This window comes from Bacteroides sp. LFL-34 (genome assembly GCF_027257075.1).
GTDB classification, from domain to species: domain Bacteria; phylum Bacteroidota; class Bacteroidia; order Bacteroidales; family Bacteroidaceae; genus Bacteroides; species Bacteroides ovatus.
This window is the reverse complement of sequence record NZ_JAPQKZ010000019.1, coordinates 1-57,671: the sequence shown is the minus strand read 5'-3', so window position 1 is coordinate 57,671 and position 57,671 is coordinate 1. Positions and strand designations below refer to the sequence as shown.

The following is a 57,671-nucleotide window of genomic DNA, read 5'->3' as shown; positions in this document are numbered from 1 at the left end:
TTGATTGAGCATCAAATTGGTGGCAATAGAATATTTCTTAGCATACATAATCGTTCCTTGTCCGTCCGAAGCAACCCATAAGACATTCTGATGAGGATCTCGATAAATACTATATATACGTACATTCCGGTCGACCACTTCTTCTTTATATTTTTGTGAAGTACGGAGACGGACTAACCCATTCGTTCGAAAACCAATAATAATATCTTCATAGAAAAGGGCTATTCCTGCAATAGTTCCATTCTTCTGCACTAATGAAGAAAGGTTACGAATATAAATTTTAGATTGTCGGGAAATATCATAAACATAAAGATCATGCTCACTATCGATAAAACAAAGAACGCCATTCTGATAAAAGACATCTTCAATAGGTTTCGCATGAAAATCAGTAGATGAAACAGTTGAATGAATTGATAATGTGTCACAATCAAAAGCATCCTGCGAAACCTGTAACAGCTCCCCTGTTTGTTGAGTGAAAATCCACAAAACACCATCATCCGTTACGAATGCCCGTTTATCCATATCTTCTACGGGTACTTTCAGATTCTTAATCTGTACAAATCGTTTATAAGATGTATTATAGTAGAAAATTCCACCATGACTCACCACCCATGTGTTTCCTTTAGAATTGGAATGTAGATAATAATCATCTGTAAAGTCATAATATCCGACAACTTGCCGCGAATCCTGTGAAAGACGATTGATACCCAAATGTGTAGAAATCCACAAACAATTATTATCTGCCTGCTGAATAGAATGGATTACATTATTACTCAAAGCTTTGGGGGCTGAAAAATCAGAACGAAAAACTTCCATGTTTCGGCCATCATAACAATTGACACCATCGTATGTACCAAACCACATCAACCCTGTATTGTCTTGAAAAAGACAAAGCACAGCACTATTGGATAATCCTTGCTGATAATCTACTTTCCGGAAGATATATGAATCTTTACCGCCATCTGCTTGACAGACCAATGAATAAATCAATAAAACAAAAGACAAAATCAAGCGTATTTTCATTGTGTTAATCATTAATATCATCTATTAAATATCAGGCAATCGCTTATATGTTCTGTTTCGTAGTGCGAAAGAAAATAGCCATTAATAATCGATGTCTTTAATTCTCTTTACACAAAGATACGTTTTTATACGGAAAATGCAACTCTATTTTATCAAGTACCTCTATTTTTCAGCAACTACTTCACTACTAATTCGCACAATCCAAGGATTCCGCCTCTTTCATTCTTGCCAATTCCCATCCGCGAAACAGCCAATCTTTGCCTCCGTCTCACCACCCCACACCGGAAAAAAATCCTGCCAATTAAAATTATCTGATACAAGAATCCATCGGCTGTTTGAACAACGAACACTGAACCATAATCTACTTTTGAAAAGAAATAAGTATCATTATCAGCTACGGCAGCCAACGATCCCATCATTATAAATAATGCAATCAGTTTTATTTTCATGTCGTACGTTTATCAATAAGCTGTTCAAAACCTGTTAGGTCTCTTGCTGATACTGTTACGGACATTAGCAACATTACTGGCAACACTTGTACTGTTTGTATGTTTTTCAATTTATTAGTTCCTTCCTAGTCTCAACAGAAGTGTATACACAAAAGAAGCGCGAGACCGCTAAACTTATATCCAAGTGCAGGTTCTGAACTACCTCTGTGTTGGATACAAGCAAAAACAGCTCACGCCCTTGACTGTATATCAGTACCTAGATGCAACATACAAACCAAAGGAAGAACGTTTTGTTTATTTCCTCAACACAGCTCGAATTGTCCAGATTCGCACTTGAGAAAAAGCACTAAACGCTTCCTTAATAATAAAGACGCCTCAAAGAACAGTACAAATATACTACAATTTTCCCTCAATTGTGCTTTTCATATATCAATTCTGTATAATTAAGCCATGTGTTTATCATTGATATAAGACCTATAAAGTTTTGTATATCAATTGATATTCTTGTGGCGTATCTATTCTAACGAAGTAGAGAAGTAAGCTATATAGATTAGTTTCCTCTCAATACTGCTTACTTCTCATGTAATCTATTAATAGAAAAGTTGCTCTTGATTAAGTCCAAACTTTCTTTTTATTAACAGTAAAGTTGCTTTTCATCCCTTCCAATCTATAAATGCAAGCTTCATTTATAAAAACAAAGGTTCCGTTTTTAAAAACAAAACTTGCATTTATAAAAATGAAGCTTGCATTTTAAGTTTGTAAATAACAAAAGAGAAGTTTACTATTGGACGAAAGGAAGTTTAGACTTAATCAAAAGAAACTTTATTGTTAATACTCAAGGAGAAGAGTAACTATCATTATTCAGTGGATATCATCCTAATAAAAAGTCTCGTATATCAATGAGACAACTTATTCAGTTATCTTTATGATATACGAGACTCAAATGTTATAAATAAAATCCTATTTTACAGGATATTATTTTGCTAATTCATTAATCACATCCATTATCTTCTGACCGATTTCCTCGGCAGCTTCCATAGTAGAAGCTTCACTATACACACGGATGATCGGTTCTGTATTACTCTTGCGCAAATGCACCCATTTGTCGGCAAAGTCTATTTTCACACCGTCGATATCGTTGATTTCTTCGTTCTTATAGATTTCCTTCACTTTGGCAAGGATAGCATCTACATCGATTTCCGGAGTCAAGTCTACACGGTTTTTAGCAATGAAGTAAGGAGGATAAGTAGCACGGAGCTCGCTAACCTTTTTTCCTTCGTGAGCCAGATGGCTAAGGAATAATGCGATGCCTACCAATGCATCACGTCCGTAGTGACTAGCAGGATAAATTACTCCACCATTTCCCTCACCGCCGATAACGGCATTGGTTGCTTTCATCTTCGTTACAACATTTACTTCGCCTACGGCAGAAGCGCTGTATTCCATTCCATACTTGCGAGTTACATCACGCAAAGCACGAGTAGAGCTCAAATTAGAAACAGTGTTACCGGGGGTATGTTTCAGTACATAGTCGGCAACAGTAACCAGTGTATATTCTTCACCGTACATTACGCCATTCTCGCAGATCATTGCCAGACGGTCAACATCGGGGTCTACAACAAAAGCTACATCGGCCTTTCCACCTTTCATTAAGTTCATGATGTCACCGAGGTTCTTTTCAAGCGGTTCGGGGTTGTGTTGGAAATTGCCGGTAGGTTCACAGTAGAGTTTTTCTACATGTTTCACACCCAAACGTTCAAGAAGTTCAGGGAGAATGATACCGCCTACAGAGTTCACACAGTCAATCGCTACACGGAAATTGGCTTTCTTGATAGCTTCTACATCTACCAGGTCGAGAGCCAATACACTGTCGATATGTTTCTGATTATAAGTCAGGTCTTTGCGGTAAGATCCCAGATGGTCGACATCGGCATAGTCAAATTCTTCAGCTTCAGCAATACGAAGTACTTCGTTGCCTTCGGCTGCATTCAGAAATTCACCATGTTCATTCAGCAATTTCAGTGCGTTCCACTGTTTCGGGTTATGAGAAGCTGTCAGGATAATACCGCCACAGGCGCCTTCCATTGTTACAGCAAGTTCTGTGGTCGGGGTAGAAGCAAGATCAATGTCTACTACATCCCAGCCCATTCCCATCAATGTGCCGACTACTACGTTTTTTACCATTTCACCGGAAATGCGGGCATCACGTCCCACAACAATCTTATTACTCTTTGCCTTGCAGGTTCTACGAATCAAAGTAGCATAAGCCGAGGTGAATTTTACAATGTCAAGCGGGTTCAGTCCTTCTCCCGCTCCTCCGCCGATAGTTCCGCGGATTCCAGAGATAGATTTGATTAGAGTCATAGGTTCTTTAGTTAAAGATTTGATTTATCTAATGTTAGTGCTTTAGCTTTTTGCTTTCTCGAACTTCCGGATATCATAGAAATAAGGATTGACATATTGTTGTGCAGTTGTATGTCCCATCTTAGAAGGCACAATCAGGCGTACATGCGCATTATTACGCAAATAAGGTAAGGCAATCAGCCATCCGGATGGAATTGCAGTTCCATAACCTTTACTATTCCATAATAAATCGTAATCCAAACTACCGGATAAAACGATTCCATAAACAGTAGACGTGTTTTGCACATAACGGAATGTTAATGGAAACTTATAATAATCAGGAACATCCATCCATCTTTCCAAAGGAACATTGAAACATGTAGTATCTCCTGTCATCATATCCTGTTCTACATAGCGGGTACAAATGACATTATTGTTAGCAAAAGTATCTACCTCATTAATAACTTCAACTCCATTCTTATCCTCTTTTCCTCCACGATCTACGATCTGCATATATACGCCATTGGAGAAAGCAACGTATTCGTCATATCCATTCCCCGCTTCTTTAGAAGCTGTAATCGTATCCCGTTCAAACTCTTCCAATGAAATGACACGAATATCATTATCTTTGATGAACTTATTCACCGCATTTTTCTCGTCTTCCAGCATTTCTGCATAAGTCTTCGAATTGTCGCATGCCTGGAACAGACTTCCGGCGGTTAACAAAGAGAGAAATAAAAATACAAGTTTTTTCATTATCTGTTATTTAGCTATATTCCGCACAAATGTATCTCAAAATCATTAAAAGTTGAAAGGGGGAAGTTGAAAGTTCGTATCTTTTAACCTTTCCATATTCACTTTTAACCTTCCATCTTTAGCTTTTCGCTGTTAGTAAAGGTTTATATTTCTCAAGCGCCTTTTCAAAGACCGCTTTTGCCTCTTCCATCGTTCCGAAAAATTCACCGCCTGAAGCATTCAAGTGACCTCCTCCATGGAAGAATTCGGCAGCTAACTGATTGCATGGGAAGGTTCCTACTGAACGAAGGGATATTTTAATCATCGGTTTCTCGGTATCTTCCCTCAAAAAGCAAGAGAAACAGACATTTTTAATGGAAAGAGGAATATTAACAAAGCCTTCGCTATCGCCTTTTATATAGTTGAATTTACTTTGCTCTGCTTTTGTCAGGGTGATTAAAGCCGAATTATAATCCGAATACACAGTCATGTTCGATAATACATATCCCATCAAACGTAAACGGCTCTCCGAATAGGTGTTGTACACCTTACGATAAATATCATCTTTATCGATTCCTTTAGAAAGGAGTTCGCTAATGATAAAATAAATCTCCCGGTTGTTCGAGTTATAGGTGAACCCACCGGTATCTGTCATCATCCCTGTGTAGATACATTCTGCGCCTTCCTTAGAGATATCACTGAAATATCCCATACGGCAGATGAGACGGAATATCAGTTCGGAAGTAGAAGATATTTTGGGATAGGACATTACTATCTTACAGAAATCTTCGGGATATAAATGATGATCGATCATTATTTTACGTGCCGGAGAAGCGGCCACAGCATCTGCCATATCGTCGATACGCTTCAGTGCATTGAAATCGAGGCAACAGATGACGTCTGCTTCGGCGATCAATTTATCTGCAAAGTCTTTGTAACGGTCATACAACAGGATATCCTTACTGCCCGGCATCCACCGCAGAAAATCGGGAAAAGCATTCGGCACAATTACGTTTACTGTTTTCTCTTGTGAATCTAAAAAATGATATAATCCCAATGAAGAACCGATAGCATCGCCGTCAGGAGAAACATGAGATACAATTACTATTTTGTCAGCTCGTTCAAACCATTTGGTAAAATGGTCTATTTTGGCTTGTTCAATTACTTTCGTCAACATACTCTTATACTTTATCAAGGTGCAAATGTACGATAAATCTTTGTACTTAGAGCAAAAAGCGGACAGAACCTTCGTCGGATAGCGAGATAAACCGCAGACCGGATTGCTTGCATTCGCTTTCAAGGAGGTGTCTGCGGTATTCCGAGAGAGATGCGTCCAATATGACGTAAGAGAAAGAAAAGATTCGGGTGAGCTCTTCCAGATGTCCGTCATATCCTTTGCATAAGTAAAGATACTGAATATATAACGGAGAAACGGTGGTTTTGTTCCGCCAATGGTTATCATTTATTACACAAATATGACAGCCATGATAGGATATAATCTGCTGCTGACGATTAAGTACCATATACCGGCAATCGCCAGTTATTTCTTTGGGAGGCAGAAGGTGATGATGCTTCCAATAGTTAGCAGCCATGCGTTTCAGACGTTTTTCATTGGGGATAGTATCTACATAGTTTATCCAGGAACGTCCATCGCTCTCAATGCAATGTACTGCAGGGCAACCGCGCACGTTATAGAAGACCAGACTTGTCCGGGGACGATCTAGCCAATATAATGTTGCATGATAAGTCCCTAGTAATAAGATAGTAAAAAGACAAATCAATAAATTCCGGTATCGACGGTTCATGAAATAATAGGTTAACAAAAAGCCAACGATATAGATACCCAATATTTCTGACTGATAAAGCCAGATTCCATCTATAGAAGCGTAAGGAAGCTGTTCCACCCATCGGACGAAGAAATTAAGTCCTTCCAATAGTTTCTTAACACCTTCGGCCACTACGATCTGAAGCCACGAAAGAGGAGTCAGAAGAAGCATAATGACAGCAGCATACAGGATAATCGTAATGAAAGGAATAACAACCAAGTTCGTCAATAGAAAATGTACAGAAAACCGGGAGAAATAAAACATGACAAGCGGAGCTGTTCCTATTTGTGCAGCAACAGACACACTTATCAGTCCCCAAATATATTTTCCTATTCTACCTTTCACCGTAATCAGGTGATAGATTGGCTTTTGAATCAATAGGATGGAAGCAACAGCAAGGAAAGAGAGCTGGAAACCAACATCAAACAACCATGCCGGATTGCAGAATAACATCAACCATGCAGCTGCCGCCAATGTATTTAAAGATAGCGGTTGGCGACCAACCATATCTGCCATTGCTAAAATCGAAAACATACTGACCGAGCGTACTACCGAAGGAGAAAGTCCTGTGAAAAAGGCAAAAGCCCATAATAGGATAAGAAGAAGAACAGAACGTATAACTCTACCTATATTTCCTCTTCGGGCAATAGGTTTCAGTATGAAAAAAAGCAATGTATATAAAAGCCCGATATGCAAACCGGATAGAGCTAGAATATGACTTGCACCGGCCACCGAATAACTTTCACGAACCGAATCACTTAATTCCGTTTTGTCTCCTATGGTCAGTGCTGAAAGTACAGCCAGTTCATCGCCGGAAAACCCTAGTTTCTGATAAAGTGAAATCATCTTTCTTCGGCAAGAGCTGGCTATACTTTTGAGATCAAGGTTATTCATTCCGTCCTGTTTTGTCCATTTCCCGGATGCAACATATCCTGTTCCACTGATTCCTTTCCGCATCAGGAAGCGGGCATAATCAAATTCATCAAAGTTGCGATTGTTGAGAGGGGGAGAAATACGGGCAGAAATCAGCAGTTCATCTCCACTTTTCAACCGGGTGACGGCCGAATCTTGCTGTAGATAAAGGATTGCAGTACGTTCTATCGGATATGTGCCGGCAGTATCACGACGTTCCTTTAATAATGTCTGGCAGAGGTAGGTATGTTCTTTCGCTTGAGGTGCATCCGTTATTAAAACCCGATACACTGTTTCTTCTTCCGGAAAAGAGTAGACAGCGTGTTGTAATTGCCAAGTTATTCCAAGCCATCCTCCTATAAAACAAAGGATAGAGACTGCTAATCCAAAACACCATCGCAAAGAATGGCGTTTCAGGAAATAAAGCACAAATAATAAAGCAATACAAAGTCCAAGGGCTAGAATACTCCAAAAAAGTTCCCATGAACGGTCAAAAAAATGATCTCCACAAAAAACGCCTGTTATCCAAGGGATAATCAGGCGTATATAGGGATATCGATGGATGTAAAAAGTACTCAACTGATGAGTTACAGTTCGTGCAACTGACTAATCATCGCTTCCGGATCGGGTGCCGCAAAGACAGCATTTCCAGCCACCAGCGCATCGGCTCCCGCCTCAACCAAGCGGGCACCTGTTTCCAGATTCACCCCACCGTCTACTTCAATGAGCGCTTTCGAACCTGTCCGTTCAATCAGGGCACGCAGCTCACGAACTTTTTCTACTGAATGTTCGATAAACTTCTGTCCGCCAAATCCCGGATTCACGCTCATGATAAGCACCATATATACATCCCGGATAATATCTTGTAAAAGAGCTACAGGAGTGGCTGGATTGATAGTTACAGCAGGCTGCATCCCAGCTTCTCTGATTTGTTGAATCACCCGATGCAGATGCGGGCAAGCTTCATAATGTACATTCATCGTATGAGCGCCCAACGCTTTTACCTCCGGAATAAACTTTTCCGGATTCACAATCATCAAATGCACATCCAGCGGTTTCTGGCTTAACTTCGCCACATATTTCAGTACCGGAAAGCCAAATGAAATGTTCGGAACAAATACTCCGTCCATAATATCAATATGTACCCACTCCGCTTCACTGCGGTTTACCATTTCAATGTCCTTTGCCAAATATCCAAAATCGGCAGAAAGAATGGAAGGAGCGATAATCGGTTTCATAATTCTTTTATTTTAGGTTCTAGCCGTCTCTTATTCGGGACGTTTTATTCTATTTATAATCTAATGGCTTGCTCATTTTATTCTGCTCATCCGATTAATTACTTCATCAGACAACCATCTTCCAGGTGATATCCACGAAGCAATTCATCTATTTTCAGACGTTTTTTACCGGGAAGCTGTAAAGAAAGAATAGATACAAATCCATCCGGTACAGCTACTTTCATGAATTTTTTTCCATCGGTCACAATTGTTCCTGTAGCTAATTGATGTGATTCATAAATCTTCTCGCTTTCAAATATCTTCACGACCACTGCTGCTCCTTCTTCAGAAGTAATCAGTTCACTCCAGGCAGCAGGATAAGGTGATAATCCACGGATAAAATCATATATCTTCTTCACCGGCTGATTCCAGTCAATCCGACAGGTTTCTTTAAAGATCTTCGGAGCAGGACGAAGTTCACCGACAACCGCCATTTCTTCTTGAGGAATCGGTTTTACCGTTCCATTCAATATAGCGTCTACCGTTTCAAGAACCAGTTTTCCTCCCAGTACCATCAACTTATCATGTACCACTTCCACATTATCCGTATCTGCAATAGGTACATGTACTTGCTGAATGACTTCTCCGGTGTCTATCTCGTGTTTCAAAAAGAAAGTAGTAATTCCTGTTTCCGTATCACCATTGATAACCGCCCAATTAATGGGCGCAGCTCCACGGTATTGAGGAAGCAAAGAAGCATGAAGATTGAACGTACCCAGTCGTGGCATATTCCATACCACTTCCGGCAACATACGAAAAGCAACTACAATCTGCAAGTCCGCCTTCCATTCACGCAATGCTTCTACAAAAACCTCATCTTTTAACCTTTCCGGTTGAAGTAACGGTAAATTTTGTTCAAGCGCATATTGCTTTACAGGAGAATACTGAATCTTATGTCCGCGTCCGGCAGGCTTATCGGGCATTGTAATCACACCCACTACATTATAACCGCCTTCTACTAATTGACGCAGGGCCTCTACCGCAAAATCGGGAGTCCCCATATATACTATTCTTAAATCTTCTTTTTTCATAATCGTCTTATAATCTGCATAGCAACCTGTTATCTGCATAACCCCGGCTCCGGCATCTTGCCGATTGTCGGTTAGTCTTCAGAGAAATGTACCAAAACTTGCCGGTATGAATTAAATATCTTCGATTTAGAAACAAATCCCTGATATCGCCCTTCTTCATCCACTACCGGAAGATTCCAGGCTTTCGTATCATCAAACGTCTGCATCACCTGCTCCATTCCATCCGTATCGAATATCTTGGCAGGGGCAGATGTCATTAATTTATTAACAGTGAAACGGTGATAAAGTTCTTGCCGGAACATAATGTTACGAATGTCGTCAAGAAGTACAATACCTAACAATTCACCTGTTTTTTTATCTGTCACCGGGAAGACATTTCGATGGGAAGCAGCAATTGCTTTCACTAATTCGCCCAAATCCATTTCCGGATGTACGACAACGAAATCTTTCTCCACCACATTCTCCATCTTCATCAACGTCAACACAGCTTTATCCTTATGGTGTGTAAGCAACTGTCCCTTCTTAGCTAAACGCATCGAATAGATACTATGAGGTTCGAAAGCTATAATGGTCAGATATGAACTTACAGATACAATCATCAACGGAAGAAATAAATCATATCCCCCTGTCAATTCAGCGATCAGGAACACTCCTGTCAACGGAGCATGCATAACGCCACTCATCACTCCCGCCATCCCCATCAATGCAAAATTCTTTTCCGGCAAATAAGCGGAGAAAGCAAAGTCATTGCTAAAATGAGAAAAGACAAACCCGGCGATACATCCCAGATAAAGCGAAGGTGCAAAGATACCACCACAACCACCGCCACCATTCGTTGCACTGGAAGCAAAGACCTTCAGCAGAATAATCAGCATCAGATAAACCAGCAGCAAATTGCCATAACCATAAAACATAGAATTGTTCATGACCGTATCCCACTCTGCCGCAGACGTTCCATTCAGCAAAAGATTAATGGTATCATATCCTTCACCATAAAGAGGCGGGAAAAGGAAGATCAATATACTCAACATCACACCACCGAAAGCCAGTTTCTTATAAGGGTTGTTGAGTTTACCAAAGACACCTTCCACCGAATTCATGGCACGCGTAAAGTACAATGAAATCAGTCCGCAAAAAATTCCCAGTAAAATAACGAAAGGAATACGTTCCAGTTCGAATGCCTGATCTAAATGAAACTTAAACATAGCCTCCGTACCGGTGATTATATATGAAACGGTTGCCGCTGTCACGGCAGAAATCAGCAGGGGAAGTAAAGAGGACATGGTCAAGTCGATCATCAAGACTTCCAATGTAAATACCAATCCCGCAATCGGAGCTTTAAAAATGCCGGCAATCGCACCTGCCGCGCCACAGCCGACGAGCAACATCAGCGTGCGGTGCTCCATCTTGAATACACTCCCTAAATTGGAACCGATTGCCGAACCTGTCAGTACAATCGGCGCCTCTGCTCCAACCGATCCACCAAACCCGATGGTGATCGCACTGGCAATGGTAGAGGACCAGATATTATGTCGCTTGATACGTCCCTGTCTACGGGAAATAGCATATAGAATTTTGGTGACTCCATGACTGATGTCATCCTTAACAATGTTACGAACAAACCAACCTGCAAGAAAAATCCCGACTACCGGATATACCAAATACAGGTAGTTAGCTTCCGTTGCATTAAAATTATCAGTTAGGAAATTCTGTATCTGATGGATAAAGAATTTCAATATTAATGCGGCAAACGCTGTGAAAATTCCGACCAGGAAACTTAATATCAGAATAAATTGCTTCTCCTTTATATTCGCTTCCCGCCATTTGATGCAACGCTGTAATAAACTAAGTTTTTCTCCCTTCATTTATTCGCGAATTATCTTTATCACTCCACCTTTTTCCAACTTAATAATACTTGAGGGTCTCGGCCGGCTCATATCGTCCTGGCGAAAGCCAACGATATAATCTACCGCCGATTTGATTTCATCACTGATTTCGCTAAAATTAGCCGCACCCGGCTGCCCGCTGACATTAGCCGAAGTAGAAACGATTGCTTTACGGAACTGCTGACAGAGTCGTCTGGAAAAATCTTCATTCGTCACCCGAATCCCTACACTACCATCCTCGGCCAGCAAATTCGATGCTAAGTTACGTGCTCCGGAATAAATAATCGTCAACGGCTTGTCGGCAACTTCAATCAAATCCCATGCAACATCAGGCACATCCTGTACATAAAAATCTACTTTAACCGGAGAGTCTACCAAGACCAGCATAGCCTTGCTGTCAGCGCGCTTCTTAATCTCATACACGCGGCGTACAGCCTCTTCATTAGTCGCATCACAGCCTATACCCCATACGGTATCGGTGGGATAAAGGATCACTCCTCCTTCATTCATCACCTGACAGGCTTTTTTAATATCTTCTATCATTTCTTGATTAATTTCCGTTAAGAACAAGATGCAAAAATAACACTTTTATTCCATTTAGTGAAATCTAGCCCGACGTTTTTAAATTCCCCTTTCAAATCAGCTATTCGCACACAAGACAAGAGTTTAACTATCGAACAATGATATAGGTTGATACCACAAGCCATACAAAAAGAAAGAACGATGTAATCCATTGTGAGAATCTACATCGTTCTATAAAAAACAGATCATTCAATAAGTCATACTAAATACTGTCAGTTTTTCCAACTGTTATCCAGGTTCGGATTTAAAATCACGTCTTCATAAGGATAAGGAACATACATCTTACTGTCATCCCAAGTTCCTGTGACTGCTACAGCTTCTTTCCTGAAAACATCGTGCGCCACCTCAATAGGCTCATTTAGCTTACGGGATTCAAAATGATCCTTATAACGGTACATTCTAAACATATCCCTGGCTCTGCTGGCGATTCCTCCCCAATAGTATCCCGCCATTTCCCAGCCATGTTCATCGTAAGCCGCTTCCGCCAGTTTATCAGGAGACATATCCGTCGTATATTTATCAGTATCTTCACCATCTGCCCTGTTGCGTACCTCGTTTAGAACTTTGACCGCCTGATCATTGATCTCTCCCGCACGCCCTGTCGCTTCGGCATACCAGCAATATACTTGCGAAAGACGTAACAACTGGAATGTTTTCTCACCCGACGCATTGACTACGGTAGGATTTGTATAATCAAATTCTGTTCCACGCACCGCTCCTTCTGCAGTTTTCATAAAGACGGGGGCGACTACTTCACGAGAAGCAGGATCGGTATCATACCACCAATCATATAGTTTCCCGTCGCTAAACATGATTTTAGGGAAATACGTAGCATCTTTACGAGGGCCTTCAGGAAAGTTCTTCCAAAATTTGATTTCCCCATTCGTATCTCCCCAACCGGCCTGTTTCATATCCTGAAGGAAATCAGTTAAAGGAGCGGCCTGCCCCATCGCATCCCTGTTATAGTAGATACCTAACAGCAGCTCCGTATTCTTATTATTGTACTCCCACGAATATACCTGACTATATTCCGGTAGCAGTTTATAATAATAAGTGCCATTATCTGCACCGTCTATCACTTCTTTGGCTTTAGCGGCAGCCAGTTTATAATATTCAACTCCTTTATTAAGCGGCCACCCCGCCATACACATATAAACATAAGCCATTGTTGCTTTCACAGCTCCTTCACTTACGGCAATATTCATTCCGTTTCTGGCATAAGGTTCTTTTGTATACATTGCGGGACAACCGGTTTCGGCTATTTTCAGGTCAGACAGGATCAGTTCGTACACTTCTTCCTCTGTCTTTAAGGGAGCATTATAATCTATTTCTTCTTTCAGCATAATGGGAACTCGTCCCCAAGTCGTCACCAGATAAAAATAAGAGTAGGCTCTCCAATAATGCGCCTGTGCAATAGCCACCTTAATATCCTCTTTCGACACCTCCGGCGTACGCTCCGCATTATTAATGATAAAATTAGCGGCCTTGATAACTTTGAAACGCTGTTCCCACATACTGGACAACCACGAGTTATTGTCTTTCACATCAAACTGATCATGCTCACGGAGAGGCTGCTTATTACTTGAAGGATGAGTGGAAATATCGTCTCCCACCAAGAAGTTCGTACCACAAAGGTTATTACTAGCCTGTGAACTTGCTATCACGGAATAGAGAGCCGTCAGTGAAGCATCCAAATCTTCCTTGTTGCTGAAATAGGTATCCGAAGGCAATTGTCCTTTCGGATCTTCTTCCAGGAAATCACTACACGAAGTCCAACACAAAGCTGCCAGAAGAGCAGGCAAAACTTTCATTATAAAGGTATATGTTATTTTCATACGGTTATTGTCTTAATAGGTGGTTTAAAATCTGATTTTAGCACCGAAAGTAATCGTCCGCGGAATCGGATAAGCGCCATAGTCCAGTCCGTCATAACTGGTATACACTTCGGGATCCATTCCTTTATAGCGGGTGATCGTAAAGAGATCCTGTGCGCTGACAGACAATTGTACACTTGCAAACTTTAATACACGGCGAGGAATGCGGTACGAGAGACTGATATTCTTCAACTTAATAAAAGAAGCATCTTCAAGCCAAAAATCTGAATTGGCATAACTCTTGTTATCGGTGTTAGTGAGACTCGGATAAAGGGCGTCAGCTTTGTTAGCAACATGATCCCAGCCTTTGAAGTAGGCATCGCGCAAGGTAATAAAACGAGAGACTCCAGTCATGGATGCCGCCATAAAACGACTGATATTCAGCCGGTCATATCCTGTGGCAGCATTGAAAAAGACATTCAGCGTCCAGTTTTTCCAAGTAACAGTGTTATTCCAACCTACTGTCCATTTGGGACTTGCCTGTCCTTTCACGACCAGATCATCGGAAGTCGGATTCGTTGTCAGACTACCATCTGCTTTCTGATAAAGATTGGCGCCTTTATCATCGAATCCTTTCCACTGATAAACATAGAAAGATCCCATAGGATAACCGGGCTTCATAATCTGCAGAGGACCTCCCAAATCGCTATAGTTAGCAGTGAGTACAAAGTCATCTCCTGCGAGGTCTGCTACTTCATTCTTCACATAAGAAGCATTCAGACTGGTTTCCCATGTCACAGCCCCCTTTACAGGGAAAGTGGTAAGGGATAATTCGACTCCGGTATTGTTCAGTTTTCCTTGATTCACCCAATAAGTACCACCTCCGTTATATTTAGGCACCTGTTTCTGAAAAAGCAGATCTTTCGTTTGTTTCTTGAACCAGTCCACTGTAATATTAAAGCCTCCGATACTCATATCCAATCCCAAATCATATTGGTAAGTTTTTTCCCAGGTAATGCCGGGTGTAGCAAACTGATATCCCCAATATCCCGTAGAGGAAGTGGAAGTTCCCCAGCCGTAAGATGCCCCCGACAACATACCTAATGTGCTGTAAGCAGCAATATCCTGATTTCCGGTGACACCAAAGCTGGCACGCAGCTTCAGCTGATCGAGCACGTGCTGGTTGCTCATGAAAGATTCTTGTGCAATATCCCAAGCCACAGCTGCGGAAGGGAAATATCCCCATTTGTTGTCTCCCTGAAATTTAGAAGAACCGTCAGCTCTTAATGCAGCAGTAATAAAATATCGTTTCTTATAATCGTAATTAGCACGCACGATGCCGGAAGCCAAAGAAAATTCCGTATATGAATTGCTCGCATCTCTGATAGCAGCATTGCCAAGATTCCAGTACCCAACACTTTCATTGTTCAGATTGGAACCGGTTCCCTTTAGTTGTGAGTCCCACGAACGACTTATTTCCCATACACCCATGGCAGTGAAGCTATGATCTCCGAATTGCTTTTGCCAGGTCAGATTGTTAGTATTCTGCCAATAGTTATGCAATGCGTTGGTATTGCTTGCGCTATTGATAGCACCCGGTGAATCCAGTTTCGACCGGAAAGAATAAGAAGGACTATTATCGTAGTCATAACCTCCCTGAACGGAAAGCGTCAGTCCTTTCATGATCTTAAACAGCAATGTCAGGTTGGCGTTTAAATTATAGCTATAGCTATCGCTATTGTTCACTATCATTTCACCGTAAGGGCTGGAACCGATCATATTATACGGGTCTGTATTGTACACGCCGGTTTCGGGATCTTTCAGCTCCATGGTAGGCGAAAAGTTAGTGACATGCAACCAGTTCGCCCCACCTTCATTGTGTTTGTGAAGACTGGATGCGTTTAATTTTGCAGAGATTGTCAACCAGGGTTTCACTTCCGAGTCGATGTTTGCCCGAATTCCATAGCGTTTATAATCGGACATGATCGTGATGGCTTCCTGATCAAGCACATTTCCCGAAATAAGGTATTTCACTTTTTCATTTCCTCCGGATATGGCAAGCCGATAATCCTGAGTGATACCTGTACGAGTCAGAAGATCAGTCCAGTTGATTCCTTTCGTTCCATTTTTATAAGCCTCAAGGTCTTCGGCAGAGATAGTGGACGATCCGCGAATATCATTCAGTGCAGTTGCATATTCATAGGCGTTCAGCAGGTCATACTGTTTTCTGACAGTCGAAAGCCCGATCGATGCATCGAATGTTACCTGTGCTTTTCCCTCACTACCCTGTTTGGTGGTTATCAGGATAACGCCATTCGAACCACGGGAACCGTAAATGGCAGTGGAGGAAGCGTCTTTCAATATTTCCATCGACTGGATATCAGAAGGGTTAATACCGTCCAAGCCACTGGAAGAGATGATACCGTCAATCACATATAAAGGATCACTGCTTTTATTAATAGAGGTAGTTCCACGAACGCGCACCTTCATACTTGCTCCGGGCATACCACTCGTAGCAGTGACTTCTACACCGGGAGTACGACCCTGGAGTATATTTTCAACCCGTTGTACTGGTTGATTTTTGTATTGTCTGTTGGATACACCGGACACAGCACCCGTAAGGTCACTCTTTTTGACGGTTCCGTATCCTACCACTACCACTTCATCCAATAACTGATTGTCTTCTTTCAACACAACACGAAGAAGAGATCTCTTTCTGACTTTCACTTCCTGCGTATGATAGCCGATGTAAGAGATCACTAAAATCGCTCCTTCCGGAGCTTCGAGAGTAAACCTACCATCCATATCACTGGTAGTTCCGGTGTCTTCACCTTTGATAATGACGGAAGCACCAATGATTGTCTCTCCCTGTTCGTCGTTAATCACTCCTTTGATTGTCTTTCCAGCATCCCCGTCGGTATTAGTATCGCTGTTTGTCGTAACTTCATTGTTATTTTCCGGGGCTTCCTGTGTTTCTGTCTTCTGTTTTTCAAGAGGAGGAGCAACCTGCGCGAATAATCCGAAAGGCAGAAACAGCATTAAAAGAATGCATAATAGCCATTTGTTTTTCATTATTACTTCCATTATTGTTCTAAAATTAGAATAGTTATTAGGATAGATTACCATCAATATTGGGCAATTTATGTGCCAAAAGCATAACAAAAGACTGATACAACGAGACTTATCAAGTTTAACAAAAGAGATTATATCACTAATTTTCAAATACATAAACAATTTGCAATAAAGAAAAAAAGCATTAATAACCAGATTAAGTTTCAAGCACGATCCTGTGCAAAAATTCCACAGAAATGTGGACATATTCCACAAGATAATAAGTTAAGAATAATCCGTATTTAAAAGTTCCTTTCCATCCTTCTGATTGTTTCCACATATCAGAAGTCAGAATAAACGTTCCAAAACTCCAGTTTAAACGATTATTAACTAATTTCTCCCCCGTCTCCGAGAACAGAATCATCAGAAATATCTATCTTTGCCCCAATTTCAAGCAAGAAAGCAAAAGTGCTATTTTTGTGTCGAATTTAAAACGTTTAAGAGAAAACAATGGAAGAAATCGTATTTCATCACACATTACCTATCCAATTGCGATTCAATGATGTAGACAAATTTGGTCACGTCAACAACACAGTTTACTTCTCCTTTTACGACTTGGGAAAGACTGAATACTTCGGTTCGGTATGTCCGGGAGTAGATTGGGAAAAGATTGGCATTGTCGTTGTTCATATTGAAGCGAATTTCGTTAAGCAAATTTTCGCATCGGACCACATCGCTGTACAAACCGCCGTCTCTAAGATAGGTACCAAAAGCTTTCATCTGGTTCAACAAGTCATTGACACGAAAACCAATGAGGTGAAATGTGTTTGCAAGTCCATCATGGTTACTTTCAATCTTGAAAGACATGAGTCCATGCCACTAACCAAGGAATGGATAGAAGCGATCTGCAAGTATGAAGGACGGGATTTGCAAAAAGCATAGATTGATTCCCCCCCACCGATGAAGACACCCTCCGGCACCAATGAAAGCATCGAGCGGTACCGGGGAACAAATCTCCCACGAATAAGAAACAAAACAAGCAAAACCAATTCCTTAGAAAAAGTTTTATCCTGATTCATGTCCGCTATATAACAGAAATTGCCTATTTTTGCACCTTATTATTAAGGCATAAAATATCTAGTACAGAAAATGATAGCTGACAAAAGTATAAATTTAGATACCCTTCATAAAGTATTGTTTGATAATGAGAAGCTGGAACTCTCTGAAGAATGTATTCGAAAAGTAGAGGAAAGCTTCGATTTTCTGCAATCCTTTTCCAGCGATAAGATTATTTATGGTATCAATACGGGGTTCGGCCCAATGGCACAATACAGAATAGAAGATCAGTCATTGATCGACCTTCAGTATAATATCATCCGAAGCCATTCCACCGGTGCCGGCAAACCGCTTCCCGAACTTTATGTAAAAGCAGCTATGATTGCCCGTTTGTACACTTTTCTACAAGGGAAGTCAGGAGTGCATCTGGAACTGGTTTCTCTCCTCTGTGAATTTATCAACCGCGGAATTTATCCGTTCATACCCGAACACGGAAGTGTAGGTGCCAGCGGCGATCTCGTACAACTGGCCCATATCGCCCTGACGTTAATAGGGGAAGGGGAAGTTTTTTATCAGGGTAAATTGTGTAACGCAGCTACGGTGCTTCAGGAAAACGGCCTGAAACCTTTTTCCATGCGTATTCGTGAAGGTTTATCCGTTACAAACGGTACTTCTGTAATGACAGGCATCGGTATTGTCAATCTGATTTATGCAAAAAAACTACTCCGTTGGTCGGTGGCTGCCTCTGTAATGATGAATGAGATTGCCGCCTCTTATGATGATTTTATGGCACAGTCATTAAACGAGGCCAAGCATCATAAAGGTCAACAAGAGATAGCTGCTATGATGAGAGAATGGGTGGCAGGCAGTAAATGCGTGCTTCAAAGAGAGAACGAGCTATACAACCAGGTGCATAAAGAGAAAATCTTCGAACACAAAGTACAGCCCTATTATTCCTTGCGATGTGTTCCGCAAATACTCGGTCCTATTTACGATGAACTGGAGAATGCGGAAGAAGTATTAATAAACGAAATAAATTCCGCCTGTGACAATCCGATTGTCGATCCGGATACACAAAATATTTATCATGGCGGCAACTTCCACGGAGATTACATTTCTTTCGAAATGGACAAGTTGAAAATTGCCGTGACCAAGCTGACTATGCTTTGCGAAAGACAGATTAACTATCTGTTCCACGACCGTATCAATGGCATCCTGCCTCCGTTTGTAAATTTGGGAGTGCTTGGATTGAACTATGGTTTACAGGCTTCACAATTCACTGCAACCTCCACCACAGCGGAATGTCAGACATTATCAAATCCGATGTATGTACACAGTATCCCCAACAACAATGATAATCAGGATATTGTCAGCATGGGAACCAACTCGGCTCTATTAGCAAAAACAGTCATTGAGAATTCTTATCAGGTGATGGCTATCCAGTTTATGGGAATGGCACAAGCTATCGACTACCTGAAAATACAGGATCGCCTAAGTTCCAAAAGCAGGCAGGTTTATGAAGAAATACGCAGTTTCTTCCCTGTATTTACCAATGACACACCTAAATATAAAGAGATAGAAATGATGATAGACTATCTCAAAAAAGAAGATAAATAAAATGAAATATGCATTAGTAACCGGAGGAAGCCGAGGTATCGGCCGTGCTGTCAGTTGTAAACTGGCGGAAATGGGCTACTTTATACTGATAAATTATCAGAATAATGACGCAGAAGCGGAGAAAACGTTGCAGTTAGTACAGGAAAAAGGAAGTAATGGCGAGTTGATGAAGTTCGATGTGACCGACCCTGCCGCTATCACCCTTGCTTTGGGCAACTGGGCTTCCCAACACCCTGACGAATATATCGAGGTACTGATAAACAATGCAGGTATCCGCAAAGACAACCTGATGCTCTGGATGACAGGAGAAGAATGGAGCAAAGTGCTCGATATCAGCCTGAACGGATTCTTCAACGTGACACAGCCTTTATTGAAGAATATGCTGGTCAAACGTTATGGACGTATCGTAAATATCGTGTCATTGTCGGGCATTCAGGGAATGCCCGGCCAAGCCAATTACTCCGCAGCCAAAGGTGGCGTAATAGCTGCTACCAAAGCACTGGCACAGGAAGTTGCCAAGAAGAAAGTAACAGTCAATGCAGTAGCTCCGGGATTCATCCGTACGGATATGACGGAAGGAATTGATGAGAACGAATGGAAGAAACATATTCCCGCGGGACGTTTCGGCACTCCGGAAGAGGTTGCCGACCTGGTCGGTTTCCTGGCATCTCCAGCCTCATCCTACATCACAGGAGAAGTGATTTCCATCAACGGAGGACTATATACTTAAAATAAAAGCATAGAATAGACAAAATAATGAAAAGAGTTGTTATCACGGGAATGGGGATTTACTCTTGCATCGGCAAGAATCTGGATGAAGTAAAAGACTCACTATATAATGGGAAATCGGGAATTGGCATAGACCCGGTACGGAAAGAATTGGGTTACTTTTCTGCATTAACGGGGATATTGGAACGTCCCGACTTGAAGAAGTTGTTGGACCGCCGTAAACGTCTCTGTCTACCGGAGCAGGGAGAATATGCTTATCTCGCTACATTAGAAGCTTTCCGTAATGCCGGTATTAATGAGGATTTTCTCGAAGCCAATGAAGTGGGTATTTTGTATGGCAATGATAGTAGTGCCGCTCCTGTTATTAATGCAGTGGACATCATTCGTGAAAAGAAAAACACTGCACTGGTAGGTTCCGGTTCTATTTTCCAGTCGATGAATTCCACCGTGACAATGAACCTGTCAGTTATTTTCAAACTAAGAGGGGTCAACTTCACCATTGCCGGAGCCTGTGCAAGCGGTTCTCACGCTATTGGTATGGGTTACCTGCTTATAAAATCGGGATTACAGGATTGTATTCTTTGCGGTGGCGCACAAGAAGTCAATCCTTATGCAGTAGGAAGTTTCGACGGACTAAGCGCATTTTCCACCCAGGAAGCAGCCCCCGAGAAAGCCTCGAAACCTTTTGATAAACGACGTGACGGACTGATTCCGAGTGGAGGAGCCGCCAGTCTGGTATTAGAGAGTTATGAATCGGCTGTAAAAAGAGGAGCTCCCATTTTGGCCGAAGTCATCGGTTACGGTTTTTCATCCAATGGAGATCACATCTCCGTGCCTAATGTGGACGGCCCGAAACGTTCTCTTCAAATGGCCATCAAAGATGCAGGGATTGCACTCGAACAGATCAGCTATATCAATGCACACGCCACCTCAACTCCGGTAGGTGACTTGAACGAAGCGAAAGCCATTGCGGAAGTATTTGAAGGGCATCACCCATATGTGACCTCCACAAAGTCCATGACAGGACATGAAATGTGGATGGCCGGTGCCAGTGAAGTGATTTATTCCACCCTCATGATGAACAACGGTTTCATCGCTCCCAATCTCAATTTCGAGGAACCGGACGAGGCCTCTGCACAATTAAATATACCTACCCAACGGGTAAACCTGGAATTTGATACGTTCCTTTCCAACTCATTCGGATTCGGAGGAACCAATTCCACGCTAATCATACGCAAAATCAATCCATAATTTACTAAAGAAAACAGATATATGACAAACGAAGAAATCATCGAGAAAATAAGAACCACTCTGGCAGAAGAGTTTGAAGTAGACATCGACGTCATCCAGCCGGATGCACCGTTAATGGAAACTCTTGAACTGGACAGCCTGGACTTGGTCGATATGGTGGTACTGGTAGAAAAGAACTTCGGCTTCAACGTAACCGGACAAGATTTTGCGGGTATCAAAACCTTCCAGGACTTCTACGATCTCGTTATCACCCGTATGCAGGAAGCCAAGTAAATATGTCGACGTGGAAAGGCAAAACCCGGGGAGGAACATTCGGATACTTATTCTTTATTTACCTGATTAAGTATCTGGGCATTACTGCCGCTTATATATTTCTAAGTCTGGTAGTATTGTACTTCGTACCGTTTGCTCCGAAAGCCACTAAAAGCACCTGGTTTTATGCCCGCCACATTCTGAAATACAACCGAATACGCTCTTTGGGTATGTTGCTGCGCAACTATTACCGGTTAGGGCAAATCCTGATTGACAAAGTAGCTATTGGTAACGGAAAAGTCGATCAATACCGGTTTGAGTTCGAACGGTATCCGGAATTTCTGCAATTGCTGAACAGCGAACAGGGAGTAATTATGATTGGTGCCCATGTGGGAAACTGGGAAATAGGCGTTCCTTTCTTCGACGATTACGGAAAGAAAATCAATATCGTGATGTATGATGCCGAACATCGTAGAATCAAAGAGATATTGGAGAAAAATGGTCAGGACAAGGATTTTAAGATTATCCCCGTCAACGAAGATAACCTGACACACGTTTTCCGTATTACCGAGGCGTTAAACAAGAAAGAATATGTATGCTTCCAGGGCGACCGTTATCTGAATAAAGAGAAACTGCTGACAGGAACACTCCTGGGACAGAAAGCTCCTTTCCCTGCCGGTCCTTTCTTGCTTGGTTCGCGAATGAAAGTTCCGGTGGTATTCTACTTTGCCATGAGAGAGCCGGGCAGAACCTACCGTTTTCATTTTATAAGGACGGAACCAGTCATACGAACCAAAGAAAAGAAAGCAGAGATCGCTCTGCTCGAACAATATACGGCCGCTTTGGACCAAATACTGAAACGCCATCCGGAACAATGGTTCAACTATTACTCATTCTGGAAAACCACGAGTGACGGTTCGCCCTCCAAAGGATTGAAATAAAGATATAACAAAATAAAGATGCAACAGAATCAATATGATAAGGAACCGTTGACCGCGGTAGAGGCACAACGCTTGGCACAAGAAATAGCTTTCGGGCCCATCGTGTTTCAGGTATCACGCCTTATGCTCAAATTCGGTATTTTCCAGTTACTAGCCGACGAACGTGCAGGCATGACACAAGAAGAAATCAGCAAGGCTTGTGGCCTGTCTTCTTATGCAACACAAGTTTTGCTGGAAGCCTCATTAACGATCGGTACCGTATTGCGGCACGAAAACCTTTACCGCCTTGCCAAAGCCGGATGGTTCCTGCTCAACGACAGGATGGTACGTGTCAATATGGATTTCAACCACGATGTCAACTATCTGGGAATGTTCCATCTCGAAGAGGCTCTCACCAACGGACGTCCCGGAGGGCTGAAAGTATTCGGCGAATGGAGCACTATCTATGAAGGGCTGTCAAGCTTGCCCTCACAGGTACAAAAGAGCTGGTTCGGTTTCGATCATTATTACTCGGATTGCTCGTTTGACGAAGCTTTGGCAATTGTTTTCGCCCGTCATCCCAAGACTTTACTGGATGTGGGAGGTAATACCGGTCGATGGGCGACCAAATGCGTAAGCTATGACGATGCAGTGGAAGTAACTATTATGGACCTTCCGCAACAATTGGAGATGATGCGTCAACAAACTAAAGACCTACCCGGAGCAATGCGTATTCACGGGTATGGCGCCAATCTGCTCGATCCCGAAGTACCTTTCCCGACAGGGTTCGATGCTATCTGGATGAGCCAGTTCCTTGATTGTTTCTCGGAAGAAGAAGTAACCAGCATACTGACCCGTGCAGCCCGTTCTATGAGTGGGGAGAGTCGCCTCTATATCATGGAAACTTTCTGGAACCGGCAAAAGTTTGACACAGCCGCTTATTGCCTGACACAAATCAGTCTTTATTTCACAGCCATGGCAAATGGTAACAGCAAAATGTATCATTCGGATGATATGGAACGGTGCATCAAAGCAGCGGGATTGGAAGTTGAAAAGATAGATGACCATTTAGGAATGGGACACAGCATTGTACAATGCAGATTGAAATGAACAACAGGGAAGTTATCATACAAGGAGAAGGAATACTCAATTTGATTCCACAGCGTCCGCCCATCGTGATGGTGGACAGTTTCTTTGGTATCGAAAAGAATCATTCTTATTCCGGACTGACTGTTACTGCTGATAATATTTTCTACGAAACCGGAAAACTGCAAGAGGCAGGAATTATTGAACACATCGCTCAATCAGCAGCGGCACGTATCGGATTTCTTTATACCCGGCAGGGTGAAAAAGTACCGTTAGGGTTTATCGGCTCGGTAGACAAACTTAAAATCTACGATTTGCCAAAGAACGGGATGAAACTATTTACGGAGATTACCGTTGTACAGGAGGTATTCGACATTACATTGATTTCTGCACAAGTGAAAGTGGAAGACAAGCTGATAGCTGAATGCAGGATGAAAATATTTATAAAAAAAGAATGAAACGGAAAACGAATCAACAGGTTGCAGCTTTGACTAACCGGACTACCTTCAGAGTGCGGTTCAGCGAAATAGACTCCATGCAGATTGTATGGCATGGTGAGTATGTGCGCTATTTTGAAGATGGAAGAGAAGCTTTTGGCAAACAGTATGGTTTGGATTATATGAGTATTTACCGGGAGGGATACATGGTTCCTATCGTGGATTTAACCTGTCAGTTCAAACAATCACTATCTTTTGGTGAAGAAGCGATTGTCGAAACGCGCTATATTGCCTGTGAAGCAGCCAAGATAAAATTTGAATACATTATCTACCGGGCTACCGACCAGAGTATAGTAGCCACCGGAAGCACCATACAAGTGTTCCTGAACCTGAATAAAGAATTGGAGCTTATGAATCCTCCGTTTTATCTGGAATGGAAAAAGAAATGGAATATCCTTTAAATATATACATCACAGCCCATACGCTGATTAGTTCGTTAGGTTTCGGCATCCCGGAAAACCTGGAGGCCATCCATAACTACCGAAGCGGAATCCGTATGCAAGAAGCCGGCCTAATTTCCGATCATCCCCTATTGGCGGGAATGATTGATTCTGTGGAATTGGAAAAACGGGCGAAGCTGATGCAGATTACGGATTATACCCGAATGGAGCAATTATTCATACTGGCTATCCAAGAGGTTATTTCTCAATCGGGAGCCGACTTGCGGGAGCCGGATTGTACCTTGTTATTATCTACCACTAAAGGAAATATAGATTTATTGAGTGAATTACCTGCTGACAGTCCGGTTTTTCTTTGGAAAATGGCGGAACGAATCGGAGATTTCTTTGGAGCGACAAATCAGGTAGAGGTCATCTCCAATGCCTGTATATCAGGAGTCTCGGCACTAATCGTCGCTAAGAGATGGATAGAATCAGGACGTTACAAACGAGTGATTGTGGCAGGTGGGGATATTCTTTCTCATTTCATTACCAGCGGCTTTCTATCGTTTCGATCTGTCAGCGCACACCTTTGCCGACCATACGATATACAACGGGATGGATTAAGTCTGGGCGAAGCCTGTGGAGCTGTTCTTTTAGAAACTCAAGGAAACGCGAATCATATTATTCTCTCCGGAGGAGCAATCAGCAATGACGCCAACCATATATCCGGTCCTTCCCGAACAGGGGACGGTTTAGCTCTAGCCATTAATCAGGCAATGGAAGAAGCCGGAGCACTCCCCGAAGACATTAGCTTTATCAATGCACACGGAACAGCTACGGTTTACAATGATGAAATGGAATCCAAAGCCATACATCTGGCGGGATTAGCTGCAGTTCCGGTGAATAGCCTCAAGCCCTATTTCGGTCATACATTAGGAGCTTCGGGCATTATCGAAACCATACTTTGCATAGAGCAACTAAAAGAAGGAAGATACTACGGAACTTTAGGGTATGAAACACTCGGTGTTCCCATGCCTATCACTGTCTATACCACTCATCAGCCGATGCCGATGAAATGCTGCATCAAAACCGCTTCCGGTTTCGGAGGCTGTAATGCCGCACTGGTATTATCCCTCCCCGATGCTCACCTGAAACAGAAAGTAAACTTGCAGGCAACCGACAAAGCGAGTGCTCCGTCAGTTTGCAAAGCAGTGGTGGAATCGGGCAACATGGTCACAATCAGGCCAGGAGCAGTAGAAAGTAAAGGAACAACTGTATTCAGCTCTTCGGAAACTGACTTTGCACCGTTCATCCGGGAAGCATACAAGCATCTGGGAGAAAACAATATGAAGTTCTATAAGATGGACAACCTCTGTAAGCTGGGATATGTAGCTGCCGAATATTTACTGAAAAATACACACCACCGTCCGGAAGAGATTGGAATCATTCTTGCCAATGCTTCTTCCTCTCTGGATACGGACTGCAAACATCAGGCAATCATCAGTAAAGAAGGGGACAAAGCAGCCAGTCCTGCCGTGTTTGTCTACACTCTCCCCAATGTAGTATTGGGAGAAATCTGTATCCGGCACAAGATTCAGGGAGAGAATACATTCTTTGTCCGTCGGCAATCCGATGCTGCCTCATTAGAGGATTATGCAAGGATTGTGATGGCAAAAGGTAAGTTACGCACCTGTATCATAGGCTGGTGCGAACTACTGGACGGACATTATCAAGCAGAATTTAAACAACTTAATAATATATCAACGATTTATGGATAATTTAGATCAAACCAAAAGAGAACTGATGGACGAAGTGAAAGGGAAACTAATCGAAGAGTTGAACCTTGAAGAAATCACTCCGGAAGATATTGACAATGAAGCCCCTCTGTTTGGCGACGAAGGTCTTGGCCTTGACTCCATTGACGCACTCGAAATCATCCTGATTCTGGAACGCGAATACGGTATAAAGATAGAGAACCCCAGTGAAGGAAAACAAATCTTCTACTCGGTACGTACACTGGCAGACTACATCATTGCTAATCGCAAAGCTTAACCGATGAAGATATACGTCACCGGATTGGGAGTTGTTTCGGGCATCGGTATCGGAGTTTCCGAAAATATAGAAGCGTTGAGACAAAGAAAGCATGGCATCGGAAAAGTAACTCTTTTTCCGACTGCTCTCGATGTGCCCGTATCCGAAGTGAAACGTAGCAATGAGGAACTAAAGCAACTGATCTCTTTACCTCCGCAACGCACTGTATCACGTACGGCCTTGTTGGGAATGATAGCAGCCAAAGAAGCAATGAAAGATGCGGGACTCACACCACCATTACGTATCGGTTTTATTTCCGCCACTTCCGTTGGCGGCATGGATTTGAGCGAGCACTTCTATGAATCTTTCAAGAAAAACCCGGGACAGGGACGGTTACGGGAAGTAATTTCACACGACTGCGGAGCCAGTACAGAATTGATTGCTTCGTATTTGGGTATCAATGATTTTATAACCACCATCAGTACAGCCTGCTCGTCAGCAGCCAATGCCATCATGCTGGGAGCAAGAATGATTAAACACGGGCTACTGGATGCTGCTATCGTGGGAGGTACGGATGCACTTTGCCGGTTTACGCTCAATGGATTCAACTCCCTGATGATTTTGGACAAAACACATTGCCGTCCCTTTGACCGCTCACGTACCGGATTAAATCTGGGAGAAGGTGCCGGTTACTTAGTGCTTCAATCGGAAAGTTCACTCCAAAGAACTCCTTATTGCGAACTTAGCGGTTACGCCAATACGAATGAGGCTTATCATCAAACAGGAAGTTCTCCTGAAGGGGACGGTGCCTTTCTGTCAATGAGTGAAGCTATCGCTTCCAGTGGTATTTCCCTTGAAAAAATCGATTATATCAATGTACATGGAACAGGTACTCCCGGCAATGATGCGTCAGAAGGCATGGCGCTCCGAAGAATCTTTGGAGAACACGTTCCGCCATTTAGTTCGGTAAAAGCTTTTATCGGACATACCTTAGGAGCTTCCGAAGGAATTGAAGCTGTTTACTCCGTTCTTTCAATAGATAAAGGGCTGATTTATCCCAACCTGAACTTTACGGATGCGATGCCGGAAACAGGACTGATACCGGAAACCTCTTTTCAAGAAGGAATCCCCATCCGACATGTGTTATCCAACTCTTTCGGTTTCGGAGGAAACGATTCATCGCTCCTCTTTTCCGCAACGAATTTTCCAGCATAAACGCACCTTTAAGTATTTAAGCCTATGCAGCCAGTTTATATTCAACGCATCGCTTCCATTCATCCGCCAAAGGATCATTCACCAGGAAATAATCGCCCTTATCTTCAGGCTTGCGAACCCGATTATAAGGATATTATCACCAATGCGACCTTGCGCAGACGCATGAGCCGTATCGTAAAAATGGGGGTGGCTTGCGGATTGGAATGTATGGGTGAACTATCTCCTGAAAAGATACAAGGAATCATCACAGCAACAGGATTGGGCTGCTTGACAGATACGGAAAAATTCCTGAACAACCTATTGGATAATGAAGAGCGGATGCTGAATCCTACTCCTTTTATCCAGTCGACATTCAATACAATCGGTGCACAAATAGCTCTGATTCATCAAATACATGCCTACAACATGACTTATGTCCACCGTGGTCTTAGTTTTGAAAGTGCTTTATTGGACGCTATGATGAAAATAGGAGAAGGAAGCGAGAATATACTTGTGGGAGCCATCGATGAAATGACAGAAACCAGTTACACGATTCAGCAACGGCTGGGAGTGCTGAAAGGGATAGCAGCAGGAGAAGGTGCTCAATTCTTCCTGTTAAGTCGGGAAGCCGGAGAGCATCCGTTGGCTGAAATACAGGGAATCGAAACTTTCATAGGGAAACAGACTACAGAAGAAATCAGCTCCCGAATCATCCGTTTTTTGCAACGAAATGGTTTAGAATGTCAGGATATTCAGTGGTTGGTTACCGGGAAAAACAAGAAGCCACACAATCAAGATGACTCTCACGAGCAAACTGTTGACAATGGCAACTCTATTTATGAAGAGCTTGAAACAAACCTTTTCCCGGAAAGTGTTCATCTTAGTTTTAAGAATGAATGTGGTGAATATCCTACCGCAACATCGTATGCGGTATGGAAAGCAGTGAACGAATCGGCCAACTGCACTACCTCGACCCATATATTGATTTATAATCATCACCACTCCATCAATCATTCATTGATTCTAATCCGGAAAAGCGTATGATAATCGTTTGCCTCCTTCTTTGCTTGCTCTTGCTCCTGTCTTTTCTCGTTTATGCCTCTTATAGCATTCAATCGGGAATTTACCTCCGGTCATTTTGCAAAAAGCATACTGCGGAAAAGATTGTCGCCCTGACTTTTGATGACGGCCCCGACTCCCTACAGACTCCCAAAGTTCTGCAGGTACTAAAAGAATATCAGGTAACCGCCTGTTTCTTCTGTATCGGTCATAAGGTAAAAGGGAATGAAGCAATCTTGCAAAAAATGGTGGCAGAAGGTCATCTGATTGGAAATCATTCGCATACCCATTCCGGTTTATTCCCGCTATACGGGCTCTCCAAGATGAAAAAAGACTTGCAAACTTGTCAGTGTGAACTAGAACGAGTAACTTCGCAGCCGGTTAGTTTGTTTCGTCCGCCGTTCGGTGTCACTAATCCAACGATTGCGAAAGCCGTTCGACAGTTAGGATATACCCCTATAGGATGGAGCATCCGTACACTGGATACACAACAAGCACCGGATAAAGTCCTTGCCAGGATTCGGAAACATCTTGAACCGGGAGCCATTATTCTGTTGCACGACCGGATGCCTGACAGCGACCAGCTAGTGAAACAAATCTTGGATTTGCTGAAAGAACAAGGATATACCGTTGTCCGTCCGGACAAACTATTGGCATAAAATAAAAAAAGGTATGAGAACTTTATTAATATATTTATCGCTTTTCTTCTTGTCAATAGCCTCTATCCATGCCCAGAGCATGAAAAAGATGGCGCAAAAGACAGAGTTTGAAAGCCGCCTGGCAAAGGAGGCGCAAACCGTAGAGTCCATCGAAAGCGATTTCACCCAAGTGAAATATCTCGATGTATTCGATGAGAAGGTTACTTCCAAAGGGAAGTTCTACTACCAGAAGACCCATAAAATCTGCATGGAATATTTCCGCCCGATGGATTATCTCATCGTGATAAACGGCAGTAAGCTCAAAATCGTTTCGGATGGCAAGAAAAGTATCATGAATCTTAGTTCGAACAAAATGATGGCACAGATGCAGGATATGCTGACCGCGTGTATGATAGGCGACCTGTCTAAAATGTCGTCCAACTACCTGCTGGAGTATTTTGAAGACGCACGATACTATCTGGTTAAAATAAAACCGACCAACAAAGCGGTACAAGCCTATATTGCCGGTATAGAAATCTATCTGGACAAGAAAGATATGTCGGTACACAAACTCCGTCTGTCCGAAACAGCCACAAACTATACAGAATACGAATTCTATAATAAAAAGTTCAACTCCCTGAAGAATGAGACGAAGTTTGCGATTCGTTAGTCTGATGGTTCTGCTGTTCTTATGGATACAGATCCAGACTTCCTGCTCTCCACGGATGAGCGGGGAAGGAAGTACTGTGCTCCCCGCTATCGAACTAACACAAGGAGAAAGCTCGCAAAAATACAATATCCAACTGGATTTCATGAAACATCACATGAGCGGTATGCTAATAGTACGCCGTATGCCTGATAACGAAATCCGGATCGTAGCGTCTACTTACTTCGGACTAAGCCTTTTCGATTTTTCTCTACGCAACGATCAGTTTACTGTCAACAGTTGCATTGAACCCATGAAAAAGGAAAAGGTGCTGAAACTTCTGGAGATGGATTTCAGACGTCTGTTCTTAAGTGGGAAAGATATTCGTGTGAAAACGACTAAAGACAGTGCTACTGAAAAAAGAACCAGTGGAAAAGGCTTTGGAAAGTCAGTGGTCTACATCATTGGCAATACTCCGGGCGATCCCGCACAAATAAAAATCAAACATCCGTGGATTCGGTTAACGATCCGTCTGGACAAACTATCTAAAGAGATTTAATATATGCTACTTGATAACTTCTATACCATCCTTTCCTCCGAATCATCGGACTCAACGATCTGGACTATCCAGGTAAAGTTGAATCCCGGGCATCCTGTTTATCAGGGACATTTCCCCGGACATCCGGTAGTTCCGGGAGTTTGCCTGTTACAACTTATCAAGGAATGTGTAGAAGACATTCGCCAGCAAAAATTGCAAGTAACACAAGTGTCTTCCTGCAAGTTTCTTTCGGCTATCAATCCTATAGAAACACCGCACATTTCGGTGGCACTGACTTTTAAAGAGACAGAAGAAGGTACACTTCAGTTGCAAGCGGAAGGGACTATAAAGAAGGAAGCTGTAAAAAAGAGTACTGTGAAAGAGAGCACTGTAGAGGAAAATACCGTAAAGAACGAATGTTTCATCAAACTAAAAGCTGCACTTACCCCGACAGTATGAAGGAACAAATAAGTACAGCCTATTGGCACGAGAAGTTGAAACAATTAGGGATCATCGTTATCATCCCAAGTTACAACAATGGAAAGACACTGGCGGACGTCATAGAAAGTGTACGTTTCTACGCCCCCGATATCCTTGTTGTCAACGACGGTTCTACAGATGAAACAGCCGAAATACTTAGCCGGGAATCTAACTTACATACCATCACCCACCCTGTCAATCAAGGAAAAGGAGTAGCTTTGAGACATGGACTATCCTTTGCCAAAAAGCAAGGATTCCGGTATGCTATCACCATTGATTCTGACGGACAGCATTTCGCTTCGGATATCCCTGCATTGATCGAATCCATAGAAAAGGAACCGGACACATTATTGGTAGGTGCCCGTAACCTCGCCTCGGACAACATGCCGGGAAAGAATACATTTGCCAATAAGTTTTCCAACTTCTGGTTTACCCTCGAAACAGGTATCAAACTGCAAGATACTCAATCCGGCTACCGCCTGTACCCCATCCAACGAATGAATGTGGACAAGTGGTATTACACCGCCAAATACGAATTTGAGTTGGAAGCACTTGTCTTTGCTGCCTGGGGAGGCATTACCGTTAAAAACATTCCGGTACATGTTTATTATCCGCCACAGGAAGAGCGAGTTTCTCATTTCCGACCGTTCCGCGATTTCACCCGTATCAGTATCCTGAACACAGTACTGGTGCTCGTCACTTTCCTTTGGATCATCCCCCGAAACTTCTTCCGTAAACTGACCTGGAAGAACTGCAAGCAGTTTTTCTCGGATCATGTCACCCACTCCCCCGAATCTAATCTGCGGATCACGGCTGCCATCACACTCGGCGTATTCATGGGGATCGTTCCGGTATGGGGATATCAAATGCTAATCACGTTATTTCTGGCACATTTGTTCAGACTGAATAAAGTCATAGCTATTGTAGCAGCCAATATCAGTATCCCTCCGATGATTCCATTTTTGCTGTACGGCAGTTACGTAACCGGTTGCAAAGTGCTGGGAGATCCTGTCAATCTGCATTTAAACGAACTTTCTTTTGAAAATGTAAAATCAGTCATAGAGCAATATTTAATAGGAAGTGTTATCTTTGCAGTCGGTTGCAGCATACTGGCAGGAACCATCGCGTTCATTCTGCTCACGGCGTGTAGGAAAAAAAAGATATGACCCAGTTTTTTATCGGACTATATGATTATTTCGAGAGGCACAAGATTCTGTTCTATTTGTCACTCATCAGTTGTGTCCTGTTAATGGGATTCTTTGCCCTGCAAGTAAGGTTCGAAGAGAACATCACACAATTTTTCCCCGACACTAAAGATTCCCAGAACACAATCAAAGTATTCGACAATCTCAAGATTAAGGATAAGATTATCATTATGTTATCCTCGGCAGATACCTGCCACCGCGTAGAACCCGACTCCCTGATAGAAGCAGCCGGACAACTGCAACAAACCCTGACTGAAAAAGCCGGAGGAAAACTGATTAAAGGAATTCTCGCACAGGTAGACCAAAGCCTCATCCAAGGAGCCACAGACTTCGTTTATGAACATCTTCCGCTTTTCCTGACAGATACGGACTATCAACGCTTCGATTCCTTACTGACGGATAAAGGGATACAGGCTGTCATGCAAAAGAATTATACCAATCTCCTCTCTCCTGCCGGAATTGCATTAAGAAGCTATATTCTCCGGGACCCGCTCGGACTGGGAAGCGAAACCCTGAAACATTTGCAAGATTTCCAGTTGGAAGCCAACTACGAGATTTATGACGAACATATCTTCTCCAAAGACGGTTCCACCTTACTTATGTTCATTACCCCGGTATTCAGTACAGGCAGCACCGGAAAGAACGACGAACTGATAAAGATACTCGAAGAAGAGCTCAAGCACGTACAGGGAGAATCTCCTACCATTCGAGCTGAATACTTCGGCGGTCCCTCCGTGGGAGTCTACAACGCCCGTCAGATTAAGAAAGATACCATCCTGACCTCCTCTCTGGCACTGCTTATCATCATTGTATTCATCTCACTCGTTTTTAAACGAAAGAGATCGATACCGTTGATTATTACTCCAGTACTGTTCGGAGGATTATTTGCCCTGTTTCTCATTTTCTTTATCAAAGGAAGTATCTCCGCCATTGCAGTGGGAGCTGGTTCGGCAGTGATGGGTATTGCACTAAGCTATTCCATTCACATGCTGGCACACCAGAACCATGTTTCCACCGTTCAACAACTTATTAAAGAGATAGCCTATCCGCTTACGGTAGGTAGTTTCACCACTATCGGCGCATTTCTGGGATTGATATTCACCAGTTCCGATCTGTTACGCGACTTCGGATTGTTTGCCTCTCTGGCATTGGTGGGCACCACCCTCTTCTGTCTCATTTACCTGCCTCATTTTCTGAAAGGACAGGCAGACGTCAAACAGGGACGCATACTACGCATCATCGAGAAAATAAATGCTTATTCTTACGAAAAGAATAAATGGCTGGTAGGCGGCATCCTCCTCATTACAGTGATCTGTTTGTTTACTTCGCAAAAGGTAGGCTTCAACAACGATATGATGAGTCTCAACTATGAGCCCCGCCATCTCCAACAATCGGAAGAAAAATTACTGCAACTCTTCGACAACGACGAAAAGACCGTGCTTTTTGTCAGTGTGGGCAAAGACATGAATCAGGCTACCGAAATTTATGCAACGACCAATCAGAAGTTATCGGCACTGAAAGAGCAGGGACTCATCAAAGAGTATGCCTCCGCCTCACAGTTTCTGATCTCTCCGCAAGAGCAGCAAAAACGCCTGAAGAAATGGAAAGATTACTGGACGGATGAAAAACAGCAACAAGTCCGTGAACAGTTGGAAACAGTTGCCGCCGAATATCGTTTCCGCCCGGGAAGCTTCGAACCTTTTTATCAATGGATGAACCAGCCTTTCGGTGAATATCATTACACCGCGCAAGAAGACGATTTATCCGGCAAGCTATTGAATGAATGGCAAACCTCTGCCGATTCCATCACCATGCTTATCAGCCAGATACGGATCAGCGAACCGAATAAGGAAGCTGTGTACCAGAACTTTAATAAAGACCCGAATGTAGTCATCTTCGACCGTTCCTATTTTGCCAACAAATGGGTATCGGCCATCAATGACGACTTTTACCTGATTCTGTACATCTCTTCTTTCCTCATATTCTTTGCACTATGGTTCTCCTACGGACGTATCGAACTTACCCTGATGAGCTTTCTCCCAATGCTAATCAGCTGGGTAATCATCTTGGGATTGATGGGAATTCTGGGGATTGAGTTCAATATTATCAACATCATCCTGTCCACCTTTATCTTTGGCATTGGAGATGACTTCAGTATCTTCATTATGGACGGGCTACAAAACAAATACCGTACAGGTCAGAAGGTGTTGAATTCCCATAAAACAGCCATCTTCTTCTCCGCCTTCACCACAGTGGTCGGTATGGGAGCACTTGTGTTTGCCAAACACCCGGCTTTGCAATCCATTTCCCTGATTTCCATTCTGGGTATGATAGCAGTGGTACTGGTGGCTTATACCATTCAGCCACTCATTTTCCGGTTCTTCATCGCAGGCCCCGCTTCCAAAGGATTACCGCCTTATACGCTTATCGGATTGATACGTACCGTGTTGCTCTTCCTGCTTTTCTTTATCGGCTGCATCGTCCTCCGTATATTGATTATCCTGCTTTATCCGGTGCCTGTGCGCAAAAGCAGCAAGCAGCGTTTGGTGTGCCGCCTGATACAAATCACCTGCAAAGGAATTTTGCTACTGGCCACCGCCGTCAAAAAAGAACATATCAACAAAGCCAACGAACGCTTCCGGCATCCGGCAATTATCATTGCCAACCACCAGTCGTTCATCGACATTCTGGTATTGCTGTCTCTTTCATCTAAAATCCTGATGGTAACCAACCATTGGGTATGGCACTCTCCTTTCTTCGGAGCCATCATTCGTTATGTCGACTTCTATTATATAGGCGAAGGATACGAGCAATATATGGAACGGATGCGGAAAAAAGTGAAGGAGGGCTACTCCATCGCCATTTTCCCGGAAGGCACACGTACCTATAACGGAAAGATGAAACGTTTCCACAAAGGAGCATTCTATCTGGCAGAAGCATTGAAACTGGATATTCTGCCGATCCTGCTTTACGGTAATAACAAAATCATTGCCAAAGCACAGCCTTTCAATATCCGGAAAGGAATCATCTATACAGAAATACTTCCCCGTATACCACTAGACGATCTGTCTTTCGGAAGTACTTATCAGGAGCGTACCAAACGCATATCCGCTTACATGAAAGAGGTTTATGCCCGTATCTGCCGTGAACAGAACACGACGGACAATCCGGCGTTCTACGAAGCTCTTATCCAGAACTATATCTATAAAGGTCCCGTCGTAGAATGGTATATCCGTATTAAAGTAAAGATGGAAAAGAATTACCGGCTATTCAACCGGTTGATTCCCGTCCAAGGGCAAATCACAGACATCGGTTGCGGCTTCGGCCCGTTATGCTATATGCTGTCTCTGCTTTCCGAGGACCGGGAAATCCTGGGTATTGATTACGATGAAGACAAGATAGCGCTGGCGCAGCACGGATGGTTACGCAACGAGCATCTCCAGTTCAAGCATGGCAATGCATTGGAATATCCCCTGCCGGAAAGTGATGTCTTTATCCTGAACGACATGCTTCACTATATGAGCTACGAACATCAACAAACCCTATTGTTGAAATGTGCCGGTCGCTTGCGTTCACAAGGAATGATTATCATACGCGACGGAAATTCAGCCAACGCTTCCAAGCACCGGTTAACCCGGTTCACGGAATTACTATCCACCCGTATCTTCAACTTCAACCGGACAACCGGAGAACTGTATTTCACCACTGAAACCCAATTACGGGAAATAGCAGTCGCCTGTGGAATGGCTGTCGAAATCATTCCTAATGACAAATATACATCAAACACCATTTACATATTTAGAAAACCGAACTAGTATGAGCAAATATGACATCATCATTATCGGCAGCGGCCTTGGCGGACTGGAATGCGGAGCGATTCTTAGCAAAGAGGGATTCAACGTATGCGTAGTAGAAAAAAATGCGCAATTCGGCGGATGCTTCCAGACTTACCAACGAAAAGGGCATCTGTTGGATACGGGTATTCATTATGTAGGAAGCCTGGATGAGGGTCAAGTGATGAACCAGTATTTCCGCTATTTCGGTATCATGGACAAGCTGAAAATAAAACGCTTGGACGATGCTGCTTTTGATACGATCTACTATAAAGGAAAAACATACGATTATGCAATGGGATACCCGCAGTTTATTGAAACCATCTGCCGTTCCTTCCCGCATGAGAAAGAAAACTTGAAATGCTATGCCGAACAGCTTCAGGCTGTCGGAAACCTGATTAGCGTAGACCACCTGAAACAAGGCACACTCGCTTTGGAGGGTATGAAATACTTTTGTACCTCTGCCGCCCATCTGATTGCGGATATCACTCCGGACCCCGCCTTACGAAATGTACTGGCAGGTTCAGCTTTACTCTACGGAGGTTTGAAAGATGTCTCCACTTTCTACCAGCATGCCATGATTAATCACTCCTATATTGAAGGCGCCTACCGTTTTGTAGACGGAAGTATGCAAGTCAGTCTGGAGCTAATCAATGTAATCCGGGCAAACGGAGGGACCGTGCTCAATAACAGTGAAGCCACCCGCATCATCGTTGAAAACGAAAAGGTACAAGGGGTTATCATCAATGGAGAAGAGCGACTGGAAAGCGACTTCGTCATCTCCAATATGCATCCCCAACGGACATTGGAGATACTGGATAAAAACCGTAGCATCAAGAATGCCTATATTTCCCGCATCCGTTCGTTGGAAAATACCTACGGCATTTTTACGCTCTACCTGGTAATGAAGAAAAAAAGCACTCCTTATCAGAACCGCAACCTGTATCTGCATGCGAACAATAAAGTGTGGTATGACAAACTGCTCTATCCGGGACGGACCACCAACTGTATGATTTCCATGCAAGCGTCTTCCGAGGACAGTCAATATGCCAGTGTCATTTCCATCCTGACACCTATGTATATAGATGAACTGTCTGCCTGGAAGGACACGACTCCCGAACATCGGGGAGAAGACTACCAATCCTTCAAAAAGGAGAAAGCAGAACAGATTCTCCGCTTCATCCGAGGACATGGCATTGACCTTTCAGAAAACATAGAAGAGATGTATACCACTACTCCATTAAGCTATCGGGACTATACAGGAACAGTGGATGGTTCCGCGTATGGGATTATCAAAGATTATAAATGTCCGCAAATTGGTTTCGTATCTACAAGAAGCCGCTTGGGAAATCTCTTTCTCACCGGGCAAAACCTGAATGTGCATGGTGCATTAGGGGTAACACTAACTGCCATGCTGACTTGTGCGGAGTTTGTAGGACAAGAATATCTGGCTAAAAAAGTAGGAAATGCATAGAATAGTCAAAAAGACACTCCAATACACGGGCTTCCTTTTCCTGTCGCTCATCGTTCTATTGATAGCCGGAATCAGCTATCTCTACTTTTCTGCGGATATGCAAACGCCCAAACATGAGCAAAGCATGACCACAGACAAAGTGATTGATATAGACAGTCTCCACCTCCGGCATTATGGAGATAACTTTCTCCGGCACAGCGACAGCGGCTTATGGGAATTGTTTGTGAAAGGGGATGCTTTCCAGAGAGGAGAAGCTATCGGGCAACTGTCTTCCGACCTGCTCCACCATCAAGAGAAAGTGTTCGTGGATCAGATTCGTGAGATTGTTCCTTCAGACAGTTATCTGAAATTCCTCCGGTTCTTCATTGTATTATTCAACCGTAATCTGGGTGAGAACGTCCTCGAAGAATACCGCGACGAGATCTACGGAATCTCGCTATCATGTACGCATGAATACGACTTCATCGGCACTCCTTACGAACGCCAGTTGAATTACCATTCGGCACACGACCTGGGACATGCCATGCAAGATTATATGTTAGTGGGATGCAGTTCGTTCGCCACTTGGGGAACACAAAGTGCAGATTCATCCCTGCTGATCGGACGTAACTTCGATTTCTATGTAGGAGATGCCTTCGCAGAGAACAAGCAGGTGGCTTTTTATGTACCGGAGCAAGGATACAGGTTTGCTTCCGTCGGATGGCCCGGTATGATAGGAGTGTTATCCGGCATGAACGAGACAGGTCTTACCGTGACAATTAATGCTGCCAAATCTGCTGTCCCCACAGGTTCCGCCACCCCCATTTCCATCCTGACCAGAGAGATTCTGCAATATGCAGCCACTATTGATGAAGCCTTTGCCATCGCCAAAAAACGGGAAACATTCGTCTCCGAATCCATATTGATAGGTTCTGCCAAAGATGGCAAAGCCGCGATTATCGAGAAATCTCCGGAGAAAACTGTGCTTTTCACCGGAAAAGAAGCCAATCGGCTCATCTGCACCAACCATTACCAATCGGAAGAATTCAGCAAGGACGAACGAAACATGGAAAATATCCGCACTTCCGACAGCCCATACCGTTTTGCACGATTAACGGAACTCATTAATGAGGATCTTCCGATCGATGTCTCCAAAGCCGCCTCTATCCTGCGTGACCACAAAGGCCTGCAAAACACAGACCTGGGACTGGCCAACGAAATGGCCATCAATCAGTTTATTGCCCATCATTCCGTCATCTTCCAACCGGAGAAACGGCTGATGTGGGTATCGACCTCTCCCTGGCAATGTGGGAAATACGTAGCCTATGACCTGAATAAGATATTCAAAGACACGATTGATTGGCAACACGAAATATACAGTTCCGACCTGACCATTCCGGAAGATAAATTCATCGACACACCGGAGTTCCAGCATCTTCTCACGTATAAGAAACTGACTCCGCTTTTATTGAAGAAAATCAGAAAAAAGGAACAGATAGAGGAATCTGTTTTAAAAACATACCAAGCCTCCAATCCTTCCCTATACTATGTATATGAAGTAATAGGAGATTACTACGAGGCCATGCAGCAATCTAAACAGGCCATTGCATACTGGCAACAGGCATTGAAGAAATCCATTCCCAAGTTGCAAGAGAAAGAACGTATCCAACAGAAAATTCAAAAACAATCCAAAGATGGAAAAGAATCCTGAAATTCAGTTCCGCTCACCGGAAGATATCAAAAGCTATCAGGAAGAACAGTTAGCCAAAGTGTTAGCCTACCTGCAAGCACATTCCAAGTTCTATCAACAGATGTTTGCCGAACATCACATTGATATCAATCAAATAAAGACGATTGAAGACTTGCAACAGATCCCCGTCACTACCAAGACGGACCTGCAACTCCATAACGATGATTTCATCTGCGTAGACAAAGAGGAAATTATCGACTATGTGACGACTTCGGGCACATTGGGAGATCCGGTCACTTTCGTTCTCACCTCTGAAGACCTGGACCGTCTTTCTTACAACGAATACTTATCTTTCACCACCACCGGATGCACCAAGCAAGATATTCTTCAATTGATGACTACCATCGACCGCCGTTTCATGGCAGGCTTGGCATATTATATGGGAGCCCGCGAACTGGGTATGGGAGTGATCCGTGTAGGCAACGGCATCCCGGAACTGCAATGGGACACAATTCGACGGATACATCCGACTTGTGGAATGGTAGTCCCCTCTTTCCTTATCAAACTGATAGAGTTTGCCGAAAAGAATCATATCAACCATAATACCTGTTCCATGCAGAAGTGCATCTGTATCGGAGAAGCATTGCGCAATCAGGAATTCCAGTTGAATACGCTCGGACAGAAAATACACGATAAATGGCCTGCCTTGCAGTTGTATTCCACTTATGCCTCCACCGAAATGCAGTCGTCCTTTACCGAGTGTAATGAATTCCACGGAGGGCATTTGCAACCGGAACTTATCATTGTAGAGTTTCTGGATGATAACAATCGTCCTGTGGAAGAGGGAGAAGCAGGGGAAGTGACGATCACGACGCTCGGAGTCAAAGGTATGCCGTTGCTCCGTTTCAAAACAGGTGATATTTGTTACCACCACACCGATCCCTGTGGTTGCGGGAGAAATACCATCCGCCTAAGCTCCATCCTCGGCCGGAAAGGACAAATGATTAAATACAAAGGAACGACGTTGTATCCGCCTGCATTATTCGACATTCTGGATAATATACCTTCGGTAAAAAACTATATCATTGAAGTTTATACCAATGAATTGGGAACGGATGAGATTCTGATTCGTATCGGAAGCGAGAACCGTAGCGAAGCCTTTGCCAAAGAGATTAAAGATCTGTTCCGTTCGAAAGTCAGAGTGGCGCCAAGCATCAATTTTGAATCGGCAGAGTACATTGCCAAGATACAAATGCCTCCAATGAGTCGAAAAACGATAAAATTCATTGATTTACGATAATTATTTTCTACTTTTGGAAGTTAGTAACCAACTATATCACTTTAACATTAACGTATATGAAAAAACTTATTCTATTCTTATTCTTGAGCACGAGCCTGTTCTGTTTCGGACAAGGCAAGAGTGCATTGAAAGACATTCAGTCTATTAAGTTCTATGGGGTAGACTACTCCCAAGTAAAAATTTTCGGTGCAGATGAATCACCGGCACAATTCAAAGATGCTTTCAGACGTATCAATGAACTGTTCATCACAGAAGCTAAGAAGTATAACGTAGGAAAACAATTGAAAAAAGAAGTGACAGAGATTTCACTGGATGCCGTTAATCAGGTGAACGAAAACATCGACCTGACCGAGCTAATGACTGCTAAAAGAGAATATACTCTTAGTAAAGAGCAAATCAAAGCAGCCATCAACGCATTGCCTATCCAGAAAACACCCGGAGTAGGTATGGTGTTTATCGCACAGTTCCTGGACAAATCAAACAATAGAGGTACGTATGAAGTCGTATTCTTCAATACCGAAACAAAGGAAATCATTGAAGAATGGATTACCGACGGCAAGGCACGTGGTTTCGGATTGCGCAACTATTGGGCAGGCTCTATCTATAGCGCACTCAAGAAACTATAAACAATAAAAATACAAGTATGAGAAAACTACTATTAGTACTGACCTTATTATTAAGTATCAGTACGTATGTCGCAGCACAGAATTACACAGAAGTAGTGTATTTAAAGAATGGCAGCATTATTAAAGGAGTAATCATTGAACAAGTGCCCAATGTCTCTTTAAAAATCAAAACAGGTGATGGCAGCCTCATCATCTGTCAGATGAGTGATGTGACTAAAATCACAAAAGAAGAGCGGTACACAAGAGATTATCGTAAGGATACCAACGACCGCAAAGCCGCAAGAAATACATTAAAAGGCTATAAGGGTTTCGTAGACTTTGCATATATTGGCGATGTGAGCGACTACAATGCCTCTAAAATTGAATTATCAACCACACATGGTTATCAATTCAACAATTATTTCTTTGTAGGTGGTGGCGTTGCTTTCAACTACTATACCGATGCAGTTCTTTATGCAGCCCCCATCTATGCTAACTTCAGAGCTAACTTCATCAACAAAAAAGTGACTCCGTTCGCCGACGTAAAAGCCGGATATGCTGTAGGAGACATAGAAGGAGCGTATGCTTCAATAGGAGTAGGAGTACGTTTCTCTTTAAAAGGGAAAAAGGCCTTGAATTTAGCTTTGATGTATAACTTCCAAGATTATGACGCCACAACAGATTATAGTTGCAGCTATGGAGGGCATTATTATCATAACAGTTGGAATGATACATGGGAGTTACATGGAGTAGGAGCTAGATTCGGATTTGAATTCTAAGCCTGTTTGCAATACAGATAAATTTCTTACCCTACTATTGCTTTTCACTAATTAATTTTGTATCTTTAGTAATTTTCATCCTTTTGAGGATAGCTAGTCACCTTATAGAATGATAAATGTCACCCTATAAGGTGACATTCGTCTTTTTATAAAGTGCCCATTGTCCCGTTACAACAGGACAACCACCCGACTGCATAAAAAGTCACTAGTTTCTGCACTGAAAAGTCTTAATCTATGCACTGAAAGACCTTAAATACAATGAAGAATAATGGAAACGTTATTGATGCGTTATATAAAGAATATTAGGAACTTTCCGTTCTCCGGCATGGTCAAACCGCCCATTGTCACAAGGATAATTAACGACTCCATTATCCGATGCACCGGACAACCAAAGAGTAGTAGATCCACCTCCATCCAAATTTAATGCATCCTCACCTCCTAAAACCCGGATCAGATGTGCCAATTCCGGAATATTCACTCCTCCTGCTTGTTCAGGAAAACGCCCGTCTACCGTTATCAACAGGACTTTTCCATCCTTAGTAGTAGCAACAGCACTACGAGGGTGCTTCGTCCGGATAAAATTCGGTTCACACGAGTTCCAATCACAAACCTGTCCGTCTTTCAACATTAACGGACCGGAAGCTAGTATCGTACCTGCTTTGCCTTTATAATTCTTTTCTATCTGTTTGCTCCAAGGGATTAACTTTATCTTCCCTTTGCGCACATTAATAGCTCCTGTAACACGCAGTTTAAACTCACTCTGCATCGTTGTATCAATAATCTGGCGATCCGCCTTCAGGAAGCAGACCGAGTTTCCCCGTTTCATGTCAAAATAGGAGCCATTAATGGCTGCAATGGCGTTATATTCAGAAGCAATCTTACTTGTTTCTTTCATTTTATCCGAAACGGCAACACCGACTTTCAAACCTGCAACAGGATCAATTTCTATCAGGCTGATAGATTGGGGACCTTGATATAATTGAGGGATAGAAGCATACTTATATACAATTCCTTTTTGAAAATTTTCTATCTTCCAACAAGCAGATACAATTGCCAATGAATCCGCTACTGTCTGCCCTTTTACCATTTCAATGGAGCATACAGCCAGGATAACGACGATTAACAAGTTTTTCTTCATAAACTAACGAATAAATGTGTTAAGTATAATATATATTAGTCTTAATGACCAGTAATGTCCGTATTATAATCTTCCCGATTATATTGCCATAACAGAATAGGATATCCTTTCGCATTTACCTTGTAATACCATGAGTTTCCCCATCCTGCATCAAGGTAGTTCTGCATATTCGATAAGAACTCCTTCGACTTAGTTTCCCCATCGTGAGGTTGCTTCACACCGACTAATTCACCGGAAAATTCGGTTTTAGGTACTCCGGCATTCAAAATCTTCATATCGTCTGTTGCCCAACAATCAACAACCGTCATATTAGCTGCTCCCATGAAGGCGGCAATACGCCCCAAATTTACACCATTTTTCTTATTTTCCACTAATTTATTCAAAGCAACGCATCTTTTAGGTGCAGTATCAAAATAAGCTCCGATACCTGCTGCTCCGGAATTCATTGAAATAACTTCACCTGCCGCATAGCAATTCTCCAATATACCACCAGCCCAGACAATACCTACTATCCCCCCGGCACGTGAATTTCCTGTTTCATTCTTCGCTGTAACCGTAGCAGTAGAATAACAATTCTTAATGGATGAATACACAGAGCCGCTCGGTTTACCGATATTACCAGAAATACCGCCAATTATATCAAATCCCGATACCTTTCCGCTCGTATAACAATTTTCTACACTTCCGGTAAATACGTCCGAAGTCGGGATTTTTATCCCTACATAACCGGCTAATATTCCGCCTCCATTTTGTGCCACAATATCTGCATCCACAATTCCCAAATTCTTGCAGACTCCACATAACACCCCGAACAAGCTGGCATAGTTACCTTGCGATTTCAAGCCTTTTATAACATGCCCGTTTCCGTCAAAATGGACGAATCTGTCATAAGGCTCACTCACATTCAAAGCCTGCCAATCAATCCCTGACATATTCACATCGGCCTCCATTCTGAAATAAACCATTCCTTTAGAATAATTGACCTTATGCATATCCTGCATATGTCTCGCCGTTTTTATAATATAAGGATTATCCTCCGAACCGTCACCAGAGTCAAACAACTGCCCGTTGCTATGCTTCTTTACCAAGATGAAAGTCCTGACACTGCGTTGTCCGTAATGATCGAACTTTTTATTATCACACGGATAGTTGACTACATCTGTGACTGAAAGATTACTGTCGCGTATATACATCGTTGTAGACCCTCCCCCGTCTACGTTCAAGGCATGCTGTGGTTTAAAATACTGGTTTATAAAGGAGGTAAGCTCTTTGGCAGTCATTCCTGCCGCCAAATCCGCACGACCGTCCACTGTTACCAACAAAAGCTTATTCTGTTCTGTCAAAGCCACAGCGGTACGGGGATGACGTACTCCCTGATGTCTTCGGTAATCCTCTCCATCCAAGGAATTCAGGTTGATTCCGGTTATATCTCCAATAAATGTTTCCCCTACCGGTTGATAATCATCTATCAAGACTGGTGCTCCCGAGAATATGTTAGGCATTGAATTATAGGAATATGATTCCTTTGTTCCATATCCAATTTCAACCTTATAGCCGTCATAAGCTATGGCCCCTTCATGTTTCCAATATCTTAAATGCCCTTCGGGAAGAGTGATCGGTGAAATTATTGAGCCATTGACTTTTACGAAAGAGGCTTCAAGTTCATACGTACCATTAATTCCGGCTACCGCATCATGTTTCAGAGCAACGCTTGACAAAGAATCGAGTTGAGGAGCCGAAACAAACTCCAATTCGTAATCAGGACTCGACAGGTCGATTTCAAGCACATTTACTTGTTGTTGGGCATTGAAAGCCCCTTTATTATAGGAGTACCATATAAAACTCTTTCCGTCAATAGAATCTATTTTCCAGCCATCTTTGTCCTTCAATGTCGGTTCTTCAACCGGGATAGGAGGAGGAGTATAATTCTGTCCCTTTCCTATCATATCGCTGAAATCTTCATTGTCCAGTTGGCTGGAGCAGCTGATAGCTATTATAAAAAGCGTAGAAACTAGTAATATCATTATTCTATATTCTTTCATGACCGATCAAATTAAAAGTTTAAATTATCATTCCATCCCGGATTCTGTGTCAGAGCTCCATTTGTCAAAATACGGTCCTGCCTTGGAATCGGGTATAAATAGTCCCGTTCTTCATTCCACTGGCGAGGAACATCTTTATAGCAAATCACATTCCCGGATTCTCCTTCTGTCAGTTCTACCGTAACTCCAATCTCCAGATATTCAAGCGCATTGACACCACCAGGCTTTGCTCCTTTATACAGACAGACATCAATAGTCCCGTCATGATTCAGGTCATAATTACCCGGACCGGGGAAATACATTCCCAAAAACTCATCATCCATACAACTCCCCGCTTTCCAACGCATTAAATCATAATAACGGAAGCCTTCCATTAACAATTCTATGACTCTTTCACGACGGATTTCCAGTATGACTCCTTTATTCGTTTCAGAGACATTAGGATAGACATTCAGCAGATAAGGATCGGGGTCCGTATTAGCGTCACTCATATTCAGGTTCGGCATTCCTACCCTATCCCTTATTAATTTAATCGTCCTGTCAATATCATTCTGTTCCAACGTTCCCCTTTCCGCTTTGGCTTCCACATAATTCAAAAAAACCTCCGCCGTCCTGAAAATAGGAAAATCATTCTCAGACGTGTCACCTACATCATATTTGGTGGCACCCGAATATTTAATTAAATGATACCCAGTCATTGCCGAAGAGAAATTAGGACCCGACTGTTTCGTTTCTCCCGGACGTATATATCCGGGAGTACGGATGGTCTGTGCCAAACGAGGATCTCTGTTCTGACATTCATCAAAAAATACCTTAGTGGCATATCCTTGCATGTCCGTAAAACGAGAACCGTTCTTATTCAAATACATATTTACAATCTTTTTCGATAATCCGGGTCTGCCTTTCGAAGCTGTATTTTCAAAACCTTGCACGTCGTGACGGATATTCAGTGTCCCATTATAGTCTCTAGCCAAAACAATTTCCTGCTGAATGGCATTCAAGGAAGAAAAAAGAGTCTGATAAGGAGTACTGCCTGTTTTATACAAGCTATATCCACTATTCTTCATAAAGTCATCGGAAGCAGTAATGCACGCATCCAAATATTTTTCGTAGTCTGCTATCCCATGATACTTACGGAAAGTGCCTTCAAACAAACAAACTCTTGACTTCAGTGCCAATGCAGCCCATTTACTGACTCTGTAAAGTTCTTTTTCTTTGGATAAAGTAGTAATAGCAAAATCCAAATCTTCAATGATTTTCTGCATCACAAACTCTCTGGAATCCCGGGGTTTATACAACAGTTCAGCATCAGATGAATCCAGTACTTTATCATACCAGGGGACATCTCCAAATCGCTGTACTTTCTTAAAGTAAAAATAAGCCCTGAAAAAACGGGTGATTGCATCGTACTTATTACGTACATCTTGATCTTCACAATTATGAGAATTCTCTAACAAGAAATTAAGACTTCTCAATGCCTCCCAATTCCATCCTCCACCCGTCGATGGAATGATCCGTTGCCCAGTTACCTCATCATCCAACGGAGAAACAATCAATACATCTGCATTATCTTTATAAATATCTGCTGCAGTAGGCAGTATATTATAGTAAAACTGATTACTATACAGTTGAAGTTCGTTTTCATTCTTGAAATAGGTGGTTGGAGACAAACTGTCTTCAGGATAAAGGTCCAGTTTATCACACGATATAAAAAGAATGGTAAACAACCACATAAATATGATACTAAACTTGGTTTTCATATATAGATATATTAGTTATTATCAGAATGTAATATCAATACCAAAAGAATAGGTCTTTGAGAACGGATAAGAGAGTGCATTAGTCTTACCTGTTTTCCAATTTGTTCCGGCAGCAGCCGCTTCCGGATCAATATAATCCGTATCCAGCCTGTCTAATGTGAGCAGATTCTCACCACTGAAATAGAGACGGGCTTTCTGTACATGTATCTTTGATAACCATTTAACAGGTAACGTATATCCTACGGTCAGGTTTTTCAGTCGGCAATAGGCAAGACTTTGCAAGTATCTGTTATTAACCGATGACAAGGAACGGCCATCAGTCCATGCGATATATCCTCTGGGACGGGGGAAATAAGCATCAGGATTGTCTACGCTCCATACGTCTGCCAGAAAATCCTTCGGAATGAAACTTGGTGCTGGTGAACTATACGGTCCCCAAAAGGCAAATGCATCACTGGATGGGTACCAGTCTTGTTTCCCCACTCCCTGAAAGAACACGGAAAAGTCAATGCCATTCCATTCTGCATTAAGTCTGATGCTGTACGTATAGCGCGGAAGAGAATTACCTATAATCCGTTGGTCCTTAATATCATTAGCACTGACAGTTTGTTCGATCTTATTATTGCCATCAAGATCGAGATATTTCATGTCTCCAGCATGCAGTCCTCTATCGACAACGGCATTATTGATGATATAGTTTACGACACTCTGGTCTACTCCATAATTAGCTGCCTCTTCATCTGTCGCAAAATAGCCATCAACCATATACCCCCATATATCTCCCAGTCTCTGACCGACATAAGGAGAGCTGATTTCTTTATTAGGGTTATCATATTTCGTAATCTTGGAGACATTATCCCCGATTCCAAACGAAACACCATAGTTAAAAGGTTTGTCCATCACATTAAAACGGTCATTCCAGGCAACGACCAATTCCCAACCTTTGGTCCTTAAGTCAGCAGCATTCATATTAGGAGATTTTGCGCCATAGACAGACGGTAATGCTTTGCCGGGCATTAGCATGTCTTTTGTATCCCTTATATAAGCATCTGCCGAAATATTCAATCTATTATTGAAGATACCGATATCAAGACCAATATTTTTAGTAACTACGGTTTCCCATGTCAAGTCGGAAGCATTAGGAGCGGTTTCATAGGCATACGAGGCTTTTTCTTTATCACCAAACGAATAATTAAGAACTTTTCCTGTTTCTATTTGCTGCAGATAATCATAATAACCAACTTGCTGATTGCCCAAAGTTCCATAAGACAGTCGTAACTTTAGGTTATCTACTGTATTTTTCAATGCTCCATAAAAAGGCTCTTCGCTAATGCGCCATCCGGCGGAGAACGATGGGAAGAAGCCGTACCGATGGCCTTTTTTAAACCGGGAACTGCCATCGTATCTTCCGCTCGCCTCAAACAGGTATCTTCCTTTATAATCATAGTTTGCCCTATAAAAGACACCAAATAAAGCATATTTATTCTTTCCTCCGGTGACTACTGTATTTTCTCCCTTAGCCAGATTAAAGTCATTCAATTCATCAGATAACAGTCCATCTTTGCTCACAGTCAGATCTTCATAAGATTTTGTCTCATAGTTGATACCGCCTGTCAGTTTCACATTATGAGAGCCGGCAAACAAGTTACCATAAGTTCCGTAAGCATTATATGCATAATACAGATTTTTTGTATTCAACACAGTCAGTTTATTCCCTCCGCTTGTACTCTCGGGCATGGTAATCGTAACACCCGGTACCTTGGAGTATTGCATGTCTACACTTCTATTGGTACATTTCTTGTCATATTTCGAATATGTGTAATTCCCTATGATTTCAACATGTTTTACCGGATTTATAACTACTTCAAATGTGGTCATAAACTCGTCTATCTCATCTTTATTATTATGTTTCTTATTAGATAATGCAACAGTGGTACCCGCCAAAGTATAGTTCATGATATTAGTTTCATACACCAGTGTACCATCAGGATGTACAGGCACTAATATAGGCAAGGCACGATAGCTTGCATTCTTAAATATTGTATTCACTCCACCAAGTCCCGGATAGGAGTAATTCGATTTGAAATAAGAGGTATTATTACTGACGGATAACCATGGAGTCACTTTGGCTTCCAGCCTTGATTTGAAGTTATAGCGTTCATACTTGTCCGGTTGTATTTTAAGAACTCCTTTCTGATTATAATATCCTCCGGAAAGCCTGAACTTCAAATGTTCACTTCCACCGGAAATGCTTACATTATGTTCATGCGTCGGACGTTTATGGTCATATAAATAATTATACCAATCAAAATTCCCATAGTATTTATACTGTCCGTTTTCAGTTACTACCCAGGACCGTTCGGGTTGTTCCGTCTTATCATTTCTCCTGATCCACAACTCATGATAATCCTTTTCCGTATATGTGAGCAATGGTGTCCCTTGCCAGGTAGAGAAAAACATATCACTAATACCGGCCGCATAATATCCACGGGTTTCATAATCTGTCGACGTAGTTACATCACTAAAGCTATATCGTCCGTTATAATTAAGAGTGACTTTGCCTTTTTCTCCCGTTTTTGTAGTTACCAGAATAACTCCATAGGCGGCACGTGCTCCATAAATTGCCGCAGACGACGCATCTTTTAAGACCGAAACAGAGGCGACATCATTCGGATTGACACGATTCACATCTCCCTCCACTCCATCAATAAGGACCAACGGTTTGGCAGAACCACTAATGGAATTCACACCTCTGATATTAAACGAACCTCCATCTCCTGCACGACCGGAAGAAAAAGAGACAGTCATGTTAGGAACTGCTCCTTGCAGTAATTGAGACATAGTCGAAGCAGAACGCCCTGCCAATTGATCCCCCTCTACCACAGACACGGCACCTGTCAAATTGACTTTCTTCTGTGTTCCATAACCTACAACCACCACTTCTTCCAAAGATCTGGAGTCTTCTTGCATGGTTATATTGATAACCGAATTATTCTTGACGGGAGATTCAACGCTCTTATAACCTAAAAATGAGAAAACCAATATACTATTGTCCGGAACCTCGATAGTATATCTTCCATCCATATCGGTGATGGCTCCTATTTTCTCACCTTTAACAGCCACATTACAACCAACAATAGCCTCTCCCAAATCATCTTTCACAGTTCCTGTTATCTTCCGACCGAGAGTTACGTTTTTCATTTTCTCCATACTTTTCACCAGAATAATATGGTTGCCTTCCATCGTATACGAGAAACCTGTTCCTTGCAAAACTCTATTAAGAATTTCGGCAACCGTGGTTTCCCGAGTAGATACTGCTATTTGTTTGTCCAAAGCAATCTCATGCTCATTATAGATAAACAAATAGTCTGTTTGTTTTTCAATCTGCCTGATGATTTCGGCGAATGTTGCGGTTCCTTTATTCATCGTAACTTTTTGATTCTGAGAATAGCCATCCAGGGCATACGTCTCAGAAATAATGAATAACAGGAAAAAGACAGTTAACCTCATAATTCTTAAAATTTGAGTAGAGTGTGTTTTTCTATGGACAATACGTCCACACCAAAGATTATTTTTCATATCTTTGCCTAGAGTTATTAAGTTAATACATAAAGATTTGGAATGAAAGTCGAGTCTTTTTTATTGACTTCTCACATATCGGTAAATGTTGCAGCATTTACCGATATTTTCGTTTTAAACAGACAGGTGCTCTTGTTCTCATGTTTTTCATTTTAGGATTCATACTTCTTTATCAATAGATGATAATCTGATTCTTCTCATCATCCTGCATATAGTTAAATTTAACGTACTTCTGCAATACCTTCATCACGTGTTCAATACCTTCTTTCTGCCGGAACTTACCTGTACACGGACGGGAAGCTATCTCTTGATTATTGTTGATAATCTTCACTTCATAATATTGCTCCAATTTCTTGAATACCGTTTCCAAAGGTTCATTCTTAAAGGAATAGATTCCCATCCGCCAGAGGAAATCGTTGTCCGAAGTGAATGCCTCTTTATAAAGTTTACCGTCTCTCGCTTCTACTTTCTCATACGGTTTCAGCACTATTTCGTTTTGCGTATCCGGCTGGTAGACGGTTACTTTTCCTTCTATCAGAGACGTTTCAAACATATCGGAATTCGGATAGGCGGACACATTGAAAGTGGTTCCCAATACCCGGATATCATATTTCTGCGTTTCAACAATGAAAGGGTGTTTCTCGTCGTGCGCCACTTCAAAGTATCCTTCTCCTTCTAAAGCCACTTTTCTGTTTTTAGAGTGGAAGCCGTTCGCGGGGTATTTCAATGTGGAGTTGGAGTTCAACCAAACTGTTGTCCCGTCAGCCAATATCAGATTGGCACGCTGTCCTGCTGGAACGGTCACAGTCTGCATGTCGGTAGAATGCTCCAACCGATAGCCCTGATATTCCTTATGGATGATGAAAGCGAGCATGGCAACTACCGCGGCTATCTTCATCGACGTCCAGAGATACCGCATTACAGGCTTCTTCTTTTCCGTATTCTTCGTATTCTGTCCGTCAACGTTTCCGTTCCAAAGGGTTGCGTTATAAATGCGATGTAACTGCATCAGTTGTTCACGATGTTCTTCGCTCTCTTTCATCCAGCGTATCACTTCCTTCTTTTCTTCGGGAAGTACGTCACCGGCAATATATTTATTAAGTAGTTTTATGTCCATATAACGTTCTATTATACAAAGCATTTATCCGCCTTGTACATAATAGACACACCAGGAAAGAAGTTCACTAGTTGAAAAGATGAAAAAGTGAGTTATTCTTCAATCAACAGGTTATTAATAGACTGGGAATAAAGCAGTACTTTATTAAATGAAGAAGAGATAAAGATAATCTTTCAGATTAACACGTAAGGCTTTCAACGCCTTACCTATATGATAATCGACACCTTTGACGCTGATATTCAACGTATCGGCTATTTCTTTTATAGATTTGTTCTCATAGCGGCTCATTCTAAAAACATTCCGGGTTTGCAGCGGCAATGTATCCAATGTCCGGTTGACAATCCTGTTAATCTCTTCCGAGAAAATATCCGTCGGATTGCAGGCGTCCAAAGAAGAGATGCGGAAATCGAGCTCATAGAGTTCGTCATTCAGGATATTCTCACGAGCTTCCATCCGCAGGTGTTCGTTTCGCAGATGATTCAACGATTGGTTCTTTACTACGGTCATCAAGAAAGCACGGATATTATCCACTTCTTCCGTTTTCATCGTAGTCCATAAGGTAATCATCGCTTCGGAAGCTATATCTTTCGACAGCATTTCATCATGGAGATAGGATTTGGCGAATAGAAAGCAACGTTGATAATACTCTGAATAGATATTATCAAATGTCATATTGAAGTCTGTGACGTTACCCGGCTTTCTCATTTATCAGATTCTTATTGGTGGAGCAAAGATAAACCAAAAAAGTTATCTTCCAAAAATCAACTATAAAAACTAAAAGACACCCCATATCAAACTTCCGGTTTTCCACTGCCCTTGAAATATTTTCGTCTTATCTACTATACACTTCCGCTTTTTTTCGTACTTTTACCCCTTGTTGGGAAGAAGTGCCTTTCCAACCCTTGAGAACAGAAAAAGAAAAAACAATATATAAAATGAATCACAAATGGAATTATCGACCCATTACACCCGAACAGGCAGAGACAAGCCAGACATTGGCCCAGGAATTAGGGATTAGCCCGATTCTTGGACAACTTTTGGTACAGCGGAGAATTACGAAGGCAGCAGACGCCAAGAAGTTTTTCCGCCCGCAGTTGCCCGACCTGCACGATCCGTTCCTGATGAAGGACATGGATATTGCAGTAGAACGTCTGAACAGGGCGATGGGAAAGAAAGAACGTATTCTAATTTATGGAGATTATGACGTAGACGGTACTACTGCTGTGGCATTGGTCTACAAGTTTATTCAACAGTTCTATTCGAACCTTGATTACTACATACCCGACCGATACAACGAAGGGTATGGTATTTCTAAAAAAGGAGTGGACTACGCCGCTGAAACCGGTGTGGGACTGATTATTGTACTCGATTGCGGAATAAAAGCAGTAGAGGAAATCACGTATGCCAAAGAAAAAGGGATTGACTTTATCATCTGCGACCATCACGTGCCGGATGATATTCTCCCGCCTGCCGTAGCCATTCTAAATGCCAAACGCCTGGACAACACGTACCCGTACACCCACCTTTCCGGTTGTGGAGTCGGTTTCAAGTTTATGCAGGCGTTCGCCATTAGTAACGGTATCGAATTCCATCACCTGATTCCGTTGCTCGACATCGTAGCCGTGAGTATCGCATCGGACATCGTTCCGATTATGGGTGAAAACCGTATTCTCGCCTACCACGGTCTGAAACAACTGAACAGTAACCCGAGTATCGGCATGAAGGCCATCATCGATGTATGCGGACTTTCTGAAAAAGAAATTACTGTCAGCGATATTGTGTTTAAAATCGGACCGCGCATCAATGCATCGGGACGTATTCAGAATGGGAAAGAAGCAGTAGACCTGCTGACGGAAAAAGACTTCTCGGCGGCACTTGAGAAAGCCGGACAAATCAACCAGTACAACGAAACCCGGAAAGACCTCGACAAAAGTATGACGGAGGAAGCAAACAACATCGTTGCCAATCTGGAAGGATTAGCCGACCGCCGCTCTATTGTGCTCTACAACGAAGAATGGCACAAAGGAGTGATCGGTATCGTAGCTTCCCGTCTGACGGAAGTGTATTACCGCCCTGCCGTGGTACTGACACGGACGGATGACATGGCGACAGGTTCCGCACGTTCTGTTTCCGGCTTCGACGTATATAAAGCAATCGAGCATTGCCGCGACCTGCTGGAAAACTTCGGAGGACATACATACGCCGCCGGACTATCAATGAAAGTGGAGAATGTGGATGCTTTTACCAAACGGTTCGAAGACTACGTTTCACGGCATATCCTGCCGGAACAAACCAGTGCCGTCATCGAAATTGATGCTGAAATCGACTTCAGGGATATTTCTTCCAAATTCTTCAACGACCTGAAAAAGTTTAATCCTTTCGGTCCCGACAACACGAAACCCATTTTCTGCACTCATCACGTCTATGATTATGGAACAAGCAAAGTGGTGGGACGCGACCAGGAACATATCAAGCTCGAACTGGTTGATAATAAATCGAATAATGTAATGAACGGTATTGCGTTCGGACAGAGTTCGCACGTGCGCTATATCAAAACGAAACGTTCGTTCGACATCTGTTACACCATTGAAGAAAACACGCATAAGCGTGGCGAAGTTCAACTTCAAATCGAGGATATAAAGCCGATTGAATAAGTATCAGGAGATATTAAAACAATATTGGGGATATGACTCCTTCCGCGACTTGCAGGAGGAGATCATCACCAGTATCGGCGAAGGCAAAGATACACTGGGGCTCATGCCTACCGGAGGCGGTAAGTCCATCACCTTTCAAGTGCCTGCTCTCGCCCAGGAAGGAATTTGCATTGTCATTACTCCGCTCATCGCCCTGATGAAAGACCAGGTGCAGAACCTCCGCAAACGCGGTATCAAAGCCCTTGCCGTATATTCCGGCATGACGCGGCAGGAAATTCTCACTGCACTTGAAAACTGCATCTTCGGTGATTACAAATTCCTTTATATTTCTCCGGAACGTCTGGACACGGACATATTCCGCACCAAACTGCGGTCAATGAAAGTCTCTATGATTACGGTTGACGAAAGTCACTGTATCTCACAATGGGGATATGACTTCCGCCCCGCTTACCTGAAAATTGCCGAGATACGGGCGCTGTTACCGGGAATTCCGGTACTGGCACTGACCGCCACCGCCACTCCGGAAGTGGTGAAAGATATTCAAGCCCGCTTGGATTTCCGTGAAGAGAATGTTTTCCGCATGAGTTTCGAGCGGAAAAACTTGGCGTATATGGTACGGCAAACAGATAACAAGACTCAAGAACTGTTGCATATCTTACGAAAGGTACCGGGCAGCGCCATTATCTATGTCCGCAACAGACGACGGACCAAAGAAATCACCGAATTACTGGTAAATGAAGATATCACCGCCGACTTTTATCACGCCGGACTGGATAATGCCGTAAAGGACCTCCGTCAAAAACGTTGGCAAAGCGGAGAAGTTCGCGTGATGGTAGCTACCAATGCCTTTGGCATGGGGATCGATAAGCCCGATGTGCGTATCGTATTACATCTTGACCTCCCCGATTCTCTCGAGGCCTACTTCCAGGAAGCCGGACGTGCAGGAAGAGACGGTGAAAAAGCGTATGCCGTAATCTTATATACTAAAACGGACAGAACAACGTTACACAGGCGTGTAGTGGATACTTTTCCCGATAAAGAATATATCCTCAATGTGTACGAGCATCTGCAATATTACTATCAGATGGCAATGGGCGACGGTTTCCAATGTGTACGTGAATTTAACCTGGAAGAGTTTTGCCGGAAGTTCAAATACTTCCCGGTTCCGGTAGACAGTGCGCTGAAGATACTGACTCAAGCCGGTTATCTGGAATATACGGACGAACAGGACAACGCCTCACGCATCCTTTTTACGATTCGCCGGGACGAACTGTACAAACTGCGGGAAATGGGAACGGAAGCGGAAGCTCTGATACAGATGATTCTCCGTTCGTACACCGGAGTGTTTACCGATTATGCCTATATCAGCGAAGCCACCCTGTCCGTACGTACCGGACTGACCCGTGAACAGATTTATAACATATTGGTCACGCTTACCAAACGTCGCATCGTGGATTATATTCCGCACAAAAAGACTCCTTATATTATATATACGCGCGAACGGCAGGAACTTCGTTTTGTGCACATCCCCCCTGCTGTCTACGAAGAGCGTAAAGCCCGGTATGAAGCTCGCATCAAGGCGATGGAAGAATATGTCATTTCGGAGAATGTGTGCCGAAGCCGGATGCTGCTCCGCTACTTCGGAGAGAAAAACGAGCATAACTGCGGACAATGTGATGTTTGCCTTAGTCACCGTGCAACAGATACGCTGACCGGGGAGTCTCTTGAAGAACTGAAAAAGAAAATAGCAGAATTACTTGCCCAAAAACCGCATACGCCGGCAGAAATAGCCGAGAAAATAGAAGCGGAGAAAGAGAGAGTCAGTGAAGTCATCCAATATTTATTGGAGGAAGGTGAATGGAAGATGCAGGATGGAATGATACATATTTCAAAATAAGTTACTACCTTTGCAAGGTAACTCAAAAATAACACAGTCATGCCGAACTTTTTTAAATCTTTCTTCTCCGGTAAGTCGGAAACTCCGGAAAGTGAAAAACAGAAAAACGATCAGAAAAATTTCGAGATTTTTAAATACGACGGTTTACGTGCGCAACGCATGGGACGTCCGGATTATGCAGTAAAATGTTTTACAGAAGCTCTTGCCATTCAGGAAGAGTTTGAAACAATGGGCTATCTTAGCCAACTCTACATTCAGATGGGAGAAACGGCAAAAGCCCGCGAACTGTTGGAAAAAATGGCTGCCATGGAACCTCATCTCACGAGTACTTTCCTGACACTGGCAAATGTATGCTTTATCCAGGAAGATTATCAGGCCATGGAAGAGGCTGCCAATAAAGCAATTGCCATTGAGGAAGGAAATGCCGTAGCTCATTATCTGCTAGGAAAAGCCCGTAAGGGACAAAACGACGACCTAATGACCATTGCCCATCTCACCAAAGCGATCACTTTGAAAGACGATTTCATCGAAGCCCGCCTGCTACGTGCAGAAGCTTTGCTGAACCTGAAACAGTATAAAGAAATGATGGAGGATATAGACGCTGTACTTGCTCAAAATCCGGAGGAAGAAACTGCCATGCTCCTGCGTGGAAAAGTGAAAGAATCCAACGGTCAGGGCGAAGAAGCGGAAGAGGATTACAAACTGGTGACGGAAATAAACCCGTTCAACGAACAGGCTTACCTTTATTTAGGACAACTTTATATCAATCAGAAGAAGCTGACGGAAGCCATCGGACTGTTTGATGAAGCCATCGAACTGAATCCGAACTTTGCAGAGGCCTACAAAGAACGCGGACGTGCTAAATTGCTGAATGGTGATAAGGATGGTTCTGTAGAGGACATGAAGAAGTCTTTGGAACTGAATCCGAAGGAGGAAGCTGGTCTGAATGGGGAATTCAAGAATCTGGGACCAAAGTCTGAAGCGCTACCGGGAATCTTTTAAAATAAGACCGAAAGCCTATCATTATATAGTGTAGGAACTATCAGAAACGACGGATTGATATCAGCTTGATAAGCTGAAAGTCTTCCATTATATAGTGTAGAAACTATCAGGACGGATTGACATCAACATTGATAAGGCTGAAAGCCTTCCATTATATAGCGTAGAAACTATCAGGACGGATTGATATCAGCTTGATAAGGCTGAAAGCCTTCCATTATATAGCGTAGAAACTATCAGGACGGATTGATATCAGCTTGATAAGGCTGAAAGCCTTCCATTATATAGCGTAGAAACTATCAGGACGGATTGATATC

The 57,671-nt window shown here is 42.7% G+C and carries 45 protein-coding genes (1 of these 45 running past the window's edge); 27 read left to right on the top strand and 18 right to left on the bottom strand.

The genetic code is table 11. The annotated features are described in order from the left end of the window. From N5O98_RS13005 to N5O98_RS12950, 12 genes are all read right to left on the bottom strand, one after another. A protein-coding gene (locus N5O98_RS13005; RefSeq protein WP_022200052.1) for a helix-turn-helix domain-containing protein crosses the window boundary here: on the bottom strand, nucleotides 1-1,035 show its start. The gene continues 2,922 nt to the left of window position 1, outside the view; the window shows 1,035 of its 3,957 coding nt (coding positions 1-1,035); the start codon lies at nucleotides 1,033-1,035; its stop codon lies off the left edge, out of view. 164 nt (nucleotides 1,036-1,199) lie between these two features. Next, a complete protein-coding gene (locus N5O98_RS13000; RefSeq protein ID WP_004305439.1) occupies nucleotides 1,200-1,472 on the bottom strand; it encodes a hypothetical protein in 273 nt (90 codons plus the stop codon). Between the two features lie 975 nt (nucleotides 1,473-2,447). Next, a complete protein-coding gene (gene glmM / locus N5O98_RS12995) occupies nucleotides 2,448-3,836 on the bottom strand; it encodes a phosphoglucosamine mutase (protein WP_004305440.1) in 1,389 nt (462 codons plus the stop codon). 42 nt (nucleotides 3,837-3,878) lie between these two features. Then, on the bottom strand, nucleotides 3,879-4,571 hold the full coding sequence (locus tag N5O98_RS12990) for a DUF4827 domain-containing protein (protein ID WP_004305441.1): 693 nt from the start codon (nucleotides 4,569-4,571) through the stop codon (nucleotides 3,879-3,881). Between the two features lie 118 nt (nucleotides 4,572-4,689). After that, entirely contained in the window at nucleotides 4,690-5,727 is a 1,038-nt protein-coding gene (locus tag N5O98_RS12985; protein ID WP_004311034.1) for a DHH family phosphoesterase, read from the bottom strand. A gap of 46 nt (nucleotides 5,728-5,773) precedes the next feature. After that, nucleotides 5,774-7,867 (bottom strand): ComEC/Rec2 family competence protein, encoded by a 2,094-nt coding sequence (locus N5O98_RS12980; protein WP_022200051.1) that lies wholly within the window; start codon nucleotides 7,865-7,867, stop codon nucleotides 5,774-5,776. 8 nt (nucleotides 7,868-7,875) lie between these two features. Continuing rightward, a complete protein-coding gene (gene rpe / locus N5O98_RS12975) occupies nucleotides 7,876-8,526 on the bottom strand; it encodes a ribulose-phosphate 3-epimerase (protein WP_004311036.1) in 651 nt (216 codons plus the stop codon). A 98-nt stretch (nucleotides 8,527-8,624) separates the two neighbouring features. Continuing rightward, the gene (fmt, locus tag N5O98_RS12970) at nucleotides 8,625-9,596 is read right to left on the bottom strand and encodes a methionyl-tRNA formyltransferase (protein WP_008776731.1); all 972 of its coding nucleotides are present in this window, start codon (nucleotides 9,594-9,596) and stop codon (nucleotides 8,625-8,627) included. Between the two features lie 71 nt (nucleotides 9,597-9,667). Continuing rightward, nucleotides 9,668-11,461: a chloride channel protein gene (locus N5O98_RS12965; protein ID WP_004297305.1), complete on the bottom strand. Its 1,794-nt coding sequence runs from the start codon at nucleotides 11,459-11,461 to the stop codon at nucleotides 9,668-9,670. Next, on the bottom strand, nucleotides 11,462-12,025 hold the full coding sequence (locus tag N5O98_RS12960) for an L-threonylcarbamoyladenylate synthase (RefSeq protein WP_004297304.1): 564 nt from the start codon (nucleotides 12,023-12,025) through the stop codon (nucleotides 11,462-11,464). Nucleotides 12,026-12,276: 251 nt separating this feature from the next. Then, nucleotides 12,277-13,899, bottom strand: a complete 1,623-nt coding sequence (locus N5O98_RS12955; RefSeq protein WP_004305446.1) for a RagB/SusD family nutrient uptake outer membrane protein — start codon at nucleotides 13,897-13,899, stop codon at nucleotides 12,277-12,279. 24 nt (nucleotides 13,900-13,923) lie between these two features. Continuing rightward, nucleotides 13,924-16,950 carry a SusC/RagA family TonB-linked outer membrane protein gene (locus N5O98_RS12950; protein WP_022200050.1) on the bottom strand — a complete coding sequence of 1,009 codons (3,027 nt, stop codon included), beginning with the start codon at nucleotides 16,948-16,950 and terminating at the stop codon, nucleotides 13,924-13,926. Nucleotides 16,951-17,439: 489 nt separating this feature from the next. Here N5O98_RS12950 and N5O98_RS12945 point away from each other — a divergent pair, with 489 nt between their 5' ends. From N5O98_RS12945 to N5O98_RS12830, 24 genes are all read left to right on the top strand, one after another. Continuing rightward, entirely contained in the window at nucleotides 17,440-17,871 is a 432-nt protein-coding gene (locus N5O98_RS12945) for an acyl-CoA thioesterase (RefSeq protein ID WP_004297299.1), read from the top strand. Between the two features lie 207 nt (nucleotides 17,872-18,078). Beyond that, on the top strand, nucleotides 18,079-19,602 hold the full coding sequence (locus N5O98_RS12940; protein WP_004305448.1) for an HAL/PAL/TAL family ammonia-lyase: 1,524 nt from the start codon (nucleotides 18,079-18,081) through the stop codon (nucleotides 19,600-19,602). A gap of 1 nt (nucleotide 19,603) precedes the next feature. Next, the gene (gene fabG / locus N5O98_RS12935; protein ID WP_004297297.1) at nucleotides 19,604-20,332 is read left to right on the top strand and encodes a 3-oxoacyl-ACP reductase FabG; all 729 of its coding nucleotides are present in this window, start codon (nucleotides 19,604-19,606) and stop codon (nucleotides 20,330-20,332) included. 26 nt (nucleotides 20,333-20,358) lie between these two features. Continuing rightward, nucleotides 20,359-21,582 carry a beta-ketoacyl-[acyl-carrier-protein] synthase family protein gene (locus N5O98_RS12930; RefSeq protein WP_004311038.1) on the top strand — a complete coding sequence of 408 codons (1,224 nt, stop codon included), beginning with the start codon at nucleotides 20,359-20,361 and terminating at the stop codon, nucleotides 21,580-21,582. Nucleotides 21,583-21,603: 21 nt separating this feature from the next. After that, on the top strand, nucleotides 21,604-21,855 hold the full coding sequence (locus N5O98_RS12925) for an acyl carrier protein (RefSeq protein WP_004305450.1): 252 nt from the start codon (nucleotides 21,604-21,606) through the stop codon (nucleotides 21,853-21,855). A 2-nt stretch (nucleotides 21,856-21,857) separates the two neighbouring features. Next, complete coding sequence (locus N5O98_RS12920; protein ID WP_004305451.1) at nucleotides 21,858-22,775, top strand: LpxL/LpxP family acyltransferase; 918 nt, start codon at nucleotides 21,858-21,860, stop codon at nucleotides 22,773-22,775. 18 nt (nucleotides 22,776-22,793) lie between these two features. Beyond that, nucleotides 22,794-23,864, top strand: a complete 1,071-nt coding sequence (locus N5O98_RS12915) for a class I SAM-dependent methyltransferase (RefSeq protein WP_004311039.1) — start codon at nucleotides 22,794-22,796, stop codon at nucleotides 23,862-23,864. Then, the gene (locus N5O98_RS12910) at nucleotides 23,861-24,298 is read left to right on the top strand and encodes a hypothetical protein (protein WP_004305453.1); all 438 of its coding nucleotides are present in this window, start codon (nucleotides 23,861-23,863) and stop codon (nucleotides 24,296-24,298) included. Before N5O98_RS12915 ends, N5O98_RS12910 begins: the two co-directional genes overlap by 4 nt. Continuing rightward, nucleotides 24,295-24,738 carry an acyl-CoA thioesterase gene (locus tag N5O98_RS12905; protein WP_004324733.1) on the top strand — a complete coding sequence of 148 codons (444 nt, stop codon included), beginning with the start codon at nucleotides 24,295-24,297 and terminating at the stop codon, nucleotides 24,736-24,738. The genes N5O98_RS12910 and N5O98_RS12905 overlap by 4 nt, the downstream gene beginning before the upstream one ends. Continuing rightward, the gene (locus tag N5O98_RS12900) at nucleotides 24,723-26,495 is read left to right on the top strand and encodes a beta-ketoacyl-[acyl-carrier-protein] synthase family protein (protein ID WP_004311041.1); all 1,773 of its coding nucleotides are present in this window, start codon (nucleotides 24,723-24,725) and stop codon (nucleotides 26,493-26,495) included. Before N5O98_RS12905 ends, N5O98_RS12900 begins: the two co-directional genes overlap by 16 nt. After that, nucleotides 26,488-26,769 carry a phosphopantetheine-binding protein gene (locus tag N5O98_RS12895; protein WP_004297289.1) on the top strand — a complete coding sequence of 94 codons (282 nt, stop codon included), beginning with the start codon at nucleotides 26,488-26,490 and terminating at the stop codon, nucleotides 26,767-26,769. The genes N5O98_RS12900 and N5O98_RS12895 overlap by 8 nt, the downstream gene beginning before the upstream one ends. Nucleotides 26,770-26,772: 3 nt before the next feature. After that, entirely contained in the window at nucleotides 26,773-27,963 is a 1,191-nt protein-coding gene (locus N5O98_RS12890; RefSeq protein ID WP_004311043.1) for a beta-ketoacyl-[acyl-carrier-protein] synthase family protein, read from the top strand. 24 nt (nucleotides 27,964-27,987) lie between these two features. Further along, entirely contained in the window at nucleotides 27,988-28,986 is a 999-nt protein-coding gene (locus tag N5O98_RS12885) for a beta-ketoacyl synthase chain length factor (protein WP_004297287.1), read from the top strand. Next, nucleotides 28,983-29,660 (top strand): polysaccharide deacetylase family protein, encoded by a 678-nt coding sequence (locus N5O98_RS12880; protein WP_004297286.1) that lies wholly within the window; start codon nucleotides 28,983-28,985, stop codon nucleotides 29,658-29,660. Before N5O98_RS12885 ends, N5O98_RS12880 begins: the two co-directional genes overlap by 4 nt. 13 nt (nucleotides 29,661-29,673) lie before the next feature. Next, the gene (locus N5O98_RS12875; RefSeq protein WP_004323602.1) at nucleotides 29,674-30,309 is read left to right on the top strand and encodes a LolA family protein; all 636 of its coding nucleotides are present in this window, start codon (nucleotides 29,674-29,676) and stop codon (nucleotides 30,307-30,309) included. Continuing rightward, entirely contained in the window at nucleotides 30,284-30,844 is a 561-nt protein-coding gene (locus tag N5O98_RS12870) for a hypothetical protein (protein WP_004305461.1), read from the top strand. Before N5O98_RS12875 ends, N5O98_RS12870 begins: the two co-directional genes overlap by 26 nt. Nucleotides 30,845-30,847: 3 nt before the next feature. Further along, nucleotides 30,848-31,282: a 3-hydroxylacyl-ACP dehydratase gene (locus N5O98_RS12865; protein ID WP_004311046.1), complete on the top strand. Its 435-nt coding sequence runs from the start codon at nucleotides 30,848-30,850 to the stop codon at nucleotides 31,280-31,282. Continuing rightward, the gene (locus tag N5O98_RS12860) at nucleotides 31,279-32,469 is read left to right on the top strand and encodes a DUF2062 domain-containing protein (RefSeq protein ID WP_032856124.1); all 1,191 of its coding nucleotides are present in this window, start codon (nucleotides 31,279-31,281) and stop codon (nucleotides 32,467-32,469) included. Before N5O98_RS12865 ends, N5O98_RS12860 begins: the two co-directional genes overlap by 4 nt. Further along, nucleotides 32,466-36,323, top strand: a complete 3,858-nt coding sequence (locus tag N5O98_RS12855) for a trifunctional MMPL family transporter/lysophospholipid acyltransferase/class I SAM-dependent methyltransferase (RefSeq protein WP_004311048.1) — start codon at nucleotides 32,466-32,468, stop codon at nucleotides 36,321-36,323. Before N5O98_RS12860 ends, N5O98_RS12855 begins: the two co-directional genes overlap by 4 nt. Before the next feature lies 1 nt (nucleotide 36,324). Further along, nucleotides 36,325-37,815 carry a phytoene desaturase family protein gene (locus N5O98_RS12850; protein ID WP_004311049.1) on the top strand — a complete coding sequence of 497 codons (1,491 nt, stop codon included), beginning with the start codon at nucleotides 36,325-36,327 and terminating at the stop codon, nucleotides 37,813-37,815. Continuing rightward, complete coding sequence (locus N5O98_RS12845) at nucleotides 37,808-39,505, top strand: C45 family autoproteolytic acyltransferase/hydolase (RefSeq protein WP_004311050.1); 1,698 nt, start codon at nucleotides 37,808-37,810, stop codon at nucleotides 39,503-39,505. The genes N5O98_RS12850 and N5O98_RS12845 overlap by 8 nt, the downstream gene beginning before the upstream one ends. Beyond that, entirely contained in the window at nucleotides 39,489-40,784 is a 1,296-nt protein-coding gene (locus tag N5O98_RS12840; protein WP_004311051.1) for a phenylacetate--CoA ligase family protein, read from the top strand. Before N5O98_RS12845 ends, N5O98_RS12840 begins: the two co-directional genes overlap by 17 nt. 56 nt (nucleotides 40,785-40,840) lie before the next feature. Continuing rightward, nucleotides 40,841-41,410: a hypothetical protein gene (locus tag N5O98_RS12835; RefSeq protein ID WP_004311052.1), complete on the top strand. Its 570-nt coding sequence runs from the start codon at nucleotides 40,841-40,843 to the stop codon at nucleotides 41,408-41,410. 17 nt (nucleotides 41,411-41,427) lie between these two features. Next, entirely contained in the window at nucleotides 41,428-42,168 is a 741-nt protein-coding gene (locus N5O98_RS12830; RefSeq protein WP_004311053.1) for a hypothetical protein, read from the top strand. Between the two features lie 277 nt (nucleotides 42,169-42,445). Here N5O98_RS12830 and N5O98_RS12825 read toward each other — a convergent pair whose 3' ends face one another. The 6 genes from N5O98_RS12825 to N5O98_RS12800 form a co-directional block, all read right to left on the bottom strand. Continuing rightward, complete coding sequence (locus tag N5O98_RS12825; RefSeq protein ID WP_004311054.1) at nucleotides 42,446-43,306, bottom strand: phosphodiester glycosidase family protein; 861 nt, start codon at nucleotides 43,304-43,306, stop codon at nucleotides 42,446-42,448. A 41-nt stretch (nucleotides 43,307-43,347) separates the two neighbouring features. Next, a complete protein-coding gene (locus N5O98_RS12820) occupies nucleotides 43,348-45,330 on the bottom strand; it encodes a phosphodiester glycosidase family protein (protein ID WP_004311055.1) in 1,983 nt (660 codons plus the stop codon). Between the two features lie 29 nt (nucleotides 45,331-45,359). Further along, nucleotides 45,360-47,108 (bottom strand): RagB/SusD family nutrient uptake outer membrane protein, encoded by a 1,749-nt coding sequence (locus tag N5O98_RS12815; protein ID WP_004311056.1) that lies wholly within the window; start codon nucleotides 47,106-47,108, stop codon nucleotides 45,360-45,362. A 21-nt stretch (nucleotides 47,109-47,129) separates the two neighbouring features. Further along, the gene (locus tag N5O98_RS12810) at nucleotides 47,130-50,687 is read right to left on the bottom strand and encodes a TonB-dependent receptor (protein WP_022200047.1); all 3,558 of its coding nucleotides are present in this window, start codon (nucleotides 50,685-50,687) and stop codon (nucleotides 47,130-47,132) included. A 172-nt stretch (nucleotides 50,688-50,859) separates the two neighbouring features. Further along, nucleotides 50,860-51,804 (bottom strand): FecR family protein, encoded by a 945-nt coding sequence (locus N5O98_RS12805; protein WP_004311058.1) that lies wholly within the window; start codon nucleotides 51,802-51,804, stop codon nucleotides 50,860-50,862. 144 nt (nucleotides 51,805-51,948) lie between these two features. After that, nucleotides 51,949-52,476 carry an RNA polymerase sigma-70 factor gene (locus tag N5O98_RS12800; RefSeq protein ID WP_032841961.1) on the bottom strand — a complete coding sequence of 176 codons (528 nt, stop codon included), beginning with the start codon at nucleotides 52,474-52,476 and terminating at the stop codon, nucleotides 51,949-51,951. 263 nt (nucleotides 52,477-52,739) lie between these two features. Here N5O98_RS12800 and recJ point away from each other — a divergent pair, with 263 nt between their 5' ends. Genes recJ through N5O98_RS12785 form a run of 3 tightly spaced genes read left to right on the top strand, consistent with a single transcriptional unit; the run spans nucleotide 52,740 to nucleotide 57,357 of the window. Then, nucleotides 52,740-54,458, top strand: coding sequence for a single-stranded-DNA-specific exonuclease RecJ (gene recJ / locus N5O98_RS12795; protein ID WP_195664295.1), 1,719 nt, complete (start codon nucleotides 52,740-52,742; stop codon nucleotides 54,456-54,458). Then, nucleotides 54,451-56,355 carry a RecQ family ATP-dependent DNA helicase gene (locus N5O98_RS12790; RefSeq protein ID WP_004311061.1) on the top strand — a complete coding sequence of 635 codons (1,905 nt, stop codon included), beginning with the start codon at nucleotides 54,451-54,453 and terminating at the stop codon, nucleotides 56,353-56,355. Before recJ ends, N5O98_RS12790 begins: the two co-directional genes overlap by 8 nt. Before the next feature lie 39 nt (nucleotides 56,356-56,394). Then, nucleotides 56,395-57,357, top strand: a complete 963-nt coding sequence (locus N5O98_RS12785; protein ID WP_004311062.1) for a tetratricopeptide repeat protein — start codon at nucleotides 56,395-56,397, stop codon at nucleotides 57,355-57,357. Nucleotides 57,358-57,671: the final 314 nt, after the last annotated feature.

Excerpts from the sequence above, each read along its gene's own strand:
- N5O98_RS12800 (WP_032841961.1), bottom strand. The coding sequence starts at position 52,476 with ATGACATTTGATAATATCTATTCAGAGTATTATCAACGTTGCTTTCTA.
- N5O98_RS12835 (WP_004311052.1), top strand. The coding sequence starts at position 40,841 with ATGAAAAAACTTATTCTATTCTTATTCTTGAGCACGAGCCTGTTCTGT.
- N5O98_RS12925 (WP_004305450.1), top strand. The coding sequence starts at position 21,604 with ATGACAAACGAAGAAATCATCGAGAAAATAAGAACCACTCTGGCAGAA.
- fmt (WP_008776731.1), bottom strand. The coding sequence starts at position 9,596 with ATGAAAAAAGAAGATTTAAGAATAGTATATATGGGGACTCCCGATTTT.
- N5O98_RS12915 (WP_004311039.1), top strand. The coding sequence starts at position 22,794 with ATGCAACAGAATCAATATGATAAGGAACCGTTGACCGCGGTAGAGGCA.
- recJ (WP_195664295.1), top strand. The coding sequence starts at position 52,740 with ATGAATCACAAATGGAATTATCGACCCATTACACCCGAACAGGCAGAG.
- N5O98_RS12805 (WP_004311058.1), bottom strand. The coding sequence starts at position 51,804 with ATGGACATAAAACTACTTAATAAATATATTGCCGGTGACGTACTTCCC.
- N5O98_RS12870 (WP_004305461.1), top strand. The coding sequence starts at position 30,284 with ATGAGACGAAGTTTGCGATTCGTTAGTCTGATGGTTCTGCTGTTCTTA.
- N5O98_RS12865 (WP_004311046.1), top strand. The coding sequence starts at position 30,848 with ATGCTACTTGATAACTTCTATACCATCCTTTCCTCCGAATCATCGGAC.
- N5O98_RS12815 (WP_004311056.1), bottom strand. The coding sequence starts at position 47,108 with ATGAAAACCAAGTTTAGTATCATATTTATGTGGTTGTTTACCATTCTT.
- N5O98_RS12850 (WP_004311049.1), top strand. The coding sequence starts at position 36,325 with ATGAGCAAATATGACATCATCATTATCGGCAGCGGCCTTGGCGGACTG.
- N5O98_RS12930 (WP_004311038.1), top strand. The coding sequence starts at position 20,359 with ATGAAAAGAGTTGTTATCACGGGAATGGGGATTTACTCTTGCATCGGC.
- N5O98_RS12830 (WP_004311053.1), top strand. The coding sequence starts at position 41,428 with ATGAGAAAACTACTATTAGTACTGACCTTATTATTAAGTATCAGTACG.
- N5O98_RS12785 (WP_004311062.1), top strand. The coding sequence starts at position 56,395 with ATGCCGAACTTTTTTAAATCTTTCTTCTCCGGTAAGTCGGAAACTCCG.
- N5O98_RS12960 (WP_004297304.1), bottom strand. The coding sequence starts at position 12,025 with ATGATAGAAGATATTAAAAAAGCCTGTCAGGTGATGAATGAAGGAGGA.
- rpe (WP_004311036.1), bottom strand. The coding sequence starts at position 8,526 with ATGAAACCGATTATCGCTCCTTCCATTCTTTCTGCCGATTTTGGATAT.
- N5O98_RS12955 (WP_004305446.1), bottom strand. The coding sequence starts at position 13,899 with ATGAAAATAACATATACCTTTATAATGAAAGTTTTGCCTGCTCTTCTG.
- N5O98_RS12860 (WP_032856124.1), top strand. The coding sequence starts at position 31,279 with ATGAAGGAACAAATAAGTACAGCCTATTGGCACGAGAAGTTGAAACAA.
- N5O98_RS12910 (WP_004305453.1), top strand. The coding sequence starts at position 23,861 with ATGAACAACAGGGAAGTTATCATACAAGGAGAAGGAATACTCAATTTG.
- N5O98_RS12950 (WP_022200050.1), bottom strand. The coding sequence starts at position 16,950 with ATGAAAAACAAATGGCTATTATGCATTCTTTTAATGCTGTTTCTGCCT.
- N5O98_RS12990 (WP_004305441.1), bottom strand. The coding sequence starts at position 4,571 with ATGAAAAAACTTGTATTTTTATTTCTCTCTTTGTTAACCGCCGGAAGT.
- N5O98_RS12895 (WP_004297289.1), top strand. The coding sequence starts at position 26,488 with ATGGATAATTTAGATCAAACCAAAAGAGAACTGATGGACGAAGTGAAA.
- N5O98_RS12945 (WP_004297299.1), top strand. The coding sequence starts at position 17,440 with ATGGAAGAAATCGTATTTCATCACACATTACCTATCCAATTGCGATTC.
- N5O98_RS12825 (WP_004311054.1), bottom strand. The coding sequence starts at position 43,306 with ATGAAGAAAAACTTGTTAATCGTCGTTATCCTGGCTGTATGCTCCATT.
- N5O98_RS12985 (WP_004311034.1), bottom strand. The coding sequence starts at position 5,727 with ATGTTGACGAAAGTAATTGAACAAGCCAAAATAGACCATTTTACCAAA.
- N5O98_RS12875 (WP_004323602.1), top strand. The coding sequence starts at position 29,674 with ATGAGAACTTTATTAATATATTTATCGCTTTTCTTCTTGTCAATAGCC.
- N5O98_RS12810 (WP_022200047.1), bottom strand. The coding sequence starts at position 50,687 with ATGAAAAATAATCTTTGGTGTGGACGTATTGTCCATAGAAAAACACAC.
- N5O98_RS12965 (WP_004297305.1), bottom strand. The coding sequence starts at position 11,461 with ATGAAGGGAGAAAAACTTAGTTTATTACAGCGTTGCATCAAATGGCGG.
- N5O98_RS12905 (WP_004324733.1), top strand. The coding sequence starts at position 24,295 with ATGAAACGGAAAACGAATCAACAGGTTGCAGCTTTGACTAACCGGACT.
- N5O98_RS13000 (WP_004305439.1), bottom strand. The coding sequence starts at position 1,472 with ATGAAAATAAAACTGATTGCATTATTTATAATGATGGGATCGTTGGCT.
- N5O98_RS12855 (WP_004311048.1), top strand. The coding sequence starts at position 32,466 with ATGACCCAGTTTTTTATCGGACTATATGATTATTTCGAGAGGCACAAG.
- N5O98_RS12940 (WP_004305448.1), top strand. The coding sequence starts at position 18,079 with ATGATAGCTGACAAAAGTATAAATTTAGATACCCTTCATAAAGTATTG.
- N5O98_RS12820 (WP_004311055.1), bottom strand. The coding sequence starts at position 45,330 with ATGATATTACTAGTTTCTACGCTTTTTATAATAGCTATCAGCTGCTCC.
- N5O98_RS12880 (WP_004297286.1), top strand. The coding sequence starts at position 28,983 with ATGATAATCGTTTGCCTCCTTCTTTGCTTGCTCTTGCTCCTGTCTTTT.
- N5O98_RS12890 (WP_004311043.1), top strand. The coding sequence starts at position 26,773 with ATGAAGATATACGTCACCGGATTGGGAGTTGTTTCGGGCATCGGTATC.
- fabG (WP_004297297.1), top strand. The coding sequence starts at position 19,604 with ATGAAATATGCATTAGTAACCGGAGGAAGCCGAGGTATCGGCCGTGCT.
- N5O98_RS12920 (WP_004305451.1), top strand. The coding sequence starts at position 21,858 with ATGTCGACGTGGAAAGGCAAAACCCGGGGAGGAACATTCGGATACTTA.
- N5O98_RS12885 (WP_004297287.1), top strand. The coding sequence starts at position 27,988 with ATGCAGCCAGTTTATATTCAACGCATCGCTTCCATTCATCCGCCAAAG.
- N5O98_RS12845 (WP_004311050.1), top strand. The coding sequence starts at position 37,808 with ATGCATAGAATAGTCAAAAAGACACTCCAATACACGGGCTTCCTTTTC.
- N5O98_RS12900 (WP_004311041.1), top strand. The coding sequence starts at position 24,723 with ATGGAATATCCTTTAAATATATACATCACAGCCCATACGCTGATTAGT.
- N5O98_RS12840 (WP_004311051.1), top strand. The coding sequence starts at position 39,489 with ATGGAAAAGAATCCTGAAATTCAGTTCCGCTCACCGGAAGATATCAAA.
- glmM (WP_004305440.1), bottom strand. The coding sequence starts at position 3,836 with ATGACTCTAATCAAATCTATCTCTGGAATCCGCGGAACTATCGGCGGA.